69 protein-coding genes, 1 tRNA gene, 7 pseudogenes and 1 riboswitch (1 of these 78 running past the window's edge) are annotated in these 51,845 nt (G+C 65.2%); of the genes and pseudogenes, 46 read left to right on the top strand and 31 right to left on the bottom strand.

The features are described from left to right. A protein-coding gene (locus ADT71_RS10095; protein ID WP_054436495.1) for a hypothetical protein crosses the window boundary here: on the top strand, positions 1–101 show its 3' end. The gene continues 199 nt to the left of window position 1, outside the view; only the last 101 of its 300 coding nucleotides appear in the window; its start codon lies beyond the left edge, outside the window; the stop codon is at positions 99–101. Between the two features lie 18 nt (positions 102–119). Here the strand turns inward: ADT71_RS10095 and ADT71_RS33445 are convergent, their stop codons facing one another. Together ADT71_RS33445 and ADT71_RS10090 are read right to left on the bottom strand one after the other, a co-directional pair. Continuing rightward, positions 120–239, bottom strand: a complete 120-nt coding sequence (locus ADT71_RS33445; RefSeq protein WP_231635783.1) for an SOS response-associated peptidase — start codon at positions 237–239, stop codon at positions 120–122. Next, complete coding sequence (locus ADT71_RS10090) at positions 230–745, bottom strand: SOS response-associated peptidase family protein (RefSeq protein WP_231635782.1); 516 nt, start codon at positions 743–745, stop codon at positions 230–232. Before ADT71_RS10090 ends, ADT71_RS33445 begins: the two co-directional genes overlap by 10 nt. Positions 746–789: 44 nt before the next feature. After that, positions 790–934, top strand: a riboswitch (TPP riboswitch). A 49-nt stretch (positions 935–983) separates the two neighbouring features. Between ADT71_RS10090 and thiC the strand changes: the two are divergent. From thiC to ADT71_RS10035, 11 genes and pseudogenes are all read left to right on the top strand, one after another. Next, a pseudogene (thiC, locus tag ADT71_RS10085) lies at positions 984–2,864 on the top strand (phosphomethylpyrimidine synthase ThiC). 115 nt (positions 2,865–2,979) lie between these two features. Continuing rightward, positions 2,980–3,276 (top strand): hypothetical protein, encoded by a 297-nt coding sequence (locus tag ADT71_RS10080; RefSeq protein WP_054436494.1) that lies wholly within the window; start codon positions 2,980–2,982, stop codon positions 3,274–3,276. Continuing rightward, a pseudogene (locus ADT71_RS10075) lies at positions 3,273–4,039 on the top strand (DUF72 domain-containing protein). The gene ADT71_RS10080 and the pseudogene ADT71_RS10075 overlap by 4 nt, the downstream one beginning before the upstream one ends. Positions 4,040–4,110: 71 nt before the next feature. Then, positions 4,111–4,467: a hypothetical protein gene (locus ADT71_RS10070; protein WP_054436493.1), complete on the top strand. Its 357-nt coding sequence runs from the start codon at positions 4,111–4,113 to the stop codon at positions 4,465–4,467. 167 nt (positions 4,468–4,634) lie between these two features. Then, the gene (locus ADT71_RS10065) at positions 4,635–4,874 is read left to right on the top strand and encodes a hypothetical protein (protein WP_054436492.1); all 240 of its coding nucleotides are present in this window, start codon (positions 4,635–4,637) and stop codon (positions 4,872–4,874) included. A gap of 2 nt (positions 4,875–4,876) precedes the next feature. Beyond that, positions 4,877–5,296 carry a hypothetical protein gene (locus tag ADT71_RS10060; protein ID WP_156336545.1) on the top strand — a complete coding sequence of 140 codons (420 nt, stop codon included), beginning with the start codon at positions 4,877–4,879 and terminating at the stop codon, positions 5,294–5,296. 132 nt (positions 5,297–5,428) lie between these two features. Continuing rightward, on the top strand, positions 5,429–6,028 hold the full coding sequence (locus ADT71_RS10055; RefSeq protein WP_054436490.1) for a hypothetical protein: 600 nt from the start codon (positions 5,429–5,431) through the stop codon (positions 6,026–6,028). 216 nt (positions 6,029–6,244) lie between these two features. Then, a complete protein-coding gene (locus ADT71_RS10050; RefSeq protein WP_054436530.1) occupies positions 6,245–6,559 on the top strand; it encodes a YciI-like protein in 315 nt (104 codons plus the stop codon). Next, complete coding sequence (locus ADT71_RS10045; protein WP_054436489.1) at positions 6,556–6,942, top strand: DUF4440 domain-containing protein; 387 nt, start codon at positions 6,556–6,558, stop codon at positions 6,940–6,942. The genes ADT71_RS10050 and ADT71_RS10045 overlap by 4 nt, the downstream gene beginning before the upstream one ends. 358 nt (positions 6,943–7,300) lie before the next feature. Next, complete coding sequence (locus tag ADT71_RS10040; protein WP_054436488.1) at positions 7,301–7,636, top strand: hypothetical protein; 336 nt, start codon at positions 7,301–7,303, stop codon at positions 7,634–7,636. Between the two features lie 4 nt (positions 7,637–7,640). Then, entirely contained in the window at positions 7,641–8,039 is a 399-nt protein-coding gene (locus tag ADT71_RS10035; RefSeq protein ID WP_054436487.1) for a hypothetical protein, read from the top strand. Positions 8,040–8,134: 95 nt separating this feature from the next. Here ADT71_RS10035 and ADT71_RS10030 read toward each other — a convergent pair whose 3' ends face one another. Beyond that, positions 8,135–8,422: a hypothetical protein gene (locus ADT71_RS10030; RefSeq protein ID WP_054436486.1), complete on the bottom strand. Its 288-nt coding sequence runs from the start codon at positions 8,420–8,422 to the stop codon at positions 8,135–8,137. A 324-nt stretch (positions 8,423–8,746) separates the two neighbouring features. Between ADT71_RS10030 and ADT71_RS10025 the strand changes: the two genes are divergently transcribed. Further along, the gene (locus ADT71_RS10025) at positions 8,747–9,223 is read left to right on the top strand and encodes a COG3650 family protein (protein WP_054436485.1); all 477 of its coding nucleotides are present in this window, start codon (positions 8,747–8,749) and stop codon (positions 9,221–9,223) included. 250 nt (positions 9,224–9,473) lie between these two features. Here ADT71_RS10025 and ADT71_RS10020 read toward each other — a convergent pair whose 3' ends face one another. From ADT71_RS10020 to ADT71_RS10010, 3 genes are all read right to left on the bottom strand, one after another. Beyond that, the gene (locus ADT71_RS10020; protein ID WP_054436484.1) at positions 9,474–9,782 is read right to left on the bottom strand and encodes an alkylphosphonate utilization protein; all 309 of its coding nucleotides are present in this window, start codon (positions 9,780–9,782) and stop codon (positions 9,474–9,476) included. A 51-nt stretch (positions 9,783–9,833) separates the two neighbouring features. Beyond that, positions 9,834–10,262, bottom strand: coding sequence for an OsmC family protein (locus ADT71_RS10015; RefSeq protein WP_054436529.1), 429 nt, complete (start codon positions 10,260–10,262; stop codon positions 9,834–9,836). 110 nt (positions 10,263–10,372) lie between these two features. Beyond that, a complete protein-coding gene (locus ADT71_RS10010; protein ID WP_054436483.1) occupies positions 10,373–10,603 on the bottom strand; it encodes a DUF2061 domain-containing protein in 231 nt (76 codons plus the stop codon). 51 nt (positions 10,604–10,654) lie between these two features. On the opposite strand from ADT71_RS10010, the gene ADT71_RS10005 reads away from it, so the two are divergent. The 3 genes from ADT71_RS10005 to ADT71_RS09995 all read left to right on the top strand — a co-directional run bounded on the left by ADT71_RS10005 (position 10,655) and on the right by ADT71_RS09995 (position 12,229). Then, complete coding sequence (locus ADT71_RS10005; protein ID WP_231635781.1) at positions 10,655–11,125, top strand: hypothetical protein; 471 nt, start codon at positions 10,655–10,657, stop codon at positions 11,123–11,125. A gap of 177 nt (positions 11,126–11,302) precedes the next feature. After that, positions 11,303–11,614 (top strand): hypothetical protein, encoded by a 312-nt coding sequence (locus ADT71_RS10000; protein ID WP_054436481.1) that lies wholly within the window; start codon positions 11,303–11,305, stop codon positions 11,612–11,614. A gap of 78 nt (positions 11,615–11,692) precedes the next feature. After that, positions 11,693–12,229, top strand: coding sequence for a hypothetical protein (locus ADT71_RS09995; protein WP_054436480.1), 537 nt, complete (start codon positions 11,693–11,695; stop codon positions 12,227–12,229). A gap of 36 nt (positions 12,230–12,265) precedes the next feature. On the opposite strand, the gene ADT71_RS09990 is transcribed toward ADT71_RS09995, so the two are convergent. Continuing rightward, entirely contained in the window at positions 12,266–12,748 is a 483-nt protein-coding gene (locus ADT71_RS09990; protein WP_054436479.1) for a cupin domain-containing protein, read from the bottom strand. Between the two features lie 94 nt (positions 12,749–12,842). Here ADT71_RS09990 and ADT71_RS09985 point away from each other — a divergent pair, with 94 nt between their 5' ends. Beyond that, positions 12,843–13,673 (top strand): sugar phosphate isomerase/epimerase, encoded by an 831-nt coding sequence (locus ADT71_RS09985; RefSeq protein WP_054436478.1) that lies wholly within the window; start codon positions 12,843–12,845, stop codon positions 13,671–13,673. Between the two features lie 47 nt (positions 13,674–13,720). Here the strand turns inward: ADT71_RS09985 and ADT71_RS09980 are convergent, their stop codons facing one another. Next, entirely contained in the window at positions 13,721–15,310 is a 1,590-nt protein-coding gene (locus tag ADT71_RS09980; protein ID WP_054436477.1) for a GMC family oxidoreductase, read from the bottom strand. Between the two features lie 459 nt (positions 15,311–15,769). Between ADT71_RS09980 and ADT71_RS09975 the strand changes: the two genes are divergently transcribed. Then, the gene (locus tag ADT71_RS09975) at positions 15,770–17,029 is read left to right on the top strand and encodes a dipeptidase (protein WP_054436528.1); all 1,260 of its coding nucleotides are present in this window, start codon (positions 15,770–15,772) and stop codon (positions 17,027–17,029) included. A gap of 3 nt (positions 17,030–17,032) precedes the next feature. Here the strand turns inward: ADT71_RS09975 and ADT71_RS09970 are convergent, their stop codons facing one another. The 8 genes from ADT71_RS09970 to ADT71_RS09935 all read right to left on the bottom strand — a co-directional run bounded on the left by ADT71_RS09970 (position 17,033) and on the right by ADT71_RS09935 (position 21,479). After that, positions 17,033–17,275 (bottom strand): hypothetical protein, encoded by a 243-nt coding sequence (locus ADT71_RS09970; protein ID WP_054436476.1) that lies wholly within the window; start codon positions 17,273–17,275, stop codon positions 17,033–17,035. 185 nt (positions 17,276–17,460) lie between these two features. Beyond that, positions 17,461–17,667 (bottom strand): hypothetical protein, encoded by a 207-nt coding sequence (locus tag ADT71_RS09965; protein ID WP_054436527.1) that lies wholly within the window; start codon positions 17,665–17,667, stop codon positions 17,461–17,463. A 225-nt stretch (positions 17,668–17,892) separates the two neighbouring features. After that, on the bottom strand, positions 17,893–18,216 hold the full coding sequence (locus tag ADT71_RS09960; protein ID WP_082370263.1) for a DUF1810 domain-containing protein: 324 nt from the start codon (positions 18,214–18,216) through the stop codon (positions 17,893–17,895). Positions 18,217–18,219: 3 nt separating this feature from the next. Continuing rightward, on the bottom strand, positions 18,220–18,447 hold the full coding sequence (locus ADT71_RS09955; protein ID WP_369818221.1) for a hypothetical protein: 228 nt from the start codon (positions 18,445–18,447) through the stop codon (positions 18,220–18,222). 194 nt (positions 18,448–18,641) lie between these two features. Further along, positions 18,642–19,478, bottom strand: a complete 837-nt coding sequence (dapD, locus tag ADT71_RS09950; RefSeq protein WP_054436475.1) for a 2,3,4,5-tetrahydropyridine-2,6-dicarboxylate N-succinyltransferase — start codon at positions 19,476–19,478, stop codon at positions 18,642–18,644. Between the two features lie 216 nt (positions 19,479–19,694). Then, complete coding sequence (gene gmk / locus ADT71_RS09945; protein ID WP_054436474.1) at positions 19,695–20,348, bottom strand: guanylate kinase; 654 nt, start codon at positions 20,346–20,348, stop codon at positions 19,695–19,697. Positions 20,349–20,455: 107 nt separating this feature from the next. After that, positions 20,456–20,935: a hypothetical protein gene (locus ADT71_RS09940; protein WP_054436473.1), complete on the bottom strand. Its 480-nt coding sequence runs from the start codon at positions 20,933–20,935 to the stop codon at positions 20,456–20,458. 34 nt (positions 20,936–20,969) lie between these two features. Beyond that, complete coding sequence (locus tag ADT71_RS09935) at positions 20,970–21,479, bottom strand: SspB family protein (RefSeq protein ID WP_054436472.1); 510 nt, start codon at positions 21,477–21,479, stop codon at positions 20,970–20,972. Between the two features lie 188 nt (positions 21,480–21,667). On the opposite strand from ADT71_RS09935, the gene hisB reads away from it, so the two are divergent. The 17 genes and pseudogenes from hisB (at position 21,668) to ADT71_RS09855 (ending at position 33,038) form a co-directional block, all read left to right on the top strand. Next, positions 21,668–22,270, top strand: coding sequence for an imidazoleglycerol-phosphate dehydratase HisB (gene hisB, locus ADT71_RS09930; protein WP_054436471.1), 603 nt, complete (start codon positions 21,668–21,670; stop codon positions 22,268–22,270). Then, positions 22,270–22,563, top strand: coding sequence for a YciI family protein (locus tag ADT71_RS09925; protein ID WP_054436470.1), 294 nt, complete (start codon positions 22,270–22,272; stop codon positions 22,561–22,563). The genes hisB and ADT71_RS09925 overlap by 1 nt, the downstream gene beginning before the upstream one ends. Then, the gene (gene hisH / locus ADT71_RS09920) at positions 22,560–23,198 is read left to right on the top strand and encodes an imidazole glycerol phosphate synthase subunit HisH (RefSeq protein ID WP_054436469.1); all 639 of its coding nucleotides are present in this window, start codon (positions 22,560–22,562) and stop codon (positions 23,196–23,198) included. The genes ADT71_RS09925 and hisH overlap by 4 nt, the downstream gene beginning before the upstream one ends. 4 nt (positions 23,199–23,202) lie before the next feature. Beyond that, positions 23,203–23,931: a 1-(5-phosphoribosyl)-5-[(5-phosphoribosylamino)methylideneamino]imidazole-4-carboxamide isomerase gene (gene hisA / locus ADT71_RS09915; protein WP_054436468.1), complete on the top strand. Its 729-nt coding sequence runs from the start codon at positions 23,203–23,205 to the stop codon at positions 23,929–23,931. After that, positions 23,928–24,173: a hypothetical protein gene (locus ADT71_RS09910; protein WP_054436467.1), complete on the top strand. Its 246-nt coding sequence runs from the start codon at positions 23,928–23,930 to the stop codon at positions 24,171–24,173. Before hisA ends, ADT71_RS09910 begins: the two co-directional genes overlap by 4 nt. Before the next feature lie 4 nt (positions 24,174–24,177). After that, positions 24,178–24,936: pseudogene (gene hisF / locus ADT71_RS09905) on the top strand (imidazole glycerol phosphate synthase subunit HisF); the annotation flags it as partial. A 397-nt stretch (positions 24,937–25,333) separates the two neighbouring features. After that, positions 25,334–25,660 (top strand): phosphoribosyl-ATP diphosphatase, encoded by a 327-nt coding sequence (locus ADT71_RS09900; RefSeq protein WP_054436466.1) that lies wholly within the window; start codon positions 25,334–25,336, stop codon positions 25,658–25,660. Positions 25,661–25,701: 41 nt separating this feature from the next. Next, positions 25,702–26,079 carry a histidine triad nucleotide-binding protein gene (locus ADT71_RS09895; protein ID WP_054436465.1) on the top strand — a complete coding sequence of 126 codons (378 nt, stop codon included), beginning with the start codon at positions 25,702–25,704 and terminating at the stop codon, positions 26,077–26,079. Positions 26,080–26,223: 144 nt separating this feature from the next. Next, a pseudogene (locus ADT71_RS09890) lies at positions 26,224–26,686 on the top strand (YbgC/FadM family acyl-CoA thioesterase). Then, positions 26,683–27,392: pseudogene (gene tolQ / locus ADT71_RS09885) on the top strand (protein TolQ). Before ADT71_RS09890 ends, tolQ begins: the two co-directional pseudogenes overlap by 4 nt. After that, positions 27,392–27,850: a biopolymer transporter ExbD gene (locus tag ADT71_RS09880; protein WP_054436464.1), complete on the top strand. Its 459-nt coding sequence runs from the start codon at positions 27,392–27,394 to the stop codon at positions 27,848–27,850. The pseudogene tolQ and the gene ADT71_RS09880 overlap by 1 nt, the downstream one beginning before the upstream one ends. 14 nt (positions 27,851–27,864) lie before the next feature. Then, positions 27,865–28,533: a hypothetical protein gene (locus ADT71_RS09875; RefSeq protein WP_369818220.1), complete on the top strand. Its 669-nt coding sequence runs from the start codon at positions 27,865–27,867 to the stop codon at positions 28,531–28,533. Then, positions 28,530–28,841, top strand: a complete 312-nt coding sequence (locus tag ADT71_RS35595; RefSeq protein WP_369818219.1) for a TonB C-terminal domain-containing protein — start codon at positions 28,530–28,532, stop codon at positions 28,839–28,841. Before ADT71_RS09875 ends, ADT71_RS35595 begins: the two co-directional genes overlap by 4 nt. Then, positions 28,838–30,256, top strand: coding sequence for a Tol-Pal system beta propeller repeat protein TolB (tolB, locus tag ADT71_RS09870; protein ID WP_054436463.1), 1,419 nt, complete (start codon positions 28,838–28,840; stop codon positions 30,254–30,256). The genes ADT71_RS35595 and tolB overlap by 4 nt, the downstream gene beginning before the upstream one ends. A 136-nt stretch (positions 30,257–30,392) precedes the next feature. Continuing rightward, a complete protein-coding gene (gene pal, locus ADT71_RS09865) occupies positions 30,393–30,926 on the top strand; it encodes a peptidoglycan-associated lipoprotein Pal (protein WP_231635780.1) in 534 nt (177 codons plus the stop codon). A gap of 121 nt (positions 30,927–31,047) precedes the next feature. Further along, positions 31,048–31,580: pseudogene (locus ADT71_RS09860) on the top strand (J domain-containing protein). A gap of 159 nt (positions 31,581–31,739) precedes the next feature. Beyond that, positions 31,740–33,038, top strand: coding sequence for a chloride channel protein (locus ADT71_RS09855; RefSeq protein WP_054436462.1), 1,299 nt, complete (start codon positions 31,740–31,742; stop codon positions 33,036–33,038). A 138-nt stretch (positions 33,039–33,176) separates the two neighbouring features. Here the strand turns inward: ADT71_RS09855 and infC are convergent, their stop codons facing one another. Further along, a complete protein-coding gene (gene infC / locus ADT71_RS09850) occupies positions 33,177–33,698 on the bottom strand; it encodes a translation initiation factor IF-3 (protein WP_054436461.1) in 522 nt (173 codons plus the stop codon). A gap of 162 nt (positions 33,699–33,860) precedes the next feature. Continuing rightward, positions 33,861–34,565, bottom strand: coding sequence for a ligase-associated DNA damage response endonuclease PdeM (gene pdeM / locus ADT71_RS09845; RefSeq protein ID WP_054436460.1), 705 nt, complete (start codon positions 34,563–34,565; stop codon positions 33,861–33,863). 60 nt (positions 34,566–34,625) lie between these two features. Between pdeM and hemF the strand changes: the two genes are divergently transcribed. From hemF to ADT71_RS09815, 6 genes and pseudogenes are all read left to right on the top strand, one after another. Beyond that, positions 34,626–35,492, top strand: a complete 867-nt coding sequence (gene hemF, locus ADT71_RS09840; protein ID WP_054436459.1) for an oxygen-dependent coproporphyrinogen oxidase — start codon at positions 34,626–34,628, stop codon at positions 35,490–35,492. 137 nt (positions 35,493–35,629) lie between these two features. Continuing rightward, complete coding sequence (gene add, locus ADT71_RS09835) at positions 35,630–36,751, top strand: adenosine deaminase (protein WP_231635779.1); 1,122 nt, start codon at positions 35,630–35,632, stop codon at positions 36,749–36,751. Between the two features lie 70 nt (positions 36,752–36,821). Then, on the top strand, positions 36,822–37,160 hold the full coding sequence (locus tag ADT71_RS09830) for a hypothetical protein (RefSeq protein ID WP_054436458.1): 339 nt from the start codon (positions 36,822–36,824) through the stop codon (positions 37,158–37,160). Between the two features lie 62 nt (positions 37,161–37,222). Continuing rightward, positions 37,223–37,618 carry a hypothetical protein gene (locus tag ADT71_RS09825; RefSeq protein ID WP_054436457.1) on the top strand — a complete coding sequence of 132 codons (396 nt, stop codon included), beginning with the start codon at positions 37,223–37,225 and terminating at the stop codon, positions 37,616–37,618. Positions 37,619–37,726: 108 nt separating this feature from the next. After that, positions 37,727–38,511 (top strand): annotated as a pseudogene (locus tag ADT71_RS09820) (SDR family NAD(P)-dependent oxidoreductase). A gap of 209 nt (positions 38,512–38,720) precedes the next feature. After that, positions 38,721–39,080 (top strand): hypothetical protein, encoded by a 360-nt coding sequence (locus tag ADT71_RS09815; protein WP_054436456.1) that lies wholly within the window; start codon positions 38,721–38,723, stop codon positions 39,078–39,080. A 75-nt stretch (positions 39,081–39,155) separates the two neighbouring features. On the opposite strand, the gene rutA is transcribed toward ADT71_RS09815, so the two are convergent. From rutA to ADT71_RS09790, 6 genes are all read right to left on the bottom strand, one after another. Continuing rightward, a complete protein-coding gene (rutA, locus tag ADT71_RS09810; RefSeq protein WP_054436455.1) occupies positions 39,156–40,214 on the bottom strand; it encodes a pyrimidine utilization protein A in 1,059 nt (352 codons plus the stop codon). A gap of 2 nt (positions 40,215–40,216) precedes the next feature. After that, positions 40,217–40,387: an alpha/beta fold hydrolase gene (locus tag ADT71_RS33440; protein ID WP_231635778.1), complete on the bottom strand. Its 171-nt coding sequence runs from the start codon at positions 40,385–40,387 to the stop codon at positions 40,217–40,219. Then, positions 40,371–41,003, bottom strand: coding sequence for an alpha/beta fold hydrolase (locus ADT71_RS09805; RefSeq protein ID WP_231635777.1), 633 nt, complete (start codon positions 41,001–41,003; stop codon positions 40,371–40,373). Before ADT71_RS09805 ends, ADT71_RS33440 begins: the two co-directional genes overlap by 17 nt. After that, complete coding sequence (gene rutC / locus ADT71_RS09800) at positions 40,996–41,379, bottom strand: pyrimidine utilization protein C (protein WP_054436454.1); 384 nt, start codon at positions 41,377–41,379, stop codon at positions 40,996–40,998. Before rutC ends, ADT71_RS09805 begins: the two co-directional genes overlap by 8 nt. Next, positions 41,379–42,128, bottom strand: a complete 750-nt coding sequence (gene rutB, locus ADT71_RS09795) for a pyrimidine utilization protein B (RefSeq protein ID WP_054436453.1) — start codon at positions 42,126–42,128, stop codon at positions 41,379–41,381. The genes rutC and rutB overlap by 1 nt, the downstream gene beginning before the upstream one ends. Positions 42,129–42,207: 79 nt before the next feature. After that, a complete protein-coding gene (locus ADT71_RS09790) occupies positions 42,208–42,678 on the bottom strand; it encodes a PilZ domain-containing protein (protein ID WP_132469906.1) in 471 nt (156 codons plus the stop codon). 278 nt (positions 42,679–42,956) lie between these two features. Here ADT71_RS09790 and ADT71_RS09785 point away from each other — a divergent pair, with 278 nt between their 5' ends. Beyond that, on the top strand, positions 42,957–45,050 hold the full coding sequence (locus ADT71_RS09785; protein WP_054436451.1) for a bifunctional (p)ppGpp synthetase/guanosine-3',5'-bis(diphosphate) 3'-pyrophosphohydrolase: 2,094 nt from the start codon (positions 42,957–42,959) through the stop codon (positions 45,048–45,050). Between the two features lie 16 nt (positions 45,051–45,066). Here ADT71_RS09785 and ADT71_RS09780 read toward each other — a convergent pair whose 3' ends face one another. Further along, complete coding sequence (locus ADT71_RS09780; protein WP_369818218.1) at positions 45,067–45,390, bottom strand: DUF1905 domain-containing protein; 324 nt, start codon at positions 45,388–45,390, stop codon at positions 45,067–45,069. Beyond that, entirely contained in the window at positions 45,387–46,322 is a 936-nt protein-coding gene (locus ADT71_RS09775) for a peptidylprolyl isomerase (protein ID WP_054436450.1), read from the bottom strand. Before ADT71_RS09775 ends, ADT71_RS09780 begins: the two co-directional genes overlap by 4 nt. A 78-nt stretch (positions 46,323–46,400) precedes the next feature. On the opposite strand from ADT71_RS09775, the gene ADT71_RS09770 reads away from it, so the two are divergent. The 4 genes from ADT71_RS09770 (at position 46,401) to ADT71_RS09755 (ending at position 49,892) form a co-directional block, all read left to right on the top strand. Then, a tRNA-Ser gene (locus tag ADT71_RS09770) sits at positions 46,401–46,491 on the top strand. 114 nt (positions 46,492–46,605) lie between these two features. Next, the gene (locus tag ADT71_RS09765; RefSeq protein ID WP_243692762.1) at positions 46,606–48,099 is read left to right on the top strand and encodes an integrase arm-type DNA-binding domain-containing protein; all 1,494 of its coding nucleotides are present in this window, start codon (positions 46,606–46,608) and stop codon (positions 48,097–48,099) included. Beyond that, entirely contained in the window at positions 48,068–48,712 is a 645-nt protein-coding gene (locus tag ADT71_RS35590) for a HipA family kinase (RefSeq protein WP_369818217.1), read from the top strand. The genes ADT71_RS09765 and ADT71_RS35590 overlap by 32 nt, the downstream gene beginning before the upstream one ends. Positions 48,713–48,977: 265 nt before the next feature. After that, complete coding sequence (locus tag ADT71_RS09755) at positions 48,978–49,892, top strand: hypothetical protein (protein ID WP_132469904.1); 915 nt, start codon at positions 48,978–48,980, stop codon at positions 49,890–49,892. Between the two features lie 22 nt (positions 49,893–49,914). On the opposite strand, the gene ADT71_RS09750 is transcribed toward ADT71_RS09755, so the two are convergent. The 5 genes from ADT71_RS09750 to ADT71_RS09730 all read right to left on the bottom strand — a co-directional run bounded on the left by ADT71_RS09750 (position 49,915) and on the right by ADT71_RS09730 (position 51,717). After that, positions 49,915–50,109, bottom strand: coding sequence for an AlpA family transcriptional regulator (locus ADT71_RS09750; protein WP_054436447.1), 195 nt, complete (start codon positions 50,107–50,109; stop codon positions 49,915–49,917). Beyond that, a complete protein-coding gene (locus ADT71_RS09745; RefSeq protein WP_054436446.1) occupies positions 50,106–50,372 on the bottom strand; it encodes a hypothetical protein in 267 nt (88 codons plus the stop codon). The genes ADT71_RS09750 and ADT71_RS09745 overlap by 4 nt, the downstream gene beginning before the upstream one ends. Positions 50,373–50,428: 56 nt before the next feature. Then, positions 50,429–50,923 carry a hypothetical protein gene (locus tag ADT71_RS09740; RefSeq protein ID WP_054436445.1) on the bottom strand — a complete coding sequence of 165 codons (495 nt, stop codon included), beginning with the start codon at positions 50,921–50,923 and terminating at the stop codon, positions 50,429–50,431. Positions 50,924–51,160: 237 nt separating this feature from the next. Then, on the bottom strand, positions 51,161–51,451 hold the full coding sequence (locus ADT71_RS09735) for a hypothetical protein (protein WP_054436444.1): 291 nt from the start codon (positions 51,449–51,451) through the stop codon (positions 51,161–51,163). Further along, positions 51,448–51,717: a hypothetical protein gene (locus tag ADT71_RS09730; RefSeq protein ID WP_132469903.1), complete on the bottom strand. Its 270-nt coding sequence runs from the start codon at positions 51,715–51,717 to the stop codon at positions 51,448–51,450. The genes ADT71_RS09735 and ADT71_RS09730 overlap by 4 nt, the downstream gene beginning before the upstream one ends. Between the last annotated feature and the right edge of the window lie 128 nt (positions 51,718–51,845).

The raw sequence follows: 51,845 nt of genomic DNA, 5'->3' as shown, positions 1-51,845 counted from the left end.
GGCTTGGCGCAACCGAACTGCTGGACGAAAGCTTCGACCCGTTGCCCTCGTTCGAACCGGCGGCCCCGCGTTCCGACGATACCCTTATCCTGGCGATCTGAGCCGGTTTCTCCCGTCGCTCAGGACGCTGTTCGCAGGGTCATGAGGGAGGAGGAATAGGGCAGGACCAGTTGCGCGGCGCGCTTCCAGTCGCCGCGCAGCCAGAGATCGTGCGCTTCGGGCGGCAGGATCACCGGCATCGTATCGCGCCCTTCCGCCCGCAAGGCGCGTTCGCCTCGCAAGTGAGCAGGGCGAAACTCGGCACTTCGCTGTCCTTCCATACCGCCGCCATCGCGAAGATCGGCTGATCGGCAGCGCCGAACCAGTTCTGGCGGCGCTTGCCGTCTGTCGGGCTAGCCTTGCCCCATTCCATGAAAGCGGTGGCAGGCACCAGGCAGCGAAACTCGCTGTTGCGCAAGTTGCCGATCCAGAACGGGCTTTCGAGATTGCGCACGGTGAGGATGCCGTGGCGGCGCTGGTCGAAGGCGGCGGGCGGTGGCGGCACGCCCCAGAGGCGCGGCACCATGCGGCGCGGCAGGCGCTTTTCGGGGCGCGGCCCGGCCACGAACTCGCGGCCCATCGTCACCACCGGCGCGAATCCGCCGCCTGAAACCGAACCGCCGGGCCAGGGATCGTCACCGGCTTCGGCGCCCATGGCACGGGCGACTTCGCGGGCGGGCGCGTCGAGGCGATAGATGATCGGCATGTCTGTGAGGCCCTAGACGGCTGGAAAAGCCGCGTCTATCGTCCCCGCCATCCCCGGGGAGCTTGTGCCCAGGCTTTCGAATCCCGAAAGCCGGACGGAAACAAATGGCTGAGAGGGGCAGGTCACGCTGCCCGACCCGTTGAACCTGAACCCGTTAACACGGGCGGAGGGAAGGGCGGGCCACAGGACACTTCTGTCGCGACCTTTCTTTCGTCCATAAGCCGAAGGAAAATCGCTTATGGCCGACATCAACTCCAAGCTGGAGATCGGCGTTACCACCGGACCCATTCGTGGGTCGAAGAAGATTCACGTCGGACCGCTAGGCGTTGCCATGCGGGAAATCCACCTTGAGCCGGGATCGGGCGAGGCGCGGTGCGTGTCTACGACACTTCCGGTCCCTACACCGATCCGAACGTCACCATCGACATTGCAGCGGGCCTTGCCGCCAAGCGCCGCGAATGGATCGTGGCACGCGGCGATGTCGAGGAATACGACGCCCGCGCGGTGAAGCCCGAGGATAACGGCCAGCTCGGCCCGGATCGTTCGGGCGGCGTCCCGGCCTTCCCCAACGTGGTGAAACGCCCGCTTCGCGCGAAGGCAGGCATGAACGTCAGCCAGATGCACTATGCTCGCCGCGGCATCATCACGCCGGAGATGGAATACGTCGCCGAGCGGGAGAACCTCGGCCGGGCGATGCTCAAGGAATATGCGCGCGACGGGCAAGACTGGGGCGCGGCCATCCCCGATTACGTAACCCCCGAATTCGTGCGCGAGGAAGTGGCGCGCGGCCGGGCGATCATCCCCTCCAACATCAACCACCCCGAAAGCGAGCCGATGGCGATCGGCCGCAATTTCCTGGTTAAGATCAACGCCAATATCGGCAATTCCGCCGTCGCCTCGGACGTGGCGAGCGAGGTGGACAAGATGGTCTGGTCGATCCGCTGGGGTGCGGACACGGTGATGGACCTCTCCACCGGGCGCAACATCCACGACACCCGCGAATGGATCATCCGCAACAGCCCCGTGCCGATCGGCACCGTGCCGATCTATCAGGCGCTGGAAAAGGTCGGCGGCATTGCCGAGGACCTGACCTGGGAGGTGTTCCGCGATACCCTGATCGAACAGGCCGAGCAGGGCGTGGACTACTTCACCATCCACGCCGGCGTGCGCCTGCCGTTCGTGCCGCTTGCGGCCAAGCGTGTGACCGGGATCGTCAGCCGCGGCGGCTCGATCATGGCCAAGTGGTGCCTAGCCCATCACCAGGAATCGTTCCTCTACGAACGCTTCGACGAGATTACCGAGATCATGAAGGCCTACGACGTCGCCTACTCGCTCGGTGACGGGTTGCGCCCCGGCTCGATCGCGGACGCCAATGACGAGGCGCAGTTCGCCGAACTCTACACCCTGGGCGAACTCACCAAACGCGCCTGGGCGCAGGACGTTCAGGTGATGATCGAGGGGCCGGGCCATGTGCCGATGCACAAGGTGAAGGAGAACATGGACAAGCAGCTTGAGGCCTGCGGCGAGGCGCCGTTCTACACCCTCGGGCCGCTGGTGACCGACATTGCGCCGGGCTACGACCATATCACCAGCGCATCGCGCGGCCATGATCGGCTGGTACGGCACGGCGATGCTCTGCTACGTCACGCCCAAGGAACACCTTGGCCTGCCGGACCGCGACGATGTGAAAGTGGGCGTCGTCACTTACAAGCTGGCCGCCCATGCCGCCGATCTGGCCAAGGGGCACCCGGCCGCCAAGGTTCGCGACGATGCACTGTCCCGCGCCCGTTTCGAATTCCGCTGGCGCGACCAGTTCAACCTCAGCCTCGATCCCGACACGGCCGAACAGTACCACGACCAGACGCTTCCGGCCGAAGGCGCCAAGTCCGCGCATTTCTGCTCGATGTGCGGGCCGAAGTTCTGCTCGATGAAGATCAGCCAGGAAGTGCGGGACTTCGCGGCGAAGCAGAACCAGCCTTCGACCGGCTTCATCGCCGCCGAAGAAGGGGGCATGCTCGCCATTTCCGAAGCGGAGGCGGGGATGGCCGAAATGAGCAAGGTGTTCAGGGAAACCGGCAGCGAGCTTTACATGGGCGCCGGAGACCGCGAGCACGATTGACCTGGAAACCGCCGTTCCGGATCGAATCCGGGACGGCGGTTCCGCTCCCACCAATTCCCCTTCGCGGGAATCGATTGCGCTGCTAGGGTCGCTCTCCATTACGAAGGGTTCCTGCATGTCCCGCAATGCCAATGGCGACTGGATGAAACTCGCCCACGACAGCTACTGGCTCTGGGCCGAATCCATGATGGTCATGGGTATGCGCACAACCGACATGATGACCGGCCGAGGCAGCAATCGCGAAAACGTGCTGATGGTCACCGAAAAGCTGCAGGCCAACGCCGAACTGGCGGTATCGCTGGCGATGGGCGGGCTGACTTCTCCCGAGAAGACCGCGCACAAGGCCGTTCGCCACTATCGCAAGCGCGTGACCGCCAACCGCCGCCGCCTCTCGCGGAAGAAAACCCCATGACCGCGAAGGCGCCGGGAGAGATCCACGTCGGCATCGGCGGCTGGAGCTACGATCCCTGGCGCGAGACTTTCTATCCCAAGGGCGTCTCCAGGGCGCGAGAGCTGGAATATCTGGGCCAGCACCTCACCGGCACCGAAATCAACGCCACGTTCTACGGCCGCCAGAAACCGGCGAGCTTCGCCAAGTGGCGCGACACGGTGCCCGACGGGTTCAGGTTCGCGCTGAAGGGCTCACGCTACTGCACGAACCGCAAGAACCTGGGCGAAGCGGGTGAGAGCGTCACCAATTTCGTGGAGCAGGGCCTTGTCGAACTGGGCGACAAGCTCGGCCCGATCAACTGGCAACTCGCCGCCACCAAGCAATTCGATCCCGACGAGATCGCCGCGTTCCTGGCCCTGCTGCCGGACAAGCACGAGGGCCTGCCCCTGCGCCACGCCATCGAGCCCCGCCACGAGAGCTTCCGCGACCCGGCCTTCCTCGACCTCGCCCGCAAGGCCGGTGTTGCGGTCATCCTTGCCGACAGCCCCAAGTACCCGGTTTTCGAAGAGGCGGCCGAGGCAGGCCCGTTCCTTTACGTCCGCCTCCAGAATGCCCGCTCCGAAATCGAGCAAGGCTATCCCGACGCCGAACTGAGCCCTTGGGCGCGCGCGCGCAGGACTGGTCGAAAGCCGGACGCGACGTGTTCATGTTCTTCATAAACGGCGCAAAGGAGCGGGCTCCCGCAGCGGCGATGGCGTTGATCGGGAAACTGCAAGGCGCCTAACCACTTCGCAAGATCATTAGCCTTCGATAATGATGCCAAAGGGCAAATGATTTAATCGCGAAGGGGGCGTTATGGAGAAAGAAGCAGCAAGGGGCGAATATGTAGGGCCGGCTGAGCAGGTCGTGCAGTATTCCGACATCGGCACGTTCATGCCTGTTGGATATTATCGTCCCATTCCGATCGTCTGGTTTGCCGGGGCCTGGTTCGCGCAAGTCGGATTGCTGCTGTTCCTGTTCGTCCTGCTGCTGGGCAAGCCCATGGCCTATACGCTTTTGACCTCGGCGCTCGTGAGCTTCGGGATCTGGCGCTGGACTTTCGGAAGAGGAATGTCCGAGGCTTCCACCGGCTGGAAGATCTTCACGACAGGCGCACTGCTATTCAACTGGCTACTGGTCGCATTTGTGGAATGGGCGGTCATTCAGGGCTGACAATCGCGCGGCCGGTCATAACCCGAGGGGCGGATAGTCTTCAGGCCGGTGTGAACGATTACAGGAATTTCACCGGCCATTGTCGCGGCACTGCTTTTCCAGCCGCCAACATTGTTCTAGCTGCTTGAGAATCGGCCTGTCGTAGCCGATTTGAAACGGGGGAAATCATGAAATTCACGAGCCTCGCCGCCATTGCGGCGGCGATGACGGCTGCCAGTCCGGTTCTGGCGGCGGAGCAGGCTGTCAGTTCGGCGGTCGTTGCCGCCCAACCCGCCTTGTCGGTGGCCCCGGCAGGCTCTCTCACGCTGCCGGCCAATTCGGAACTGACCGTGACGCCCAATAGCGAGGTGTCCTCGAAGTCCATGCGTGAGGGCGACGTCTTCACCATCACCACGTCTACGACGTGATGATGAACGGCTATGTGGTCATCCCCAAGGGCACGCGGGGACAGGGCAAGATCACGTGGCGGACCGGCAAGGGGGCGTTCGGCAAGTCTGCGAAGATGGATGTCACCATGGAGTGGCTGGAGATCGGCGGCCGCCGCGTCGTGATCGAGGGCAAGCATCGCCAGGAAGGGCAGGGCAATACCGCCGCGACCCTCGGTACCGTGCTTGCGGTAGGCGTGTTCGCGGGCTTCGTGACCGGCAAGTCCGCAGTCATTCCCAACGGCATGCAGTTGAAGGCCTATACGGCTGAGCCGATCCAGTTCCAGGCGGCCGGTCTCGCCCCGGCGCCGGTGCAGGCCGCTGTCGTTCCGGGTAGCGCTGTCGTCTCGCAGGGCACCTCGCCGGCGGTTGCGACGGTTTCGTCGGGTGATCACGCCCAATAAGGCGCACCCGGCAGGCGCGCCCGGCAGGATGGTATCCTTGCGGGCGGTGCCAGCGCAGCAAGAGGCGCCCCCGGCAATCCGGGGCGCCTTTTTTTGCGGAACAACGGGGCTATCCTTTTCGTTGTTCCGCGCATGAAAAACCTCCTCACCGCCTCCGTGCTCGCCGTCGCTCTTGCAGCCTGTTCGTCCGAGCCTGCGAAGGCGCCCGAGCAGGCTAGCGAAGCGGCGACATCTTCCGCCCTGCCGGACGAAACCGTTTCCGAAGCGCCGCTCGCCGCGCCCACCGATGGTGCTGCCGGCGCGAGGGTGCTGGCGCTGGAAGGGCTTGGCGATCTCCGGATCGGCGAGGCGGTGCCCGCCGGCTCGTCCTGGGCGGAGCGCGGTGCTCAGGCGTCCGATGCCTGCCGCACGGTGACGTCGCCGGACTTTCCGGGTGTTTATGCCATCGTGGAAAAAGGCAAGGTCCGGCGCATCACGCTTGGCCAGCGATCCGAGGTCAGGTTGGTCGAGGGGATCGGCGTCGGCTCCAGCGAGGCGGACGTGAAGAAGTGGTTCGCGGGCTTCCGCGAGGAGCCGCACAAGTATGAACCCGCCCCGGCGAAGTACCTCACCGCGCCCAATGCCAGAAGCGGCGATCCGGCCTTGCGGTTCGAGATCGGGCAGGATGGCAAGGTCAAGCTCATCCACGTCGGCACGATGCCGGTGCTGGGCTATGTCGAGGGCTGTTCCTGAGCGCCTTGGGCGGCTCTCCATTTTCCTACAGCCCCGCCGCTCCGGTAAGCGTGGGCGATGACCCGGGATTCCGCGCTTCTGCGGCTGATGGCGCGGCTCGACCGCGCTTGCGGCCGGTTTGGCGCGGGGGTGTGGGCATGACAAGGTGGCGCGACACATTCGGTGCGTTTCGTGTAAACCCGGCGGCCTCACTTCGAAGCACGAGAGATGCCCGCGATGAATCACTATCTGCTGACCTACCATCTCGCGCCGGACTATCTGGAGCGCCGGCCGCAGTTCCGGGAGCCGCATCTGGCGCTGGCCTGGGCCGCGGCTGAGCGCGGCGAACTGGTGCTGGGCGGCGCGGTGGAGGACCCGGTGGACATGGCGCTGCTGCTCTTTGCGGGCGCGGGGCCCGAGGCGGCGGAGGCCTTTGCCAGGGCCGATCCCTATGTGACGGAGGGAATCGTCGAACGCTGGACAGTCAGGCGCTGGGCAACGGTGGTGGGCGAGCATGCCGCCCATCCGGTGCGCGCGGAGCGACAGGCGTGAGCGGGGCCGAGCTTGCCATCCGCTCCCGCCGGGCAAAGTTCAACCGCGCCATTGCCGAGGGGGATGCATCCGCCATCGGTCCGATCCTCGCGCGTGATTGCGTGATGGTCACGGGCACCGACAGCGCGCTGATCTCGGGCCGGATGGGGCAGATGAAGGTCTGGCGGCGCGAATTCGCGGGGACGGCGCGGCTGGTCTACACCCGCACGCCGAAGGAGGTCACGGTCTCGCCGGTGGAGCCGATCGCGATGGAGCATGGCCACTGGGAAGGGATCGACAGCACCTCCGACGTGCTGACCGCCTCGGGCACTTACACCGCCAAGTGGCGCGAACTGGGCGGTGAATGGGTGATCGAGGCGGAGATATTCCTGACCCTGGCTTGAGACGGGCCGCCTGTGTCAGGCCGCTTGAATCAGGCGCCTTCGCGCTCGGCGGCAAGGACATCGGCGGCGCTCCGGCGGCGCGGGCGGCGGCATCTGCGGCGGAATCGCGGACAGGCGGCGCAGCGGGACGGGCAGGGGCGCCCATCTGCGGGGCGGAAGGCTGCGGCGCGTAGCCGCGCGGGCCGGGCTGCGCGAAGGAGCGCTGCGGCGCGATGAAGGGGCGGCCCTGCTCGGCGTAAATGCGCTCGTCATCCTCGTCACCGCGCCAGTGGCGGCGGGACGGGGCGGCGCTGTCGTCCTCTACCCAGCCCGAACCGTCGAGGATGACCATTCGGCCGCGCGGCGGGCCGAACCCGGAATGGTCGGAAGCGGCGTAGTCGCCTTCCTCCTCGCCGGGATAGTCGCGAGGGCCGGGCATCTGCTCGTCGGACAAGGCGTAATCCTCGCGGTCGGCCCTGCTACCTGCGGCATAGTCGCCATCATCGTGCCTGGCGCCGCGCGAGCCGGAGAGCGCATAGTCCTCGGGGAACTTCTGCATTTTCCCGGTGGTCATCCCTGCGGCGACGATGCCCGCACCGACGCCGCCGGCAACCAAAACCAGAACCCACTTTCCGAAACCCATTTCAACTCCAACGGCATGGCCTGCCTCACCTTCCACTATAGGACTAAACGAGCCGCCATGTCGGTGAGGTGAATGCATGTTTAAGAACCGAACCGACGCCTACTCGCTGACCCCCTGCTGGTTCACGCGCGTGCACGAGCCCGACGGGCGGCGCGAGCGGGACGACGACGGCACGCTGGTCTGCACCTGCCGCTACTGCCGCAAGCGCATTCGATCACGCGGCGGGGACAGGTGGAACCTGGCCGACGGGCTCGATCTCGATGCGCTGGCGGCATCGTGCATCTCCAGCCATTTCAGCGTCGTGGACGTGGACGATGGAATGATCCTGGCGCGCTACCAGCTTCCTGCGGGCGCGGACGAGGCGGCGATTGCGGAAATGCGCCAGAACATCGCCGCCAAGCATGGCGTGGAACAGGGAGACGGGATCGAGATCCGCCTCGTCCGGCACGAGGACGTCCTCCAGAAGCGCCATTGACCCGGTAGCGGGTTAGAGTTTCAGGCTTGAGAGCGCGCACGAAAAAGGGCGCCTTCCCTGAAGGAAGGCGTCCTAATTCTTCGGTGGCCCGAGACTTACTGGCCCGAGAGTGCCGCTTCAGCCAGAGCGCCCTTGGCGTCGGCGAGGCGGAAGTTCACGTTGCGCGAGTTGTAAGTGCCGGTAACGCGGTTGCCGCTCACGTAGAGACGGAAGGGAACCTGACCCGAGGCCATGCCTTCGATCACGGTAACCTTGCCCTTCTGCTCGGTCGTGTAGTTGTAATGCACGCCGTCGTGCGAGAAGCTGCGGGGATCTTCAGCGTGAGCGGCGGTGGTGGCAAGGGCGGCGAAAGCGGCGCCGGCGGCGAAAACGGTCTTCAGCATGGCAATGTCCTTTGTAGGGGATAGGAGATTGCCTCGGGCACCTCTTATCTTGTTGCGGTGCAACATCGCTATCTCGCACCATCGTCGCAATGGAATTACTTGCCACCGGTGTTGCGTTTACTGCATCTGCTGAAAATTCCCCGCCAAGTGATGATGTTAGCGCTATCGTAAAATGAGCCCGGCGTTCTCGGAGCCGAAAAATTCAACGATTCCGCATGGGACCGGCGTTCTCTTTCGGCCGAATCATCTCAGAGGGCGAATGTGAGGGCGGTTTGCGAAGGCCGGCGATTGCGTCTTTTGCGGTGTGGCCGTAGATATCGCGGCATGGAAGTGACCCGTGCTGCCTTGCAGCGTATCGCGCTTGGCCTGATGTCGAGCATCGTCCTTGCCGGGTGCCATGGCGGCAACCATGCGAAGGACATGCCCGGCGACGCTGACGATCACGCACCGTTTCATGCCATTTCGGCGGAAGATCACGTTCGCTTCACCGGGACCGAGCCGTTTTGGGGCGGGGATGTCTCGGGAACCCGGATGACCTATTCCACGCCGGAAAACCCCGGCGGCGATGTGATCGAGGTCAGCCGCTTCGCGGGCCGGGGCGGTCTATCGTTCAATGGTGAGGCGAAGGGCGTGCAGATGACGCTGGCGATTACGGCGGGCTCTTGCAGCGATGGAATGTCGGATCGCCGATATCCCTTTGTGGCCATGCTGAAGATCGGGGAAGAAACGCGCAGCGGCTGCGCCTGGACCGATCGTCAGCCGCCGATCGGCGGTGAAGGCTCGGCTGCGGGCAGGCCTTGACGCTGCGCCCGGCCCGGGCGCCGGAACCATCGGTGCCGGCAACTTGCGAATCCGGGCTGGTTGAATCTCCGCTACCCGTATCCGTACCGGCAGGCAGGCACGCACCAGCCAGGGCGCCGAGGGTAACGGCGGCGGCGATCGCACCCAGAACATTCGTCGACATCGGCAATGGCGTTCTCCGCTTTCCCTCTCGCTATGGTTGAACGCGGGGAAACGCGGGCTGTTCCGTGGTGCGATCGCCTGAGGGGCCTTATCGCTTGCGCACGAACTCGGCGCGCAGCACGAGGCCCTTGATGCCGGGATACTTGCAGTCGATCTCCTGGGCATCGCCGGTCAGGCGGATGGACTTGATGAGGGTGCCCTGCCGAAGCGTCTGGCCGGCGCCCTTGACCTCGAGATCCTTGATGAGCGTGACCTGGTCACCATCGGCCAGAAGGTTGCCGACGGCATCGCGCACCTCGACCGCGTTCTCGGCGGCGCGCTTCGCCGCAAGTTCCGATGCGGGCAGCCATTCGCCGCTTTCCTCGTCGTAGACGTAATCCTCGTCGTCGCCTGCCATGGTGGTCCTTCCGGTTGGGAAGCCCGCCATGGCAGGGACGGGATCGGAGTTCTAGCCTTCGAGCGACTTTTCGAGGGTGATCTCGCAGTTGAAAAGTTTCGAGATCGGGCAGCCGGCCTTGGCTTCGTCAGCCAGCTTCTCGAACTCTTCCGCGCTGATCCCGGGAATGCTGGCCTTGAGCGTGAGCGCCGATTTGGTGACGGCGAAGCCGCCGTCGGCACTGTCGAGCGTCACGGTGCACTGGGTGTCGAGCGTGCCGTCCGCATAGCCGGCCTTGGCCAGGGCAAAGCTCGTGGCCATGGTGAAGCAGGCGGCATGCGCGGCGGCGATCAGTTCTTCCGGGTTGGTGCCGGGCTGCCCTTCGAAGCGGGTGCCGAAGCCGTAGGGCTGTTCGCTGAGGACGCCGGAACGCGTGGTGATCGCGCCTTTGCCCTCCTTGCCGAGGCCGAGGTAACGGGCGGAAGCGGAATTCGTGGTCATCCGGGTGTCCTTTTCCAGTGTTCGCAGAAGGGGGGTATGCTTCGGATCGGCCAACGCGGCCGGCCCGGACCTGTTCCCGATTCGCGAAGCGGCGAGGACCGATCCGGTGCTCAGGCGGGGTGAAGCGCCCTTGCGGCCACGTTTTCCACGTTAGCGGATGCAGCATCGACCCGCTTCCAGGCACGCTCGTGGAACCAGAAGGCTACTGCGTTGATGCAGGGTTCGACAAGCGCGATACCACCCGCAAGCGCCAGCGATCCCGTCATTGCATAGGCAACCGTGAAGCCCACCGTCAGATGAAGGCACAGGTAGGTCAGGGTCTTGGCAAGATCACGAGGCATGACGAATTCCTTTCGCAGTGCAAAATATCGGAATTGCGCGGGTTACGGCCAATGATCGCTTCCGATTTCTTTGATCGGCTGCTATGCATGACCAACAATAAGGACGGACCACAACGATGGTATCGTCCATGGGAAGAGGATGCTGTCATGGAGAAGTTCCTGGCAACATTGCAGGCTGGACTTGTCCTGTTTGCCGTGGCCTGGTCGGGCGTAGGCTCGGCCAGCGATACAGGTCGCCAAGCTGGCGATCTGAACGGCGCGGATACTGCCGCAATGTCGTCCGATGAGATGACGGGTGCTTACTTCATGCGGGATACCCTGGTTCCCCGAGCGGACGATCTCGCTCTTATCCAGCGCAAACCGGCGCTGTACGTTGCCAGCTTCAACGATGGCATGGCGACAGTGGCCTATTCGCTGGCGGAAGGGCGGATCGTCTATCGGGTGGTTTCAGGGACAGTGGACGATACTGCGCGTGACGCCATCGATCACGCACTCGTCAGGTTGCAGCGCAAGCTGGCCTGACAACAGGGAGTAATGCCGGGCGGAAACGCCAAGGCCGAGGGAAAGGGAGAAGGTCAAGGCGCGTCGGGCCACAGTCCGTCGCGCCTTGATGCCGTTCGGCCTGATATTTCCCGAAATGAACGTGACTTATGCCGCCCGCCTGCTGGACCGGATTGATGCGCCGCAGCATAAGGAAGCATGGAATTCGTTCACCAGTATGAGCGCGCGATCACCTGGATCGTTGCCCAGTGTCCCGCGCCGGACAAGTTCGCCCACACTTATGCGGGGCTGACGATCTGGTTGCTCACTGCGATACTCCTCAAGAAGAAGCTCAGCTCGAACTGGCCGCTCGCCGTGGTGGTGCTGGCGGAACTGGGGAACGAATATATCGACCGGCTCGCCCATGGCTCCTGGTCCTGGCACGACACGATCGGCGACGTGATCGCCACACTGTTCTGGCCCTTCGTCATTTCCTTCGCGATGCGCCTGCGGCCTGCCATTCGCGGCTAGGTTATTGCCGCCGCCCCGGGAAAGAGGGATGCTCCGCCGGGAATCGAAGCCGATCACAGCGGCGAAGGAGAGAGCCCGATGCGGAATCGAAACTGGCGTGTGGCGGTGGCAGGCGCCGTGCTTGTCCTGATGGCGGGCTGCAAGGGCGGCGCTGAGCCCGGCCCGGGCGCTTCGCCGACCATTTCGCCGACCATGTCGGAAGATGCTTCGCCCGCCGCCGTCGAGGCGACCGAGGCGGTAGACTCCGGCGCGCCCGACAGTCTCTCGGTCTATGTCGGCAAGTATCCGCTCGACAAGGTGGGTGCGTACGGCTTCTTCGATCACCCCAAGGTGCAGGAGGGCGTGACCCGTGCCGTCACCGATCCTCGCGTGGCCGGGGCTATCGCGGCGATGGAGGGGCCGGTCGGCCCGGTCCTGCGCAAGGATAACGACATTGCCGCCTCGCGGTGCGAACTGCACAACTGCGGGGCGCACAACTACGCCATCCACGTCGATGCGACGACGAACGAGGTCACTTCGGTCTGCTACTATGACGAGAAGGCCGGGCCGATCGCCACCTGGTACAAGCCCGATGGCGCAAAGGTCAGCGAAGGAGGGGGCTGCTCCGTCGGGTGAACCGGCGCTGGATCATCGGCCCGCCTCGCTTCACCCTCATGCCGTCTGGCCGGGCTCCCATTCGGGCGCGGCCAGTTCGAAGCCGCCGAAGTGGAAGCCCGGCGACACCACGCAGCTTACCAGTGCCCAGCCGCCCAGCGGCTCCGCAGCCTGCCAGTGCCCGGTGGGAACGAGCAGTTGCGGCGCTTCGCCACGGAGCAGATGCCCGCCCAGCACATGGCGCTGCACCGGGCCGGTGTCCGCCGGGGCGATGGAGAGGGCGATGGGCGCTCCGGCGTGCCAGAACCACAGTTCCTCCCCGTCTACCCGGTGCCAGTGCGAGCGCTGGTGGGCTTCCAGCAGGAAATGGATGGCGGTGGCCAGCGGTCGCCCGCCTTCCATGGTCGGGGGCAGCGCCGCCGCGGTCACGGGCGCCGTCCAGGTCCGGCCGTACCAACCGCCTTCGGGGTGAGGCTTGAGCCCGAGCCGGGCGATCAGTTCGGCGGCTTCTCCGTTCGGTTCGGCGACAGGGGATGTCATCGTGGCCTTTCGTCTGATGAAGGGTTCGCGGCTACCCCAATGAAGGCTATTCAGGACGCCTTCACAACCCCTCAACAGGTTCAAGGATTCGATCATGCCCCATCCTCTCGGCATCGACATGCGCACGGTTGCGGGCATGGGCCCGGTCGAACACGTGCGGCTGGCCGCCGAACTGGGATGCAAGGCGGTTTCCATGAGCCTTGAGCAGGCGCCCGGGCCGCAGGGTTATCCCGCCTGGTCCCTGCGCAAGGATGCCGGGCTGCGGCGCGAGGTGAAGGCGGCGCTGGCCGATGCCGCGATCCGCATCGGGCTGGGCGAAGGGATCGGTGCCGATATCGGTGTCAGTATCGGTGAGGGCGACAATCTGCGAGCGCCGGAGGACCATGCTGCCGACATGGATATATTCGCCGAACTGGGCACGCGCCGGATCGGCGTGCGCGACGGTGGGCTGGAGCGGGATCGCGCTTTCGACACCATGGCGCGCTTCGCGGAAATGGCGCGGGAGCGCAACATGGACTTCGGTTTCGAGTTTTCGCCGGGCATGACCGTGCGAAACCTCAAGGGCGCGCTGGATCTGGTGCGGCATATCGGCGGGGACCGGGTGAGCGTGACCGTGGATGCCCTGCATTTCTTCCGTTCCGGCGGTGCTGCGCGCGAATTGGCCGAACTGGATGCAGCGCTGATCGGGCATGTCCGGCTCTGCGATGCTGCGCTCAACGGAACTGGAGCCCCCTCTTCGGAAGCGCGGGACAGCCGCCTCATTCCGGGCGAGGGCGAATTGCCGCTGCGCGAATTCGTTGACGCCCTGCCGCGCGGCAAGACGCTTGGCCTGGACCTTTCGCTGCCGCAGGCCGCGCTCGGCGTGGAGGCGGCGCGGGACTATCTGGTCGAGGTCGTGGCGCGGACCCGCGCGCTGCTGGCCTGAAACGCTGCTGGCCTGAAATGCTGTTGGTTTGAAACAGGGCCGGGCCGTCAGGCGCGGCGGTCCGCGAGGATCATTTCGGCGCCTTTTTCCGCGATCATCATCGTTGGCGCATTGGTATTGCCCGAGGTGATCGTGGGCATGACCGAGGCGTCGATCACCCGCAGCGCGCCAACCCCCATGACCCGCAGCGCGGGATCGACCACGCGGCCCATGGCCGCAGTGCCGACGGGGTGGAAGATCGTCGTCCCGATCGCACCCGCAGCCTCGCGCAGTTGTTCCTCGCTGGCGAATTCCGCACCCGGTCGCAGTTCTTGCGGCAGGTAGCGGGCGAGGGCAGGGCGGTTCACGATCTCGCGCGTCAGCCGGATCGACTGGGCGGCAACCGCGCGGTCTTCCTCGGCGGCGAGATAATTGGGCCGGATGCTGGGCGCCGTTGCCGCCTCTCCAGCCACGACATGGGTGGAGCCGCGGCTTTCGGGGCGCAAGTTGCAGACGCTGGCGGTGAAGGCGGGAAAGGGATCGAGCGCGCCGCCGAAGGCCTCGAGGCTGAGCGGCTGGACATGATATTCGAGATTCGGCGTCGCGTAGCGGGCATGGCTGCGGGTGAAGACGCCGAGCTGGCTCGGGGCCATGGCCATCGGCCCGCTACGGCGCAGGGCATATTCCATGCCGATCAGCGCCTTGCCGAAAAGATTGGCCGCCCGCTGGTTGAGCGTGGCGACACCGGAGACCCGCCACGCGCAGCGCAGTTGCAGGTGGTCCTGAAGGTTCTCGCCCACGTCGGGCAGGTTCTGCACGGGCGCGATGCCGAGCGCCGACAACCGCTGCGCATCGCCCACGCCGCTGCGTTCGAGGATCGCCGGGGAGCCGATCGCTCCGGCCGCAAGGATGACCTCGCCGCCCGCACGCGCCACTCGAGCCTCGCCGCCGCCGAGGCTGTAGGCCACGCCCACGGCGCGCCCCTGCTCCAGGATCACCCGGTCCACCAGTGCCCCGGTATCGACCTTGAGATTGGCGCGGCTGCGCACCGGCTTGAGGAAGGCGTCCGAGGCGCTCCACCGCCAGCCCCGGCGCTGGGTGACCTGGAAGAACCCCGCGCCCTCGTTGTCGCCCCGGTTGAAGTCGGCCACGGCGGGGATGCCCTGCTCAGTGCAGGCCTCGCGGAAGGCTTCTAGGATGTCCCAGCGCAGCCGCTGTTTCTCCACGCGAATCTCGCCGCCGGCGCCGTGGAATTCGCTTGCCCCTTCGTAATGGTCTTCGGCGCGCGGAAATAGGGGAGCACGTCGTCCCCAGCCCCAACCGGCATTGCCGGCCTGCCGCCAGTGGTCGTAATCGGCAGCCTGTCCGCGCATGTAGATCATGCCGTTGATCGAAGAGGAGCCGCCCAGCACCCGGCCGCGCGGATAACGGAGCGCGCGCCCGTTGAGCCCGGCTTCCGCTTCGGTGGAGAGGCACCAGTCGGTGCGCGGGTTGCCGATGCAGTAGAGGTAGCCCACCGGCACGCGGATCCAGATATAGTCATCCTTGCCGCCGGCCTCCAGCAGCAGGACGCGGTTTCGCGGATCGGCGCTCAGCCGGTTGGCGAGTACGCAACCCGCACTGCCGCCACCCACGACGATGTAGTCGAACTCTCCCATTTCCAAGGGCTAGGCTGCCGTTCCACGTGGATCAAGCGTTCGCGGGAACTGGCGTGAAACCCGCTCCGGCGATGCCTTGGGGCGGCCTCTGTCCGGGGTTCCCGCCCCGGATTGTTAAATTTCTGAAACGCTCTGTCATTGCGGCCCGCATTGACGAATACACCAGCCCACGAACGTAGCATCGCGAGTTAGAGAATGGCGTCTCGGCGCCATTTTTGACAGGAGCCGCCGGTGCTTGGGACAGATCGTCGTCGGGGGGCGAACGATCGGTCCGGGGCGTGAGCACGATACTCGGTGTCGGGCTCGGGACACGCTTCCGCCGGCGGCTCATTGCATTTCTCGGCGCATTCCTCAGCGCATCGCACTTTCGGGAAATGTCGTAAAAGCCCGGTCAGCCTCTTGCGCGCGGATGCGTGATCGATTCTCCTGCCGCGCAGATCGTTCACAGGGGTAATGACGATGCGGCAGGGATATTGGCTGGCAGGTGCGGCGCTGGCCTCCATCTGGGCGACGGGCGCTATCGCGGCGCCTTCTCCCGAACAGGTGGCCGAAGCCGCACTGCGCGCCGCGCCGGTGTGGGACGGGCACAACGACGTTCCCGAGCAATTGCGCGATCGCCGCAAGGACATGCTGGCGGGCTTCGACTTCCGCGACACCGCGAACACGGCCGGCGACGGACGCGCCGCCATGCAGACCGATCTCTTGCGCCTGCGCAAGGGCCGGGTCGGCGCGCAGTTTTGGTCGGTCTACGTCTCTGCCGAGCTTGACGAACCGCACGCGGTACAGGCGGTGCTGGAGCAGATCGACGTGGCGAAGCGGCTGATCGCGGCCAATCCCGGCGCGATGCAGTTTGCGCAAAGCAGCGCGGATGTCGAAAAGGCGATGAAGGCGGGCCGGATCGCCTCGCTGCTGGGCATGGAGGGCGGCCATTCGATCGGCGAGTCGCTCGGGGTGCTGCGGCAGATGTATGCGCTGGGCGCCCGCTATCTGACGCTCACCCATTTCCGGAATACGGCCTGGGCCGACAGCGCCACCGATGCGCCCGCTCATGACGGTCTTACCGATTTCGGGCGGGACGTGGTGCGCGAGATGCAGCGGATCGGCATGTTGGTCGATCTCAGCCACACCAGCGCGGCGACGATGAACGATGCGCTGGATGTAGCCGGGGCGCCAGTGATCTTCAGCCATTCCAATGCCCGTGCGGTGAACGGCCATGCCCGCAACGTGCCGGACGATGTGCTCAGGCGGCTGGCGGCGAACGGCGGGATCGTCATGGTCAATTTCTATCCGCCCTACGTGGTGGAGGCCACGCGGCAATGGCAGGCGGAAAGGGCCGGCGAGAAGGCGCGGCTGGCTTCGCTCCACGTGGGCGATCGGGCGGCGGCCGATCCGGCGCTGGCGGCGTGGGAGCACGCGCACCCCATGCCGCGCGGCTCGCTGCGCGACGTGGCGGACCATATCGAACATGTCATCAAGGTGGCGGGCGTGGATCACGTCGGCCTCGGCGGCGACCTTGACGGCGTGGAGACCACGGTAGCGGGGCTGGATGATGCTTCCACTTATCCCGCGCTATTCGCCGAGCTCGCTCGGCGGGGCCATTCGCAGACGGACCTGGAGAAGATCGCCAGCCGCAACATGATGCGCGTGATGAAGGCCGCCGAGGCATATGCGGCCGGCCACCGCGGCGATCCGCCGATCGAATCGCCTACGGTGTTCTAGGGGCTAATGCCCCATCCGGCTCTCTTCGATCGGTGCCTGCTGGCCAGCCGAGATCGGCTGTTCCACGCCGGGGCGCTGCCAGAGACTGGTCGAGAACCAGAGGATAGAGATCGCCATAATGAAAATGGCGAAGATCGCGATCAGCATGTGAGACAGCTTGGGCGACGTGCCCGCGTGACTGTTGCCCGGTGCATTGCCCTGCACCGTGGCTACGCGCGATTCAGCAAATTCGGTATCCGGTCCCATCCAGATTTCCTCTCTCCACCCGGAATCGGGCGTTTCGGCCCCCACGTTCCCGCAAACCCTGATCGGCATGCATGCGCGGAGTGTCCGGAGAGGAGATCACCGCAAGCTGCCGCGGCTGTCAACCTTTCGTGACTTTCAGGAAATGTGCAGCCGCGCAATGTGCGGCGCGAACGGCCCGCTGGGCATCAGCTACCCAGGGCGTGCTCTTCCGCCGTGACCGGATGTCCCTGCGGCGGGGCCTGATCCCACCATGCCCGCGAAATCCATATTGCCGACATGGCCAGTATGGCGAGAAGCAGGCTCGCGATCAGGACGTACCGCACGATATGGGGCGTACTGCCCGAGCGTGCTTCGTCCTCGTCCAGATGAACTTCATCGCCAATGCGTTGCATGGTGGCTCTCCCGTCGGCCCGGCGGCGTCTGGGCCACATTGCATTACGGGCCGGAAAGGATAACGCGTCAGCACGCCCGGAGTTCCCGCAAGGAAGCGGGTGTCGGGCCTAGGGTAAATCCCTCGATGAGGAGCCGAGGCCGAGCAGGCGCAGGGTGCGCTCGTCGCGGCGGCCCTGGCAGAAGGCATCAAGGGCGTGGGCATGGCGTTCGCCGCCGCCGGCCGCCTAGAACAGCGTCATGGAACTGCCGAACTTCAACGCGTCCAGTTCGCCCAGTATGGCAGAGGCGCTGCGCTCTCCTGCCCAGCCGAGCATTGCATCGGTGCATTCGCCAAGCCGGGCGCCAAGCAGCGGATGGGCAAGATAGGCTCGTGCTTCCGTGAGCCCGGAGAGCGCGTAATACCGCGAGGTCTCGCTTGATCCGAGGCCGGCAAGCTGCGGAAAGACGTACCAGATCCAGTGGCTTTGCTTCACCCCGCGCGCGAGTTCCGAAGTGACGGCGGCGTAGTCCCGCCGCTGGGCCTCGACGAAGCGGTCAAGCCCGCTCATGGATCAGCGGGAGGGTGGGGATTGCGGCGCATCCGGGGCCTGGGCGCCGGGCTGGTCCTGCGGGCTGGCCTCTCCGTCCCGCACGGCTGCCGCGGTATCCGCGTCGCCGCCGGTGCTTTCCGGGGCCTGCACCGATCCGGTGATCCAGATCGCGGAAAGCGCCACGATCGCCAGCGCCAGGCTGACGAGCAGGACATAGCGCATCACTTCGCGCCGAACCGGCACGCGCATCCGTCTTGTCGATATGAATTTCCTCGCCCGGTCGCTCCATGCCTGCATCTCCCGTCATGCCGGCGCGGGCCGGCTTCCTCAGGTCAACGCCTCATGGCCGGGGCCGTTCCGTGCAGCAGGGCACAGATGCGCGAAGGGGCCGGATGCGCTGGCATCCGGCCCCTTCGGCTGTTCCTGCGTTGCGGAGGGTTGGATCAGTCGCGCAGAAGCTCGTTGATGCCGGTCTTCGAGCGGGTCTGCGCGTCCACGGTCTTGACGATCACGGCGCAGTAGAGCGACGGGCCGGGGGTGCCGTCGGGCAGGGGCTTGCCGGGCAGCGAGCCGGGAACGACTACCGAGTAGGGCGGAACCTTGCCGATGTGGACTTCGCCGGTTGCACGGTCGACGATCTTGGTCGATGCGCCGAGGAACACGCCCATCGAGATCACCGCGCCTTCGCCGACGACCACGCCTTCGGCCACTTCCGAACGGGCGCCGATGAAGCAGTTGTCCTCGATGATGACCGGGCCGGCCTGCAGCGGTTCAAGCACGCCGCCGATGCCGACGCCGCCCGAGATGTGCACGTTCTTGCCGATCTGCGCGCAGGAACCGACGGTGGCCCAGGTGTCTACCATGGTGCCTTCGCCAACGTAGGCGCCGATGTTCACGAAGCTCGGCATCAGCACGACGCCCTTCGAAATGAAAGTGCCGCGGCGGGCGACGGCGCCCGGAACCACGCGGAAGCCGGCCTTGCGGAAGTCGTCCTCGGCCCAGCCGTCGAACTTCACGGGCACCTTGTCGAACGCGGGCGCGCCGCCGGCGCCGTGAGCGACGGGGGCGTTGTCATTGAGGCGGAACGACAGGAGCACTGCCTTCTTCAGCCACTGGTTGACCTTCCAGCCACCGTTGCCGTCGGGCTCGGCGACGCGGGCAGCGCCCGATTCGATCAGGCCCAGCGCTTCGTCGACGAGCTTGCGCACGTCCGCGCTGGCGGGGGTGACGGTGTCGCGCGCTTCCCAGGCGGCTTCGATCGCGGTTTCGAGTTCGGACATGTTCGCGTCTCCAGAAAGTCGGCCAAAAGGCATGTTCGCAGGCGCGCCTAGAGGGTGGGAACCGGCGCGACAAGCAGGAAGGATGCGGCGGCTATAAGCACCGCACAGGAAAGTATCGGAAGTTCATGGCGCTGAACGGAAAGTGCGCGCTGACGCATTTTCCGTTCGGACACTTGTTCGAAAATCCACCCCGGCGGATGCCAGGGGTGTGCTCGATCAGGGCGCCATCAATTCGCGGACGAAGCCGATCAGGCCGGTCTGGCGGGCGCGGCGCATGCGCTCGGCGTCGAGAATCGTCTTCACCTTCTCGAAGCAGTGGTCGATGTCATCGTTGACGACGACATAGTCGTACCCGTCCCAGTGGCTGATTTCCGAGCGGGCGCGTTCCATGCGGGCGGCGATCACGTCCATGCTGTCGGTGCCGCGGCCGGTCAGCCGGCGGCGCAGTTCATCGATGCTGGGCGGCAGGAGGAACACGCGCACGACGTCGCGTTCCAGCTTCTGGTAAAGCTGCTGGGTGCCCTGCCAGTCGATGTCGAACAGATAATCCTGCCCGTCCTTGAGGCCCGCCTTCACTTGCGCTTTCGGCGTGCCGTAGGAATTGCCGAAGACGGTTGCCCATTCGAGGAATTCCTCGTTTTCGACCATCTGGTCGAACTGGGCCTGGCTGACGAAGTGATAGTCCTTGCCGTCCACTTCGCCGGGACGGGGCGTGCGCGTGGTGCAGGAAACCGAATTGCAGATATGCGCATCGTGTTCGAGCAGCATACGCGAGATCGTCGTCTTCCCCGCGCCCGAGGGGGAGGACATGATGAGCATGAGGCCGCGCCGGGCAAGGGGGCCGGCGGGATTGTCCGGAGAGTTGACCATGTGCCCCGATGCCGATGACCGGCGCGCAAATCAAGGGGTGACGTGAGCGGCCGGGGGTGCTGCGGCGCTACCGGGGATAAAGGTTCGGCAATTCCCGGCGCGCCGGGTCAGGCGCCGAGGTCGGGCACCAGGTCCGATTCGCCTTCGCCCTCTTCGGCCATGTCCTGGATCTCCGCTTCCCCGCGCGCGCGCTGCTTGCGGGCCTTGCTGCGTTCGTAGAGCGTCTTTGCGGCCAGGCCGCCGATCACCAGGGCGGCGCCGGGGGCGGAGCCCATGGCGACACGGGCGATCGCGGTATGGAGCATCGACTGGGCGAACGAGCGCCCGCGCAGGATGTCCTTGGCCTTCGCCGGGGTATAGCGCTTGCCGAGCAGCGCATGTTCGACCGCGCGGCGCGCGATGGCGGTGCCGCCGCGCAGGGCGATGTCGGCAATGGCAAGGTTGGTGGCGGTGTTCGGGCTGGGGCCGCGCAGGGTAACGGCCTTGTCGCGGGCCCTGGCGGCGGTGTTCTTCACCGCCGTTCCGGCCTTGCTCACACCGCTGCCGATGCCTTTTCCGACCTTCCGGGGAACAGTGGTGACGCCCATGGACCTTGCTTTCCCGGGCCTTGTCCCGCCCGCTTTACTTCTTCTTGCCGAAATCGACCGAAACGACGTTCGATCCGTCGTCGCTGGGAATAATGCGCGAGGCGACGTCGCGTTCCGTGGCCGAATCGTTCTCGGGGTGGCCGGCGAGATCGTCTTCGTCCTCGTCGTCCGTCACGGCCTGGAACTGGAGGCCGAAGTCCACCGCGGGGTCCACGAAGGCGGTGATCGCCGAGAAGGGGATCACCAGCTTGGACGGCATCTGGTTGAAGCTGAGGCTGACCGTGAAGCCATCTTCGCGCACTGCGAGATCCCAGAACTTGTTCTGGAGAACGATGGTCATTTCGTCGGGGAAGCGGGCTCTCAGCTCTCCGGGAACCGACACGCCGGGCGCACCCGTCTTGAAGGTTATGTAGAAGTGGTGAGTACCCGGAAGGACGCCGCCGGCGTCTTCGACCTGGCCAAGCACGCGGCCGACAACGGCGCGCAGGGCCTCCTGGACGATTTCGTCATAGGGGATCAGGCTGTCTGGTGTCGTATCGTTCATCGCGCCCTAGGTGCTCATGGTTCCTTGGTCGGTCAAGCGTGTTAAAGCGTAAAATAGCACGCCCCGACCGGTTTTCCCTAGGTCGTTTCGGAAAAGGACGACCGAAGATTACCTCAGGAACGCTTTTCGCGCACACTTGGTGCCGGGTGGAATTGATTCCCCGGCGTACCGGGCTATAGGCCCATGCCATGCGCACCGCCTCGATCAACCGCAAGACTCACGAGACCGACATCGCCGTGGAGGTCAACCTCGACGGCACCGGAGCCTATCAGGTCTCCACCGGGATCGGTTTCCTCGATCACATGATCGAGCAGTTCAGCCGCCATTCGCTGATCGACATTGCCTGCCGGATCAAGGGCGACCTCCACGTCGACCAGCATCATACGACCGAGGACAGCGCCATCGCCATCGGCCAGGCCATCAGCCAGGCGCTGGGCGACCGCGCCGGGATCGGCCGCTACGGCGACGTCCATTCGCCGATGGACGAGGCGCTGAGCCGCGTTTCGCTGGATATCTCGGGCCGCCCGTGGCTGGTCTGGAAGGCCGGTTTCACGCAGGAGAAGCTGGGCGAGTTCGACACCGAGATGGTTGAGCACTGGTTCCATTCGATTTCGCAGGCCGTGGGCATCACCCTGCATATCGAACTTCTCTACGGCACCAACAATCACCATATCTGCGAGGGTATCTTCAAGGGCTTCGCGCGCGCCATGCGCAGCGCGGTGGAGCTCGATCCGCGCAAGGGCGGGGCAATCCCCTCGACCAAGGGCATTCTCGGACAGGACACGCTCTGATGGCCAGCTTCATCATCTCGCTTCGCTACACCGCTCCGATCGAGGACGTGGACGGCCTGCTGGCCGATCATGTCGCCTGGCTGCGGGCCAACCACGCCGAAGGCCGCTTCCTGGGCTGGGGCCGCAAGGTTCCGCGCGAAGGCGGCATCATCCTCGCCCGGGGCGATAGCATCAACGAAGTCGAGATCCTGGCCGCCAGCGATCCCTTCGTGGCGGGCGGGGTCGCCGAAGTCGAAGTGATCGAATGGGCGCACGGCTTCCTCGACGACAGCATCGCCGGTCTGGCCGGATGACCGGAGGCCGCCCGACCCTGGCGCTGATCGACTACGGCGCGGGCAACCTCTATTCGGTGGCCAACGCGCTGCGGGCGGCCGGGGCCGAGGACGTGGCGATCACCGCCGATCCCGCCGTGGTGCGCGCGGCGGACCGCATCGTCCTTCCCGGCGTGGGCTCGTTCCGCGCCTGCGCCGAAGGGCTCTGGGGCATTCCCGGCATGGTCGAGGCGATGGCCGAGCGGGTCCATGTCGGCGGGGCGCCGTTCCTCGGCATCTGCGTGGGCATGCAGCTGCTCGCCACCCAGGGCCTCGAACACGGGGTGACGCGGGGGCTGGACTGGATCGGCGGGCAGGTCCGGATGATCGAGCGTACCGACCCCCACATCAAGATCCCGCACATGGGCTGGAACGATGTCCTGCTCGGCCGCAAGGACCCGGCGCAGGGGCTGATCGAGCCCGGCGAGGCCTATTTCCTGCACTCCTACCACTTCCAGCCCGATGACGGCGCGCATGTGGCGGCGATGACCGACCACGGCGGCGGCCTGGTGGCGGCGGTGGCGAAGGACAATGTCGTGGGCGTGCAGTTCCACCCCGAGAAGAGCCAGGCCTACGGCCTCGCGCTGCTGACCCGTTTCCTCGAATGGAAGCCCTAGAATCATGATCGTTTTTCCCGCCATCGACCTCAAGCAGGGTCAGGTCGTGCGTCTCGCCGAAGGCGATATGGACCGCGCCACCGTCTATGGCGACAATCCCGCCGCGCAGGCCATGCTCTTTGCCGAAGCGGGCTCGCAGCACCTGCATGTCGTCGATCTCGACGGTTCCTTCGCGGGTCGGGCCGAGAACCGCGAAGCGGTGGAAGCCATCCTCGAGGTGTTCCCCGGCCACGTCCAGCTCGGCGGCGGCATCCGCACGCCCGAGGCGGTGGCGGGCTGGTTCGACCTTGGCGTCAGCCGCGTGGTCATGGGCACGGCGGCGCTGAAGGACCCGCAGTTCGTCAAGGACATGGCGAAAGCCTATCCCGGCGGCATCGTCGTTGCCGTGGACGCGCGCGACGGCATGGTCGCCACCGAAGGCTGGGCCGAAGTCTCCGACGTCTCGATCGTCGACATGGCCCGCCGGTTCGAGGATGCGGGCGTGGCCTCGCTGCTGTTCACCGATATCGGCCGCGACGGGCTGCTCAAGGGCGTGAACATCGATGCCACCGTCGATCTTGCCCGCCGCACCGACCTGCCGGTCATCGCCAGCGGCGGGGTGAAGGGGCTGGACGACATCCGCCTGCTCTCGCTCCACGCGAACGACGGCATCGAGGGCGTCATCACCGGGCGCGCGCTTTACGACGGCCGGCTGGACCTTGCGGCGGCAATCGCCATGGCTGAAAAGGCGTGAACGAGAACCGCCTCGTCGCGGGTCTGGCGCTGGCCATCCTCGTGCCGGGCGCGGTCATGGCCCTTGGTGATTTTCGCAAGGGCAAGGCGCGCCTGATGCTGTTCAGCCGGGCACGCTCGAAAGTGGAAACCTCGCTGGCGGAAAATTCGCGCAAGTTCTGGGCCTACTCCGCCTTCAACCTCGCGGTATGCCTGATGGTCGGGGTGTTCTGCGTGCTGCTGTTCCTGAAGCCCGAGGAGTGAGCTCATGACCGTTCGTATCCGCGTCATCCCCTGCCTCGACGTTCGTGACGGGCGCGTGGTGAAAGGCGTGAACTTCGTCGATCTGGTCGACGCCGGCGATCCGGTGGAGCAGGCCCGCGCCTATGACGCGGCCGGGGCGGACGAACTGTGCTTCCTCGACATTTCCGCCAGCCACGAAGGGCGCGGCACCCTGTTGGATGTCGTGCAACGCACCGCCGAGGTCTGCTTCATGCCGCTGACCGTCGGCGGCGGTGTGCGCACGGCCGAGGATGCCCGCGCGCTGCTGCTGGCCGGGGCGGACAAGGTGGCGGTCAATTCCGCCGCCGTCTCGCGTCCCGAAGTCGTGGCCGACATTGCCGAGAAGTTCGGTTCGCAGTGCATCGTTGCCTCGGTCGATGCGCGCAAGGTCGCGCCCGGCAAGTGGGAGATCTTCACGCACGGCGGCCGCAAGGCCACCGGGATCGACGCGCTGGAACACGCGGTGAAACTGGCCGACTACGGAGCGGGCGAACTGCTCGTCACCTCGATGGACGGAGACGGCACGCAGAACGGCTACGACCTCGAACTGACCCGCCTCATCGCCGAGAGCGTCTCGGTGCCGGTGATCGCCAGCGGCGGCGTCGGCAATCTCGACCACCTCGTGGCGGGCGTGACCGAAGGCAGGGCCAGCGCGGTGCTGGCGGCTTCGATCTTCCACTTCGGCAAGCACTCGATCGCGGAAGCCCACGCGGCGCTGCGCTCGGCAGGCCTGCCGCGCGGGGGTAGGCGTCTGCAGGGGGCGGGCGCAGGCGGCCGGAATGTAGTTTCCCGCCGCCGCCATTCCTCGAAACTTCCACCCGTTTCATTGCCCCGGATCGGGACACGCCCCGATCATCCCTTGCAGCCCCGCGCCAAGGGTCCAAGGGTTCAGTCAAGTCATCCGCAGGAGCCTGTCGTGCATCACTACCGCTACCTGCCCGCCATGCTGGCGCTATTCCTCGCACCCGTTCCCGCGTTCGCGGCCGATGCCACGAGCCTGCCCGAGCCGAGCGGGCTGTTCCTGCTGGCGATGGGCGTCATCGGCGTGGCGGTGGGCCGCAGGCTGTCGTCGAAGCGCTCCGACTGAGGCGGCGGGGCCACGAAGTCTTGACCCCATCGCCCTTGCGCCGCATGGGCATGGCATGAGCAGCTCCGACACCCTCGCGCGCCTGGAGGCGACGATCGCCGCGCGCCGCGCCGCCGATCCCGAAAGCAGCTATGTCGCCCGGCTCAATGCCAAAGGGCTGGGCAAGATCGCGCAGAAGCTCGGCGAGGAAGCCACCGAAACGGTGATCGCCGCGCTTACCGAGGATGACAAGGCGCTGGTCGGCGAGGCTTCGGACCTGATCTTCCACCTCATGGTCCTGCTGGGTGCCCGCGATGTACCGCTGAGCGCCGTCCTGGCCGAACTGGATCGCCGCGAAGGCGTCTCGGGCATCGCCGAGAAGGCTGCTCGCCCCAGGGACTGAGGCCCAGTCCGGCCGCATTCGAAATCTTTCGGGAGAAACCGATGCCGATCGACCCCAAGCTGCCTTACGACGACAACAACATCTTCGCGAAGATCCTGCGCGGCGAACTGCCGTGCAGCAAGGTCTACGAGGACGAATTCGCGTTGGCCTTCAACGACATCCGCCCGCAGGCGCCGATTCACGTGCTGGTGATCCCCAAGGCGCCCTACGTTTCGTGGGACGATTTCACCGCCAAGGCCGGCGATGCGGAAATCGCGGGCTTCATGCGCGCGGTGGGCAACGTGACGCGCCAGCTCGAAATGGACGGGCCGGGATATCGGCTGATGGTGAACATGGGCACCAACGGCCATCAGGAAGTGCCGCATCTCCATGTCCACATCTTCGGCGGACGCCAGTTCTTCCAGATGATCGCGGAGTAACGGCCGGGGGCGGCGGCAGCGCTGCGGAAATTCCGACAAGTCCGACGATTACGACGCAATTAACCGTCGGCTTGCCCGCACGCGCGGGATAACTGCGACGAGTGGATTGCACTGCCGGCCTCGCCCGCTACACAACCTGACGGCATGAGCAGCGATCCTCTTCCTCCCAGCGGCGTCCTCGACGGTCCGGTCCACCGCTATGCGCTTCGCGTGTTCTACGAGGACACCGACGCGGGCGGCGTGGTCTATCACGCCAACTACATCCGCTGGTTCGAACGGCCGTTCCGACCTTCTCGACCTTCTCGGCATCGACCAGCGCGCCGCGCTGGAATCCGGGGAAGGGCTCTACACCGTGGCGGAAGTGAACATCCGCTACCTTTCGCCCGCGCGCCTGGGCGACGGGGTGGTGATCGATACCCATGCACTGCAGGTCGGCCGGGTGAGCTGCACCCTTCGCCAGGTGGCCCGGCGCGGAGAAATCCGCCTTGCCGAGGCCACGGTAAAGGTCGGGTTCATCAGCCCTGAAGGACGACCGCGCAGACAGCCCGCCGACTGGCAACATGCTTTCGCCTCGCTCCTGAGTGAGCATCCGAAAGGACAAGAATGACGTTTGAAATGCTCGCCGCCGCCGTAACCATCGGCAGCGATTCCGATCACCTCAACCCGGTAAAGCTGTTCCTGCACGCCGATATCGTCGTGCAGGCGATCATGGCCGGGCTGATCCTGGCGAGCGTCTGGGTCTGGGCCATCATCATCAGCTTCATGCTGCGCATCGCAGCCTCAACCGCAAGTGCGCGGATTATGAGGAAGGCTTCTGGGAAGCCCAGAACTTCGAGGCCTACCAGAAGGAACGCCGCCGCGGCGACGTGCCGATGGGCAAGGTCGCGGGGGCCGGTCTGGCCGAATGGCGCCGCAATGCCGCGATGCCCAAGTTCGATCCCGAAGGCGCGCGCGAGCGTATTGCCCTCGCCATGACCTCTTCGGTCGGCGAGGAAAGCGACATCATCTCGAACCGTTTGAACTTCCTGGCCACGGTGGGCTCGGTCGCGCCGTTCGTGGGCCTGTTCGGCACCGTCTGGGGCATCATGAACAGCTTCTTCCAGATCGGCCAGCAGCAGAATTCCTCGCTCGCGGTGGTTGCTCCCGGCATTTCGGAAGCCCTGTTCGCCACGGCCATCGGCCTGTTCGCGGCCATCCCGGCGGTCATCGCCTACAACCGCTTCTCGCACCGCGTGAACCTGTTCGAATCACGCCTCCAGCGCTTTGCCGACCGTCTGCACTCCGCGCTCACCCGTGAGCTGGAGCAGCGCTGATGGGCATGGGCGTTTCCGGCGGCGGCAGGCGAGGTAGCCGGCGCAGCGGCGGGGGACGTACCCCCATGGCCGAAATCAACGTGACGCCGCTGGTCGACGTCATGCTGGTGCTGCTGATCATCTTCATGGTCACCGCGCCGCTGCTCAAGGCCGCGGTGCCGATCGAGCTGCCTGACAGCCGGGCCAAGGCGATGAGCGAGGAGCAGGACCAGATCACGATCACGGTCCAGCGCGACGGCACCGTCTACTACGAGGAAGCGGCGCTGGCGCCGGGCGAACTGGCAGAGCGTCTTGCATCGGTCCCCGCAGGCGCCGACGGCCGCAAGCCGCAAGTGACGCTGCGCGCCGACAAGGCGCTGGACTACGGCCGCGTCATGGACGTCATGGGCGAACTCAATCACGCCGGGTTCACGTCGATCTCGCTGGTGACGGGTGTCAGCAGCGGTTCAGGCGGCTGAGTTAGGCTGGCACGATGGCAATGCTGGGATTGCGCAAGGACGAGGGGCTGGGCCTCACCGTGGCGGTCGCGCTGCACCTCGGGGTGCTGGCGGTGATCATGCTGCGTCCGGCGCAGAACGAGGTGGTGAAGCCGCCCGAGCGTATCGAAGTGACGATCAGCGACGAAGTGGGGCTCACCTCGACCTCGCCCGATCCGAACAGCCAGGCCGCGCCCGACATCGCGCCCGAACTGGGCGAGGCCGCCCCGCCGCCGGCACCCGAGCCGGCGCCTGCCCCGGAACCCGCCCCGATCCAGCCCGCGCCGCTGCCGCCCCGGCCCCAACCGCCGAAGCCGCAGCCTGCTCCGGTACCGCAACCCGCTCCGAGGCCCGCTCCGAGGCCCGCGCCGCCAAGGCCGGCCGAGAGGCCGAAGCCCGCGCCAAAGCCGGCTCCCAAGCCTGCGCCCGCTCCCGCGAAGCCCAAACCCGCCCCGGCAAAGCCCACGCCTGCAAAGTCGGCGCCGTCCAAGGGCAGCGCGATCGACCGGATCGTCAGCAAGCCGGGCGCGGCGGACAGCAAGGCCACCACCCCGCCCAAGAAGGCGGGCGGCAGCCGCGTGGGGGCGGACTTCCTCGCCGGCGTTTCCGGCGCCACGGCCACGCAGGGCAAGGGCACTCCGGCCGCGCGCTCGGCCCCGAGGTGAAGTCTGCGCTGTCCGGTGCGATCACCCGCCAGCTCAAGCCGCACTGGCAGGCGCCGCAGGGACCGGACGCCGAGGAACTGGTGACTTACCTTGCCTTCACGCTGAACAAGGATGGCAGCCTTGCCGGCAAGCCGACCGTTGTGCGCCAGACCGGCATAACCGACACCAACCGCAACCAGGCCGCCCGCCATGCGGAGCAGGCGATCCGCGCAGTGCAGCTTGCGGCGCCGTTCAACCTTCCCGATGAATACTTCGATGCGTGGAAGCGCGTATCGTCGTTCAAGTTCGACAAGAGGCTATCACAATGACCCACCGGACCTTTTCGACACGACTGCTTCCGCTGGCTCTCGTCTTCGCGCTGGCGGGCGCACCGCTTGCCGCGCAGAATGCGACGCCGGTCGCCATTCCCGGACCGCCCGCAGGGGCCGACGTGGGTGTGCAGCCCGATGACGGCGGCCTGACCGGCTCGGTTTCCGACGAGAACGAGTGGCAGGATCTCGGCATCGCCATCACCACGTTCGCCACGGACGCCGACGTGCCGACCCGCACCAATGCCGGGTCCACCGCCGCGCTCGGCCGCGCGCTGTCGCAAGTGGTCGCCGCCGATCTCAAGAACAACGGCCTGTTCAAGCCCTCCGGCCCGGACGGTCTGCCGCAGCCCGCTTTCGGCCAGATCCAGTCGCCCGACTTCCCCACCTGGTCTGCCCGCAGCGCGGACATGCTGGTGCAGGGCTTCGTGCGCGCCAATCCCGACGGCGACCTGACCGTCGGCTGCTATCTCTACGATGTCGCCCTGAAGCAGCAGCTCACCAAGGGCGGCTGGAAGGTGGGCGCCGGGGACTGGCGCCGCGCCGCGCACAAGTGCGCCGACATGGTCTATTCGCGCCTCTCGGGCGAAAGCCCGTTCTTCGATTCCAAGATCGCCTATATCGCCGAGACCGGTCCGAAGGACCACCGCATGAAGCGGCTGGCGATCATGGATTCGGACGGCGCCAACCACCGCTACCTGACCAGCGGCCAGTCGACCGCGCTCACCCCGCGCTATTCGCCGGACTATTCGAAGATCCTCTACCTGTCCTATCTCAACGGACAGCCGAGCATCTATGTCTACGATCTGGCCAGCAACACCCAGAAGCTGATCGCGCGCACCGGCAACCCGACGATGGCGCCGCGCTGGTCGCCGGACGGCAAGTGGGTGCTCTACTCGATGGCCTCAGGCGGCAATACCGACATCTACCGCATCTCCTCGGCCGGCGGCGGCACCCCGCAGCGCCTGACCAACACGCCGGGCATCTCGATCGGCGGGTCCTACTCGCCGGACGGCAACCAGATCGTGTTCGAAAGCGACCGCTCGGGCAACCAGCAGATCTACGTGATGAACGCGGACGGTTCGAACCAGCGCCGCATCAGCTTCTTCGGCGGCCGCTCCGCAACGCCCGAATGGAGCCCGCGCGGAGACCAGATCGCCTTCACGCACGTTGCCGGAAACTTGCGCATCGCGGTGATGAACCCGAACGGCGGCGGCATGCGCCACCTCACGGATTCGTGGCAGGACGAAGCGCCCACCTGGTCTCCGAACGGCCGCATCATCCAGTTCTTCCGCACCGCCAAGACGGTCGGAACCGCGTCGATCTGGCAGGTCGATCTCACCGGCCGCAACGAGCGCAGGCTGCCGACCCCGGTGGGCGCCTCGGACCCGGCCTGGGGCCCCGTTCGCCCCTGAGGCCAGCGATTATTGCAGCCTGAAGGAACGTCCCTGAAAAGGGGCGTTCGTTCAGGTTGACAGCATTTGAAATTATACGGAACTTCAACAATCGCAGGCCATTCATAATTGGCTGCGCACTTTAGGAGATTGCCTCATGCCTGCCCTCATGTCCCCCCGCCATGTGAAGACCGGATCGACAATGCTCCTCCTCGCCGGCGCGCTCGCCATGTCGGCGTGCGCATCGAAGGCGCCGAAGGAACTGCCGCCCGAGCCGGGCCCGGCAACCACCACCACTGGCCCCACCCAGCCGAGCGGCCCGCAGGCCGGCAGCCAGGCCGACTTCCTCGCCCGCATGATGGGTTCGGACACCATCTATTTCCAGCTGAACGAGGACACCATCGATTCGGCGGACCAGGCCGCGCTTTCGAAGCAGGCCCAGTGGCTGCTTCAGTACCCCAACAAGCGCGCCACCATCGAAGGCCATGCCGACGAACGCGGCACCCGCGAATACAACCTCGCGCTGGGTGAGCGCCGCGCCAATGCGGCCAAGAACTACCTCATCAGCCTGGGCGTCGATGCCTCGCGCCTGAACACCGTGAGCTACGGCAAGGAGCGCCCGATCGCGCTCGGTTCGGACGAAGCGTCGTGGGCGCAGAACCGCCGCGCGGTTACCGTCACGATCGACTGATCGGGCGCGCTCCGGCGCAGCAAATCGGCCCCGGTTCGCGTCAGCGAGCCGGGCTTTTTTGCATGCGGGGCAAGCCATACGCACTTGCATTGGCTTCGAGTCGGCAGGTATCGGCGTTCGAATGAGTCGCGCAGGTCGATCACAGGACTGGGGTTTCCCGCGCTGGCGCGGCTATGGCAGCTCGCACGAGGCTGCCCAGGTGCGCCTGTGCGATCGCCACGGCTGCACCGATCCGGGCAACTGCCCCGCGCCCAAGAGCCCCAACAGCCCCGACCGCTGGTACTTCTGCCAGAAGCATGCCGCCGAATACAACGCCGGGTGGGACTATTTCGCCGGTCTCGACGCCGAAGAAGCCGCCCGGCGCGAGCAGGACGAGCAGGCGCAGACATCGGGCTACAAGGAATCCTCGCACTACGGCTGGCCGGTTCGGGCGACGGTTCGCGCAGCGGCGACGAACTGCGCGCGCTCGAAGCGCTGGGTCTCGACCCGGATGCCGAGTTCGATGCCGTGCGCAGGGCCTGGCGCGCCAAGGCCAAGGAAGTCCACCCCGACGTGCGCCCCAACGATCCCGAGGCGGCCAAGGCGTTCCAGACCTATCAGCTTGCCTACGAAGTCCTGCGCGCGGCGGAAGAACGCCGCGAATGGAAGGGATGACAGGCCCCGCCCGCCCGGATTGACCGGGGCGCGGCGGCTGTTTCGCGGATCGATGCGATATTGCGGCCATGGCAGCCGCGCGGGTGGACATGCCCGGAGAACGGCTCCAAGAAGCGGGCACCCCCCGACCGCGCCCCAGGTCGTCCACCGAGAGTCGTGATGATATCCAGCCGCCTGTTGCCTCGCCGTGTCCGCGTCGTCCTGCGCCGCCACGGTCCCGAAGCGCTGGTCTGGCGGAGAAGGGTGGCGATCGTCGGCGGCGCCGTGCTGGTCGGGCTGGTGGCCCTGGTGTTCGCCGAAATGGCCGACCGGGCGAATGCGCTGTTCCATATCCTCGCGCGGGACTGGTGGTGGGCGCCGCTGCTGGCCACGCCCGCCGGATTTGCCGCCATCGCCTGGCTGACCCAGCGCTTCGCACCGCTGGCCAGGGGTTCGGGAATTCCGCAGGTCATGGCGGCCACGAAGAATCCCGAAGCGGCGATGTCGACGCTGGTTTCCGCGCGGGCCGCCATCGCCAAGTTCTTTCTGACCGTGGGCGGGCTGCTGATCGGCGCTTCGGTCGGCCGCGAAGGGCCCACCGTCCAGATCGCCGCCGCCATCATGGGCCGCATGCACCGCATCTTGCGGGTGCCGCTGCGTTCGTCGGTCTATATCGCGGGCGGAGCGGCCGGCGTGGCGGCGGCCTTCAACACGCCGCTGGCGGGCGTCGCCTTCGCGATCGAGGAACTGGCCGCCGCTTACGAGCAGCGCATGACGCTGCTGGTCATGGCCGCGGTACTCATCGCCGGCATGGTCAGCCTGGGCATCGCAGGCGATTACATCTACTTCGGCGCCATGCGGCAGACCCTCGGGTTCCAGCAGGCGCTTGTCGTTACGCCGGTTGCCGGAATCCTCGGCGGGATGGCGGGCGGCGGGTTCTCGCGGTTGATGCTGGCCTCGGGCACGAGCGCGATGCGCCCGATGGTCTGGCTGCGCGCGCGTCCGGTGCTGTTCGCTGCGGGCTGCGGTATCGTCGTCGCGGTCCTTGGCGTCTCGACCGGGCTGACCTGGGGGACCGGGTACGATACCGCCCATGGAATCATCGCCGGTCAGGACGTGCCCCTCTGGTTCGGCGCGGCGAAGTTCGCGACCACTCTGGCGACGGCGGTTTCCGGCATTCCCGGCGGCATTTTCGCCCCGTCGCTGTCCATCGGCGCCGGGATCGGCGACCTGCTGCGCGGCATCTTTCCCGACTATCCCCCCGGCGCGATCGTGCTTCTGGGCATGGTGGCCTATTTCACCGGCGTGGTCCGCGCGCCGTTGACGGCGGTCATCATCATCTCGGAGACGACGGCCAGTCGCGGGCTGATGATGCCCTTGCTGGCCGCCGCGCTGATCGGAGACTTTGCCGCACAGCTCGTGAGCAAGGAGAAGCTCTACCACGGGCTGTCGCAGCGCTTCCTGCAAAAGGGCGCCTGATCGCGGACCGCCCCGCGCGGCCGCCCATCTCGCGGGCGGCGTCCACACCGCATGACGGCCGCACAAACACAAAGGGCGCGCCTTGCGGCGCGCCCTTTGCGGTTTGCACCGGCCGAAGCCGATGCCTGAAGCCGATGCTTACTTGGGCGAAAGCACCATGAGCATCTGGCGGCCTTCCATGCGCGGATAAGCCTCGATCTTCGCGACGTCCGCGACATCTTCCTGCACGCGGCGCAGCAGGTTCATGCCGAGCTGCTGGTGCGAAAGTTCACGGCCACGGAAACGCAGGGTCACCTTCACCTTGTCGCCATCGCCGATGAAGCGCTGGATGTTGCGCATCTTCACGTCATAGTCGTGATCGTCGATGTTCGGACGCATCTTGATCTCCTTGATCTCCTGCGTCTTCTGGGTCTTGCGCGCGGCATTGGCCTTTTTCTGGGCCTCATACCGGAACTTGCCGACATCCAGGAACTTGCACACCGGCGGGTCCGCGTTGGGCGAGACTTCGACCAGGTCAAGGCCGACTTCGGCCGCCTGCTCGATCGCCTGGCGCGTGTACATCACGCCGATGTTCTCGCCGTTTTCGTCGATCACGCGGACCTTGTCCGACTGGATCATGTTATTGTAGCGCGGTCCGCTCTTGACCGGTGGCGTCATCATGCGCCGGGGTGGGGGTGCTATAAGCGTTCTCCTGAATCGTTTCTGTCGCTAGGCGAGTGCGGGGTCATTAATGCGAATCGCGTCCGCACGCAAAGCACGATTTCACGCAAATTCTACAGGACGCCCGGGCCGTGTGAAACGGCCGACCTGCAATATAGGGTGTCAGGCTGCGGATCGCCATAGGGGGTAGCGCAGAAGCTGGTCCTTCGCGGCCACCAGTGCGTCTATTTCCCGTGCCGGCTGCAGCGCTTTCAGGATAGCCGGATCGGCCGCGTCCATGCCGCCGGTGAGCGCGCCGAAAGCGGGCAGGATCAGGCGGTTGCCGCTATGCACCACGCAGGGGCGGGCGATGCGGCGGCCCCTTGCGTGAACCACCAGACGGGGGTGGAAATGGCCGGAAAGCTCGGGTTCGGTGGTTCCCGGCAGGGCTTCATGGCGCAGCATGATCCCTTCCACGGTGATCTCCTCCACCCGCGTGCCGCCGGCTTCGCTGCCGAGGTGCGGATCGTGGTTGCCGGTGATCCACACCCAGTCCAGCGCGCGGGTCAGCGCCGACAGCATCCCGGCGGCGTGCGGTTCGAGCCGCTCCGTTCCCTTGCTGTCATGAAAGTTGTCCCCAAGCGCAAATACTCGCCGGGCTCCTGTCTGCCGCACGGCAAGGGCAAGGCGCTCCAGCGTTTCGCGGCTGTCATACGGGGGGAGCATCTGCCCGCCCCTGGCATAATAGCTGGCCTTTTCGAGGTGCAGGTCGGCAACGAGCAGGGCCTGTTCGCGCGGCCAGTAGAGCGCCGCGCCGCGTCCGGCCGCGAATCCCGCCGGCGTGGGGACCAGCCGCAATTCCTGCGTGCAGAACGAAAAGGGAACCATGGCTTTCCCTTGCCGCAGGCCGCGCGATTTGGCAAGCGCCCCGGCTGAAGAGGAGATGCGATGACCGACTGGACCGCCCAAACCGAACGTGCCCGTGACTGGTTCGAAACCCTGCGCGACCGGATCTGCGCCGAGTTCGAGGCGATCGAGCGCGAGGCGGGCTCGCCGGCGTCCTTCGGCTATACCCCGTGGCAGCGCGCGGCGGTGGAAGGCGGCGAAGCCGGGGAGACGGGCGGCGGCACGCGCGGCCTGATGAAGGGCAGGGTCTTCGAGAAGGTGGGCGTCAACGTCTCCACCGTCGTCGGCTCGCTGGCGAAGGATTTCGCGGGGACCATCAACGGCGCGTCTGCCGAACAGAACGCCTTTTCCGCCACCGGCATCAGCCTGGTTGCGCACATGGCCAATCCGCATGTTCCCGCGGTGCACATGAACACCCGCTTCCTGACGACCACCAGGGCGTGGTTCGGCGGCGGCGCCGACCTCAATCCGCCGCTGCCCTACGACGAGGACACGGCCGAGTTCCACGCCGAGCTCAAGGCCGCCTGCGACGCGCACGGAGCGGACTATTACGACCGCTACAAGGCGTGGGCGGACGAATATTTCTACATCCCGCACCGCAAGGTCCATCGCGGCGTCGGCGGCATCTTCTACGATCACCTTGAATGCGCGGACGAAGCGGCATGGGAGGCGAACTTCGCCTATACCCGCGCGGTGGGCGAGGCGTTCCTCGCGGTGTTCCCGCGCCTTGTGCGGCGGCGCATGGGCATGGCGTTCACGCCAGCCGACAAGGTGCGCCAGCTCGAATGGCGCGGCCGCTATGCCGAATTCAACCTCGTCTACGACCGGGGCACCCTGTTCGGGCTCAAGACCGGCGGCAATATCGACGCGATCCTGATGAGCCTGCCGCCCGAGGCGAGCTGGAGCTGAAGCGGGCCGGAAGATCGAGCGCGCTTTTCTGGAACGGGGCGTGAGGTTTTCGTCGATGGACAGGGGGCAATTCGCTCGCGGATAGAAGGGCTTCCTTCTCCGGCCGATCCGGCCGGGACAGCTCCCGCGAGTATGGCATGAACCTGAGCAGACGTACCCTCGTGCAGGCGGCCCTCTGCGCGCCCGCGTTTTACGGATCGGGCGCGGCGCGCGCGCTGGCCGCGCCGCCTGCGCAGGACATGGCCGCCTTCATCGCCGCAATGCCCAAGGCGGAATACCACGTCCATCTCGAAGGCACGCTGGAAGCGGAGATGAAGTTCGCGCTGGCGCAGCGCAACGGCTTGAAGCTGCCCTATGCCGATGTCGCGGCGATGAAGCGCAGCTATGTCTATCACGACCTGCCGAGCTTCCTGGCGATCTACTATGACGGCATGAACGTCCTGCTGAAGGAGCAGGATTTCTACGACCTCGCTTACGCCTATCTGGCCAAGGCCCATTCGCAGAACGTGCTCTATGCCGAGATGTTCTTCGATCCCCAGCAGCATATCGACCGGGGCATCCCCGTAGAGGCCGTGATCGGCGGGATCACCCGGGCGCGGGCCGATGCGCAGGCAAAGCTCGGCATCGAATCCCAGCTCATCCTCTGTTTCATGCGCGACCTGACGGCGGACAATGCGATGAAGGCGCTCGATGCGGCGCTGCCTTACCGGGACAGTCTGGTCGGCGTCGGCCTCGATTCCGACGAGAAGGATAATCCGCCGGGCAAGTTCGCCGCCCATTTCGCCAAGGCACGCGCGGCGGGGCTCCATGTCACGGCCCATTGCGACGTCAACCAGAAGGACACGCTGGACCACATCCGCGAGGCGCTGGTCGATCTCGCGGTCGACCGGATCGATCATGGCGGCAACATCCTGCAATCGCCCGAACTCATGGCCATCGCCAGGAAGCGGGACGTGACCTTCACGGTCTGCCCGACCTTCTCGGGCCAGATCATGGTGGCGGGCAAGCCGGTGGACGTGGTGCGCGGAATGCTGGACCAGGGTCTGAAAGTCACGATCAACTCTGACGATCCGGCCTACATGGGCAGCGAATACGTGAACGAAGTGCTGGTGAAGGCACAGGCGCGCGGCAACCTGACCAAAGCGGAACTCGTCCGGATAGAACGCAATGCCTTCGACACCGCGTGGATCGCGCCGGAGCGCCGCGCGCGGTTCCAGGCCCGGCTCGGCGATTTCGCGCGGGAATGGGGCGCTGCCTGACGCGGTTGTGGCAATGCCGGGCACATCGCTGTAGGTGGCGCGCGAAAGCTCAGACAGTTCAGGTAGAGGCATGGCCCGCAAATATTCGAAACACGGCCCTTACGACGACGTGCAGGACGAGGAAGAGGAAGCGCCGCCGCCGGTACCATGCTGGCTCTGCGGCCGCCCCACCGGCAAGACCATCGTCTGGCACCACCCGGTTCCCAAGAGCCGTGGCGGGCGCGATGTCGTGCCGATGCACTCGATCTGCCAGCAGACGCTGATCGCCAACTTCACCAATTCCGAGCTTCAGCGCCACGGGATGGACGTGCAGGGGCTGCTGGACAATCCCAGCGTGCGCAAGTTCGTGGACTGGGTGGCGAACAAGGACCCGGACTTCACCGCGACCATCACCAAGAAGCGCCGCTGACCCGGTAGCCGATCCTGCAAACATGGCTTGATCTCGCCGCCGTCAGGGTGCCAGATGAAGCCATGCAGGAACACACTCGCGCGATGATCGCCGCCGCCGCCTTTGCCTTCCTTACCGGAAAGAAGGTGGGGGGCCTTTACGATCACTCGGCCGGACGCGATCGGCGGATCGCCGCCGAATCCCGCGGCAACCAGTTGCAGGGGTTCGACGGCGATCGCGGCGCGAAGTTCGGCGGCACCCTTCCTGAAATCCGCGATGCCGCCGATGGCGCTTTCATCTCGTTCGAGGTCGAAGGCGCGAAAGTGCGCGGGTTCGACCGGGGATCCTCGCAGTTCTACGAGGCGCAAGTGGCCGACGGGCTGGTGCAGGTCTACGACCATGGATCGGCCGCCTGGTTCGCCTATGACGTGCAGGACGCGGATGCCGCGCAAAGCTATCACCGCGGCGCGGAGGCCTGACGCCACCTGTGCGCCGGGCGCAAAGCTGAAACGCCCCGCAGCCTCCTAATCGCCCGTAGCCGCCGCGCCTATCTTTCCGCCGAACGCAATTATCAGGAAGGATTTCCCATGGACCTCAAGATCGCCGGCAAGACCGCTCTCGTCACCGGATCGACCGCCGGCATCGGCCTTGCCATTGCCGCCCGGCTGGCGGACGAAGGGGCCGAAGTCGTGGTTACCGGCCGCAACCAGGCCAAGCTTGATGCGGCTGCCGAGGTTGTCGGCGCCTTGGCAAAGGTGCGCCCGGTGCTCGCCGATCCCGCCACTGCCGAAGGTGCGCAGCGCTGATCGCGGCGGTTCCCGAGGTGGACATCCTGGTCAACAACCTCGGCATCTACGAGGCGCGGCCCTTCGTCGAGATCACCGACGCGGAATGGCTGAACTTCTTCGAGGTCAATGTCCTCAGCGGCATCCGTCTTTCGCGCCACTATTTCCCGGGAATGCTGGAGCGTGACTGGGGGCGCGTGATCTTCATCTCCAGCGAAAGCGGGCTGATGACGCCGGGCGAGATGGTTCACTATGGCATGACCAAGACCGCGCAGCTTGCCGTCGCGCGCGGCATGGCCGACGCCACGCGCGGTACGAAGGTCACCGTCAACAGCGTGCTGCCGGGGCCGACGCGCTCGGAAGGCATCGTTGAGTTCATCCGCTCGGTGGTGGAGAACAAGGACGCCTCTGAAGCCGAGCGCGAGGAGGAGTTCTTCTCCAGGCTGCGTCCGCTCTCGCTGATCCGCCGCCTGATCGAGGCGGACGAAGTGGCGGCGATGACCGCATTCCTCGCCAGCCCGCTCGCCGCCGTGACCAACGGCGCGGCGATCCGGGCAGAGGGCGGGATCCTGCCGACTATCGCCTGATCCATGAAGACCGGTGCAGGGCGCGGTTCAAGCCGCGTCCTGCCCTTGCAGACTATGGGCGCCGGCCATGGGGGGCCAACCTCAGGGGCCCACCACGGGAATCTTCCAGCCGCGTCTCGGTATTTGTCCCGATGGGGCTCCCGGACTGCACGGTGCATGATCCAGCCTTACGAGTGTTGTCGCTTCGGCAGCATGACGGGAGCTGTATCATGCAGGATCAATCGTGGAAAATCTTCACCGGCGCCACTTTCCTGCTGCTGGTCTTTGCGGTGATCCCCAAGGCGTGGAGCCAGGACCCGGCGCCGCCTGCGGTGTCGTCCGGGGCCGATGCCCGCGACAAGGTCGTGGAGGTCTGCATGGCCGAAGCCAAGGCGCGCGGGGAAAAGCAGGGCGCGGTGGACGTCGCCATCCGCAAGGTCGAGGACACCGACAAGAAGAGCGACGGCCGCGCCTCGCTCCGGGCCGAGGTCGATGTGACGACGCGCGAGAAGGACGGCAAGATCAAGACCACGCAGAAGACCATCAAGTGCGATACCCGCGACGGCGTCATTACGGGGTTCAAGTATTAGCCGTCCTTGCGGACGTCTTCCGGGATAGAGGCAGACCGATCTCGGCAAGCCTTGGCATGATGGGCTTTCCCACTGTCAGCGGCGGCTTTCCATCAGCGGCTGGATGCGGGTGCCGAAGGCTTCCACGCCTTCGATGAAGTCGTCGAAAGTGAGGAGGACGCCGCCGGTGTTGGGCACTTGCGCCATTTCGTCCAGCATCCGCGCCACGCTTTCGTAGCTGCCGACCAGCGTGCCCATGTTGATGTTCACCGCGCCTTCGGGTGCCGCGAGCTGGCGGACGTTGGTGTCGGTGTTCACGGTGTCCTTCGCGCCCTGATCCGCCAGCCAGGCGATGGCTTCAAGGTCGACGCCGTCGTTGTAGCTCTTCCACTTGGCCATGGCCTCTTCGTCGGTTTCGGCGGCGATCACCATGACGAGGACGAAGATCGAGACCGCGCGTCCGCTCTCTGCCGTGAATTTCGCGAGGCGTTCGTTGTTGAAGGCGAAGGCGGTAGGCGTGTTCACTCCCTTGCCGAGGCAGAAGGCATAGTCCGCCCACTTCGCCGAGAAGGCCAGCCCCGCATCGGACGAGCCCGCGCAGATGATCTTCATCTCCGCCTCGGGCTGGGGGCGGACGAGGCAATCTTCCATCTGGTAGTACTTGCCCTTGAAGTCGGAGCGGCCGGTTTCCCAGAGTTCGCGCAGGACCTGCGCATATTCGCCCAGCACTTCGTAGCGGTTGCGGAAGTGCTCCTCGCCCGGCCAGAGCCCCATCTGGGTATATTCCGGCGGCTGCCACCCGGTGATGAGGTTGAGCCCGAAGCGGCCGTGGCTGATGCTGTCGATCGTGTTGCACATGCGCGCGGCGAAGGCCGGCGGGATGATGAGCGTGGGGCAGGTGGCGAAGATCCTGATCTTCTCGGTCACGGCGGCTAGCCCGGCCATCAGGGTGAAGCTTTCCAGGCCATATTCCCAGAACTCGGTCTTGCCGCCGAAGCCGCGCAGCTTGATCATCGAGAGCAGGAAATCCAGCCCGTGCTTCTCGGCGCTTTGCGCAATCTGCTTGTTGAGATCGAAGCTGGGTTTGTATTGCGGCGCGTTCTCGCTGATCAGCCAGCCGTTGTTGTTGATGGGAACGAAAACGCCGACCTGCATGATTAGCTGCTCCTGAGAAAATCGAGGACGAGGCGATTGAAGTTTACGGGATCGGTGACGTTGCAGGCGTGGCCGCCCCATTCGAACAGGGCGACTTCGGCGCTCTCCACCGGCGCGGCGAGATCCAGCGCGGTGGCATGGGGCACCAGGAAATCGTCACGGGTGGCGATCACCAGCAGGTTCTCCAGCGCGGCAAGACCGGCGGGATCGGGGGCATGAGGCCTGCACGGCGGCGATGCGCTTGGCCGTGGTCGCCACGCCGGGAAATGCGGCAAGGTGATGCGCGAGTTCCGCCTTCAGCGCATCGTCATGCGCGGCGATCCAGTCCGGCGGGAAGAGGAACAGCGGCTGGGCTTCGAGAAAGGCCTGCGGCCCGGCGCCGTGCAGCAGGGCGAGGCGGGCGGCGAAGCAGCGGCGGGTATGGGGAGAAAGCGCGCGCCAGCCGTTGATGACGGTCAGCCGGTCGATCCTGCCGGTGCGGATGGCGGTTTCCACGCCGATCGCACCGCCAAGCGCATGGCCGATGAAATGCGCGCGCTCGACCCCGAGAGCGTCCATCAGCAGGATCACGTCGCTCGCCATGTCCGCTACCGAAGTGGTTTCCGGCAGGGTGCGGTCGCTGCGGCCGGTGCCGCGATGGTCGTAGGCGATGACGCGGAAGTGTTCGGCAAGGGCAGGGCGGTTTGGCGCCCAGTAGCCCGCCGAGCCGCCGAGGCCGCTGGACAGGATCAGCGCGGGCGCATCGGCGCTGCCGTGGATTTCGTAATGGAGCCCGGCAACCTCAGCCAAGATGGGCGACCGAGGCGATCTCGACCAGGCAGTCCGGCTTCACCAGTTCGCACTTGATGCAGTAGCGGGCCGGTTTGTCTCCGGGAAAGTACTCGGCATAGACGGCGTTGAAGGCGGCATAGTCTGCCAGGTCCTTGAGGAAGATGTGGTTCATGGCAATGTCGGCCATGGTGCCGCCGGCCGCTTCCACGGTGATCCTGATGACGTCCAGGACATGGCGGGTCTGCGCGGCGGCATCGCCCACGTGCAGCACCGTGCCGCCTTCGCCAAGCGCGAGCACGCCCGAGACGTAGACCGTGTTTCCCGCTTTCGCGCCCGCCGAATAAGGCGCGATGGGCGCGGGGAACTGCGGCGGGTTGATCGGTTCGAATGGCATTACGGCTCCCCCAATGATGTCTCGCGCGCCGGAAGCTGGCCGACGGCGGTGCGGAAATCGGCGACGCTGCTTACCCAGCCGAAGAATTTCTCGACATTGTAGAGGCTTGCCTCCCGGATGAAGTCCGGCCCAAGGTGATGGACCGCGTCTTCCAGCAGCACCCCGAAATATTCGAGATGGAAACCGTCGCGCAGGGTCGATTCGACGCAGACGTTGGTGGCGATGCCGGTGAACACCAGCGTGCGGATGCCGCGCGCGCGCAGCACAGAATCGAGCTGCGAGTTGAAGAACGCCGAGTAGCGCGGCTTGTGGACGCGCAGGTCCCCCGGTTGCGGGGTCAGCGCCTCGACCAGCTCATAGTCCCAACCGCCGCGGGCCAGGAAACGGCCCGCCAGTTCGGGCCGCTTGCGCATGGTCTTGAGCGCGTTGGACTTGTGCCAGTTGGGGGACTGCGGGGTGCCGGCCTCGGCATAGTCCGCATCCCAGCCGTTCTGGAGGAAGATCACCGGCATCCCGGCATGGCGGGCAATGTCGAGCACTTCGGCAACCCGGCCGATCGTTGCCGCGGCGGGGCCGACATCGAAACCCGCCTCGTCCACATAGCCGCCCTTGCTGGCATAGGCGTTCTGCATGTCGACGACGATGATCGCCGTGCTTTCGGGGTGCAACCTGATCGGTTCGGGACGTGCCGGCAGGGTCACCGAGGGACCGGTGCCGGCGGGGACGGGATCGACGATCGCTTCGTTCACCCTTCGCACTATTGTGCAGTTGCAACAGGAGATCAAGCGGTTGCGGCCGCGCGGCGCGCCGGTTCCGGTCGGGGGTGTTTCAGTATGCGTTCTGTACCGTTTGTGTCGGTTTGTACTGCTGCTCAAGCACTTCGAGGAAATGGGCGTTCCGGCGCTGGTTTTCCGATCCCAGCGCCTCGATATCGAGGGTATGGAACAGTTCCACGCCGAAAGCGCGGTCTTCCACCCAGCGCACCTGGCCGACGTGCTCCACGTTTTCCGGCATGCGGATGCAGACGATCTCGTCATGACGAAGCGCGGATTCCTGCGGTTTCATGCCCCGCAGGGCAAGGCACATGCCCCGCTCCGAGACGTTGCGCACGATCACCGGCTGCTCGGCGGCAGTCTGCTGTGCGGGGGACTGGCGCAGAAGGCTGGCGCCGATCAGCGTCCGCATCCGCGGCGCGCGGGGCCTCAGCCGCCGAACGGGAAGGAATGCCGCATCGAGCAGTTCCGCCTCCGTCATCCCCAGGATGGCGGCGTAAACCGCCGTTTCCATAGAACTCGCCATGAACACCTCCTGCTGGGAAAGATTGGGACAAGATCGGGGGTTGGGACCGTCACCAGATACGTCGGGGCTCTGCATCGCCATGGTCCCGGTCCCGCCGCCATGGTGCTGTCCGGGACCTTCCGCCGGCGTTAAGCTGCCGCATCGGAATTCTCCGCAGCAATCGATTGGAGCCAAGCAATCCCGCTCGTGGTGCGGAAGTCACAGTTTCATTGCATAATTTGCACTTCGCATATCGCCCCCTTGCCGCGCTGCGAAAAATCCTGACATGAAGCCTTGGAATGCTGCGTCAGTACGAACTTGTCGAACGCGTGAAGGAATACGCGCCCCAGGCCGATGAGGCCCTGCTCAACCGTGCCTATGTCTATACGGTGCAGAAACACGGGACGCAGAAACGCGCCAGCGGCGACCCCTATTTCAGCCACCCGGTCGAAGTCGCGGGCCTGATGACCGAGTTGAAGCTCGACCAGCAGACGATCATCACCGCGCTGCTCCACGATACGGTGGAGGATACCCTCGCAACGATCGAGGAGATCGAGAAGCTGTTCGGCCCCGACGTCGCCCGGCTGGTGGACGGCGTTACCAAGCTCTCCAAGATCGACGTGATGACCGAGAATGAGCGCGCGGCCGAAAACCTGCGCAAGTTCCTGCTCGCGATGAGCGAGGATCTGCGCGTCCTGCTGGTCAAGCTGGCTGACCGCCTGCACAACATGCGCACCCTTCATTACATCAAGAAGGAGGACAAGCGCCGCCGCATCGCCCGCGAAACCATGGATATCTACGCCCCGCTCGCCGAGCGCGTGGGCATGTACGAATACATGCGCGAAATGCAGATGCTGGCGTTCGAGCAACTCGAACCGGAAGGCTATGCCACGATCACCGGCCGGCTTGAGCAGATTCGCAGCGAGGAGGGCGGCCAGGTTGATTCCATCGCCCTTTCCATCAAGCAGGCGCTGGCCGAAGCGGGAATGAACGTCGAGGTTTCGGGGCGCGAGAAACACCCCTACTCGATCTGGCGCAAGATGGCGGAACGTCACGTCACCTTCGAGCAGATCACCGACATCATGGCGTTCCGCGTCCTCACCGATACGCCGGAGGAATGCTACAAGGCGCTCGGCATTCTCCACCAGACCTGGCAGATGATCCCGGGCCGCTTCAAGGACTACATTTCCACTCCCAAGTCCAACGGCTACCAGTCGCTCCACACGGCGCTGATCTTCGAGCGCTCGATGCGCATGGAAGTGCAGATCCGCACGCGCGAGATGCATCGGACGAACGAGTTCGGCCTCGCTGCGCACTGGGCCTACAAGCAGGGCGGGGCGCGTCCCGACGGGCAGGTCGGCTGGCTGCGCGACCTGATCGAGATCGTGGACGCCAGCCACGACGCCGAGGAACTGCTCGAGAACACCAAGATGGCGATCTATCAGGATCGCATCTTTGCTTTCACACCCAAGGGCGCGCTGTTCCAGCTTCCCAAGGGTTCTACGGCGGTGGATTTCGCCTATGCCGTCCATACCAACCTCGGCAATGCGGCGGTCGGCGTGAAGATCAACGGCCGCCACATGCCGCTGCGTACGCAGCTTGCCAACGGCGATGTGGTGGAGATCATCAAGAGCCCGAATTCCGAGCCGCAGCTTTCGTGGCTGGGCTTCGTCGTCACCGGCAAGGCGCGCGCCTCCATTCGCCGGGCCGTTCGCGCGAAGGAACGGCAGGAAGTGGCGGAGATCGGCGCCAAGCTGCTCGACGAGATCATGGGCCGCCTGCCGGGCCGCATCGGCAAGAAGGCGATCGACGGCGCCATCCAGCGTCTCGACATGCGCGACGATGAGGACCTGATGTTTGCCGTTGGCTCGGCGCGTCTTACCGACCGTCAGGTGATGGAAGCGCTGGTGCCGGGCAGCACCGCCGAATTACCCGATGACAGCGATTGGGCGTATACCGAACGCGCAATCTCCATACGCGGCCTGACGCCGGGGATGGGTTTCGAACTGGCCGATTGCTGCCACCCGGTCCCCGGGGACCGCATCGTCGGCCTGCGGCGGCCGGATCACAAGGTGGAGGTCCATGCGATCGACTGTATGACGCTCGCCAGCGGTACCGATTTCGACTGGCTCGACTTGTCCTGGGGCGAGCGCACGACCGGCGCGGTAGGGCGCCTTAGTCTGGTGCTCTACAATCGGCCGGGCACGCTTGCCGAGGTCACGCAGATTCTCGCGACCAACCGCGCCAATGTGACCAACCTCCAGATGGTCCATCGCGACGAGCCTTTCGGTACGTACGAAGTCGATCTGGAGGTGAGCGACCTTGCGCATCTCACGCGGATCGTCGGAGCTCTGCGGGCGAGCGAGGCCGTTGCCGAGGCCGAGCGCATCTGACGGCGCGGTTCAGGGGTCAGTATTCCAGGCTGACCCCGACCTCGTCGCCTTCCGCCAGTCCTTCGGCGCGCCGCACGCTGGCCTTTACCGGCAGCAGCCAGCCACCGTCGGACTTGTTGGGAAACACCGAGGTGGCAAAACGGGTGCCGCCGATTCGTGCCTGGACCTTGAGCGAGCCGAAGCCGCGCGCCGTTCCTTCCAGCTTGCGCATCACGGCCGTGCCGGAGAGCGCCTCTCCTGCCTCGCCGTCGATAGTGACGAAGTGCCAGGTCCCATTGCCGGATCCTCCGGTCCAGCGCCAAAGTCGCCCGGTGTGGGCGAGCTGCTCGAGCAGCGTCACGGCCTGACCTCGCGGATCGGCACGGGAACGTTGCACACGTCCACGCCGCCGGCGGGCTGAATGTAGAAGTCGTCCTTCCGGTTTGCGCGCTTGTCGAGATAGGCTGCGAAACTGTGGCTGTCGGTGGAGAGGTATTCGTAGGCGGGCAATCCGGGAACCTCGCTGCCCATGCGGACGGAGCGAATCGCCACGCGCTCGGCAGCTGTCTTGTAGAAGCCGATCTCGCCGGTGCCGCGCGGCAGGGCGGAAAGGTTTTCCATTCCCGAGATCACCCGTCCTACGACGGCGATATTCCGGTCCAGTTGGCGCGGAGCCTGCCCGATCACGGCGTAGAGTTCGGCCCCGGTGCCGGTATCGGGCGAATTGTTCCGGCCCACGCCGACCGCGCCATAGCAATGGAGAGGCCAGGCCGCCGTGCCGCTCGCTCCAGGCCCCCCACCCACGCCCACGGGCCAGCCATCGACGAACATCGTGCTGGCAGCGTAGGAATCCTTGCTCGAAATGCCCGCGCCTGCCTTGCCGATCGATGCTACGTATTCGTCCTCAGGCACGGCCGTGAGCCCTTTCGGTAGCGGCTTGGCCTTTTCCGGGTTCTCGCCTTCCGGGTCGCCCCACTGCACCACATAATTGTCCTGAACGCGAACCACCGCGATCCCGTCGTACCACCGCGCGGACACGAGCTTGCGGATGTTGCCGGTCCAGCCTTGCGAGAACGGGGCCGGCATCAGCTGGATCAACACGCGCCGGCCTTTCCTCGAACCGTCGGGCGCGAGGTCCATGACCAGGAGATTCGATGGTGCGATCCGCACCCAGTCCTTTGCCGGTGCCGCTGCGACGACATCGTTCGGGGTGCGCGCAGAAGGCCCTTCGTCCGCGAGCAAAGGGGCGGCAAGAAAGGTGCAAATCGCGAGCGCGGAAAAGAATTTGTGCATCAAGTGCGTGTGGCACGACCAGACGGCTTGCGAAACCCTTCGTCGCAGGCTAGGGCGCCCGCCTTACCAGTGCAATGCGGAGCGGTGGCCGAGTGGTCGAAGGCGCTCGCCTGGAAAGTGAGTATACGCCAAAAGCGTATCGAGGGTTCGAATCCCTCCCGCTCCGCCAACTGACCGTCTGAGACGGTCCCTACTGGTCTACCAACCCTTGATTTTCCGCCAGTTTTAGCCCCATCTGGGGCGGCCATGGTCTCGCGTTGTCTACAGGCGTCAACTCGATACCATGGTACTCGACGTGGTATTGGACCCGTCGATCCATGGTATCGGGATCATGCTGAACGACGCGAAGGTGAAAGCGGCCAAGCCGCGGGACAAAGCTTACAAGCTTGCAGATTCGGGATCGCTCTATCTCAACGTGAGTACGACAGGCGTTCGCTCTTGGCGAATGAATTACACCTTCGGTCGCAACGCCGCTGGGAAACCCCACCAAAAGACGCTGACCTTCGGGACCTATCCGGCGATGACGCTTGTCCAGGCAAGAGCCCGCCGGGCCGAGGCGAAGGCCCAACTGAGGGAGGGGCGCGATCCGGCCGTCGAAAAGGTCGTCGCTGCAAAGGCCCGAGCGCTGGAGCACGAGAATACATTCCGGGCCGTGGGCGATCGCTGGTTCGAACTGAATAGTGGCTGGTCGCTGGAAAAGCTCAATGCCTATCGCGGGGAACACGGCGGAAAGTGGTCGCACCGCACTTCCCGGCATTGGGTTACGAGCCGGTCGCCCTGGTCGGCGGTACACAGCGCCGATGTCCTGATGAGCCTGGAGCGTGACATCTACCCGGCGATTGGTGATTTGCCCATCACGACGGTGAAAGCACCCAAGCTGCTCGAGGTTCTGCAGAAGGTGGAGAAGCGCGGGGCAATCGAGACGGCCCACCGTCTCCGTCAGCGCTGCGCGGGTATCTTCGCTTACGCCATCGGCGCTGGCATGTGCGAGATGAACCCGGCGGCTGGCCTCAGCGCAAACCTCAAGGACAAACCCAAGGCGCGGAAGCAGCCATCTATCGTGGACGGTAAGCGCGGTCCGGAGGAGCAACTGGCCGCGCTCCGGCAGATGATGGTCGATTGCGAAGCTGAACGCTGCCGTGCCTCGACGAAGTTCGCCCTGCGGTTCATCGCCCTGACCGCCGTCCGTCCGAACGAGATCCACGGCGCGCGCTGGGACGAACTTCACGGCCTAGAGGGCGATGATCCCCGATGGGTTATTCCGGCCGCGAGGATGAAGGGCGACGAGGATCGGAAATCGGAGGAAGATGGCGATCACGTCGTTCCCCTATCGCGCCAGGCGCTCGAAGTGCTCGAGGCAGCCCGGCAACTCACAGGCCAGTTCCCGCTGATCTTCCCCAGCGAGCGAAACCCCTTCAAGCCGATGTCCGAGAACACGTTGCGGGCACTGTTGATTCGGGGCGGGTACGGCGGCCGGCATGTCCCGCACGGCTTCCGCGCCGCATTCTCGACGATCATGAATGAGAGGGCGGACCGGGAATGGCGCGCCACCGGGCATACCGGCGCGTCGCCCGACCGAGCGATCATCGATCTGATGCTGGCCCATGTGCCGGAGAACAAGGTGGAGGGCGCCTATAACCGGGCGTCATATCTGGATCGCCGACGCGAATTGGCGCAGGAATGGGCAGACTTGCTGACAGCAGACTTCTGGGAGCCGGAAATACACCTCGGTCAGCCGATACGCTATGCTGCGACCGGTTCGGGGAGGAACCGGTAGCCTATCTTTTGCGAATCTTCTTTTAACTTTCCTACCGCTAGTGCACTCAGCCGGTGATTCGAACGGGTGGGTGATGGACGAAGCAAAGATTGGTGTGGGTGTTGCGACACTGCTAGCCGGCGCAACGCCGTTCAATGCTGGTAACGTCAATGAAACCTACCGCGGGCAAATCCAGCTCGCAGGGGGTGAGATCGCTCTCGCGATCGTGAAGGATTTGAGCATACGGCAACTCACCAATGAGTTGCTCGCATCGACCCTTGCTCACGCTGTAGGCCTACCCACACCTCGCGCCTATCTCACGGTCGCTCGTCCGTCCGTCATATCTTTGAACCAAGCACCTCAAATGCCAGATGGTAACCGCTTGGTGTTCGCTAGCGTCGACGCCAAAACCCCCAGTCTAGCATTTCGTTACGAACAAAACCCGAGTCTCGCTCCAAGCCTTCTGGCAGCCCTTACGGCATGGGAGGATTTAGGGCGATGTTACGGTTTTGACTCTTGGACCGCCAATACGGATCGGCACCCCGGAAACTTGCTTTTCGGAGGCCCAAAAGATGTATGGCTCATTGATCATGCCACGCATTCACGGGGCCGATGTGGCAGGTGGGAGATTTAAGGCCGACCGGCGGATATGATCACCGTATGGGGCAGTGGTTGACCCCACATATGGGGGTCGACGACCGGAAGGCAAAAGCTGGCGAGGCGGCAGGTTTCGAAGCGCTGATTTCTGGCGTCGACGTGGAAGAACTGATCCAAGCAAGCATGGTGGATAAGCTACTCCCGTCGGCTGAGATTGACGAACTGCGGAACTTTCTGCGTGATAGACGGCCTTATGTGTCGTACTACTCCAATCAGGCCCTAGACTTTCGGAGCCTCGTATGATGAGCATCGCACTGACCCTGGACGCGTTTCCTGCCGTAGAGGGGCTTGTGCGGGCCCAGTGGGCACCTGTGCTCCTAAATCCCGTGGCCGGCTCTGCGGAGCGTTTCGTTATCGGCGTTGCTGCGGTTAATGGCGCGGGGTTTGTCCTTGAACAGGCCAATGCTCTGGAACGGCTCCGTTGCCTCTATGGTGCCAGTGCTGAGGCCGCTATCTTTGCTGCAGTTGTCGCCCTCGAGCAGCTTGAAAATGAGTTTGCTTCTCGGGGTGCCGACGCGTTGTCCCAAGCCCGTGCTTTCGTATCTGGAGTTGAGATTGGTCCGATCCGAGAGGGTGAGGGACCAAGCCTGAAGGCGATTGCCGCAAGCTGGATGATCGCTATGTCGTCCCTCTACAAGGTCGACAATACTGACGAGGCCGATGAAACGTCCGACATATCATCGTCAGCCGGCGAGGGCATCGATAGGCTTCCCCGTCTGGTTATGGACTATGTTGGCCAACACGATCCGAGATTTTCCCGCTTCTTTAGGCAAGATTTGATTGGTGGGCAAAGGCGTCGGAAAAGTCACGAGATCACGATCGACTTCAATGGGGCGAGGCTCGTCGCAAATTTCGGTGTCCTTCAGCCGGGCGGCATTGCGAAATCGGTAGATCACATCAAACGTCGACTTTGGGACCTCAAGGTGCGGCGCGATGCCGAAACAGATAGTTTCATTCATCGGCATCATGAGATGATTATCCAAATGCCGAGCGAGGACGATCCGATCCTCACGCCCCGGCAGCATGCCAACCTTAAGGAAGCTCATCGCTCACTGGAGCAACAGGCAGACCAAGAAGAGCTAAGGCTCCGTCCCCTGCCAACGGTCCCTGCCATCGGGCAACGGGTGATAGCGGGCGAATCCGGGCTCGCAGCATAAATTCTGCAGGAGCGGTTGAGGTTTACGCCGCCGCCCCCCGCTGCTGGTTCACCCATGAACGGACCTCCGCCTCGCTCCAGCGGCTGGCATACCCGCCAGGCTTGTACTGCGTCGGGAAACGCTGCTGGCTGATCAGCCTGTAGATCATCGCCTTGCTCAGCCCCGTCATGGCGGTAACTTCCGACATTCGGAGCAGGCGGTCTGGAACATCGCTCATTCCGGCTGGCCTCCCTCATCTTGGGCGGGGCGGATCAGCCGAACGTTTCCAGTCAGCTGAACAGCATCGGCACCGAGGTTTTCGCAAGGGATGTCGAGCCCGTCAGTCTCCGGCATGTACTCCTGGCAGGAGCGGCTGGCATGGACCCGCGGCAGCATTCCGACCATCGCAAGGCGTCCGACAGGAACGATCTGCGGCACCGGCGCCGAGAATTCACAGACACCGTCTTCACCACCTGATTCTATCGGCGCCTCCTCGCTCATGTCGGAAAACGCACCTGCTCGGAAATACATGCAGGTGCGGCATGTGTGCTCGCGCCTCATTGACGGGTAACTCCGGGCAGAAGGGGAACGACCTTGCCGACCAAGGGCCGTGTGACGATCGGCAAGCCGATCTTCGCTTGGAGTTTCTCCGCCCGGATTACCGCCTCGTCATGGGTGATGGCGAAATTGGTCTCGCGATACTCGTCGTAAGAACCATCAGGCTTTTCGACGAAGATTGACCACCGCCATTTCACGGTCATCGGCTCGCCATTACAGGTCCAGCCTTCGCCAGTGATTTCCGCGATTACGATCGTGCCGACGGGCGCGGTCCACCCGGTCGGCCGGGGCTGCGGATCGGGGAGGGGAACCCAGGCGATCGGTTCTTCGCCATATCCCTCATCGTTGTACCAGCCGCTGTCGCCCCAAGTAACCGGCACCCAGGGTTGCCAATGAGTGTCGGTGGGGCCGTCCGGGAGGACCAAGCCCAGAACCCAGCCACCATTCTTGGTGGCGGTTTCGATGGGCTGCGGGGTAAGCGGGGTGACGGTCATCTTAGCTTTCCTCGTTCATACAGGGGGTCAGGCCGCGCATATCGGATGCGCAGACAGGGCAACGGCAGGAGAGTGCGAGGGCGCGGCCCCGCTTAATTCCAGCGAGAGCAGCGCGGACCTTTTGTCCTTCGTCCCATTCGCCTGCGTTTATCTTCTCCCGGCAGTTGCAGCGGCGGTGACTGTCTTGGGCGAGCGTCGCCTTCACAATTTCGCGGGCTTCAAAAAGGTCTGCGGCGATCATACGCTGAGCGCCTCCCCGAGCGCGTCGAGGCGTTCGATCATGATCCTAGAATCCCATTCGTCGTCGTAGTCGGGGTCGTTGAACTTTCCCATGCGGTGATAGTCCCAGGCCCGCTCTGCGGCCCGTTCGATGTCCCGTAGGCGCATCATCTCGGCGTCCCGCTCGGCGTCAGCGGCCCGCAACTCATCGACGAGCGCCAGTAGGGCCTCGGCGATGCTGGGCACACTGCCGGCTGCTTGTGCTCTCGCGAGCTCGATCGCTACGGCGTGTTCGGTTGCTGCGCTCATACCGGCTCACCCTCCGCCTGGGTCCGAAGCGCTTTGCACGTTGCCGGCAGCGTGCCGGGATCGATGCCCACCCGAACCGCTTCCAGGCACATCTCAATGTCGGCCGTGTCGGCCAGCCGATCGAGGCAGTCGCGGATCCCAACAACCACATAGCCAACCACCAAGACGATAAGCAGCGTGCCGAAACTCAGCGAGATCTCTCGATGTTGATTGCCACTGAGATGTGAACCGGGGGGCGTATAAATTACCATTGAGAATTGACCCATGTTTCCCTCGCCTCCGGCTGCCAGTCGGAGGTCGTGGAGTGATCAACATGGACTTACTCAGTGTGATCCGCCGGTGGCATTTCCGGCAGAAGATCTCCATTCGGGAGATCAAGAGGCGGACCGGCCTG

Origin of the sequence: Novosphingobium sp. ST904 (assembly GCF_001298105.1) — a bacterium.
Classification (GTDB): domain Bacteria; phylum Pseudomonadota; class Alphaproteobacteria; order Sphingomonadales; family Sphingomonadaceae; genus Novosphingobium.
Note: the sequence above shows the minus strand (reverse complement) of the source record. Positions and strands in the feature narration are given on the sequence as shown.

Coding starts and splice junctions, on each gene's coding strand:
- ADT71_RS33445 (WP_231635783.1), bottom strand. CDS start 239: ATGCCGGTGATCCTGCCGCCCGAAGCGCACGATCTCTGGCTGCGCGGC.
- ADT71_RS10090 (WP_231635782.1), bottom strand. CDS start 745: ATGCCGATCATCTATCGCCTCGACGCGCCCGCCCGCGAAGTCGCCCGT.
- ADT71_RS10080 (WP_054436494.1), top strand. CDS start 2,980: ATGTCCCGCAATGCCAATGGCGACTGGATGAAACTCGCCCACGACAGC.
- ADT71_RS10070 (WP_054436493.1), top strand. CDS start 4,111: ATGGAGAAAGAAGCAGCAAGGGGCGAATATGTAGGGCCGGCTGAGCAG.
- ADT71_RS10065 (WP_054436492.1), top strand. CDS start 4,635: ATGAAATTCACGAGCCTCGCCGCCATTGCGGCGGCGATGACGGCTGCC.
- ADT71_RS10060 (WP_156336545.1), top strand. CDS start 4,877: ATGAACGGCTATGTGGTCATCCCCAAGGGCACGCGGGGACAGGGCAAG.
- ADT71_RS10055 (WP_054436490.1), top strand. CDS start 5,429: ATGAAAAACCTCCTCACCGCCTCCGTGCTCGCCGTCGCTCTTGCAGCC.
- ADT71_RS10050 (WP_054436530.1), top strand. CDS start 6,245: ATGAATCACTATCTGCTGACCTACCATCTCGCGCCGGACTATCTGGAG.
- ADT71_RS10040 (WP_054436488.1), top strand. CDS start 7,301: ATGGTCGGAAGCGGCGTAGTCGCCTTCCTCCTCGCCGGGATAGTCGCG.
- ADT71_RS10035 (WP_054436487.1), top strand. CDS start 7,641: ATGTTTAAGAACCGAACCGACGCCTACTCGCTGACCCCCTGCTGGTTC.
- ADT71_RS10030 (WP_054436486.1), bottom strand. CDS start 8,422: ATGCTGAAGACCGTTTTCGCCGCCGGCGCCGCTTTCGCCGCCCTTGCC.
- ADT71_RS10025 (WP_054436485.1), top strand. CDS start 8,747: ATGGAAGTGACCCGTGCTGCCTTGCAGCGTATCGCGCTTGGCCTGATG.
- ADT71_RS10020 (WP_054436484.1), bottom strand. CDS start 9,782: ATGGCAGGCGACGACGAGGATTACGTCTACGACGAGGAAAGCGGCGAA.
- ADT71_RS10015 (WP_054436529.1), bottom strand. CDS start 10,262: ATGACCACGAATTCCGCTTCCGCCCGTTACCTCGGCCTCGGCAAGGAG.
- ADT71_RS10010 (WP_054436483.1), bottom strand. CDS start 10,603: ATGCCTCGTGATCTTGCCAAGACCCTGACCTACCTGTGCCTTCATCTG.
- ADT71_RS10005 (WP_231635781.1), top strand. CDS start 10,655: ATGATCGCTTCCGATTTCTTTGATCGGCTGCTATGCATGACCAACAAT.
- ADT71_RS10000 (WP_054436481.1), top strand. CDS start 11,303: ATGGAATTCGTTCACCAGTATGAGCGCGCGATCACCTGGATCGTTGCC.
- ADT71_RS09995 (WP_054436480.1), top strand. CDS start 11,693: ATGCGGAATCGAAACTGGCGTGTGGCGGTGGCAGGCGCCGTGCTTGTC.
- ADT71_RS09990 (WP_054436479.1), bottom strand. CDS start 12,748: ATGACATCCCCTGTCGCCGAACCGAACGGAGAAGCCGCCGAACTGATC.
- ADT71_RS09985 (WP_054436478.1), top strand. CDS start 12,843: ATGCCCCATCCTCTCGGCATCGACATGCGCACGGTTGCGGGCATGGGC.
- ADT71_RS09980 (WP_054436477.1), bottom strand. CDS start 15,310: ATGGGAGAGTTCGACTACATCGTCGTGGGTGGCGGCAGTGCGGGTTGC.
- ADT71_RS09975 (WP_054436528.1), top strand. CDS start 15,770: ATGCGGCAGGGATATTGGCTGGCAGGTGCGGCGCTGGCCTCCATCTGG.
- ADT71_RS09970 (WP_054436476.1), bottom strand. CDS start 17,275: ATGGGACCGGATACCGAATTTGCTGAATCGCGCGTAGCCACGGTGCAG.
- ADT71_RS09965 (WP_054436527.1), bottom strand. CDS start 17,667: ATGCAACGCATTGGCGATGAAGTTCATCTGGACGAGGACGAAGCACGC.
- ADT71_RS09960 (WP_082370263.1), bottom strand. CDS start 18,216: ATGAGCGGGCTTGACCGCTTCGTCGAGGCCCAGCGGCGGGACTACGCC.
- ADT71_RS09955 (WP_369818221.1), bottom strand. CDS start 18,447: ATGCGCGTGCCGGTTCGGCGCGAAGTGATGCGCTATGTCCTGCTCGTC.
- dapD (WP_054436475.1), bottom strand. CDS start 19,478: ATGTCCGAACTCGAAACCGCGATCGAAGCCGCCTGGGAAGCGCGCGAC.
- gmk (WP_054436474.1), bottom strand. CDS start 20,348: ATGGTCAACTCTCCGGACAATCCCGCCGGCCCCCTTGCCCGGCGCGGC.
- ADT71_RS09940 (WP_054436473.1), bottom strand. CDS start 20,935: ATGGGCGTCACCACTGTTCCCCGGAAGGTCGGAAAAGGCATCGGCAGC.
- ADT71_RS09935 (WP_054436472.1), bottom strand. CDS start 21,479: ATGAACGATACGACACCAGACAGCCTGATCCCCTATGACGAAATCGTC.
- hisB (WP_054436471.1), top strand. CDS start 21,668: ATGCGCACCGCCTCGATCAACCGCAAGACTCACGAGACCGACATCGCC.
- ADT71_RS09925 (WP_054436470.1), top strand. CDS start 22,270: ATGGCCAGCTTCATCATCTCGCTTCGCTACACCGCTCCGATCGAGGAC.
- hisH (WP_054436469.1), top strand. CDS start 22,560: ATGACCGGAGGCCGCCCGACCCTGGCGCTGATCGACTACGGCGCGGGC.
- hisA (WP_054436468.1), top strand. CDS start 23,203: ATGATCGTTTTTCCCGCCATCGACCTCAAGCAGGGTCAGGTCGTGCGT.
- ADT71_RS09900 (WP_054436466.1), top strand. CDS start 25,334: ATGAGCAGCTCCGACACCCTCGCGCGCCTGGAGGCGACGATCGCCGCG.
- ADT71_RS09895 (WP_054436465.1), top strand. CDS start 25,702: ATGCCGATCGACCCCAAGCTGCCTTACGACGACAACAACATCTTCGCG.
- ADT71_RS09880 (WP_054436464.1), top strand. CDS start 27,392: ATGGGCATGGGCGTTTCCGGCGGCGGCAGGCGAGGTAGCCGGCGCAGC.
- ADT71_RS09875 (WP_369818220.1), top strand. CDS start 27,865: ATGGCAATGCTGGGATTGCGCAAGGACGAGGGGCTGGGCCTCACCGTG.
- tolB (WP_054436463.1), top strand. CDS start 28,838: ATGACCCACCGGACCTTTTCGACACGACTGCTTCCGCTGGCTCTCGTC.
- pal (WP_231635780.1), top strand. CDS start 30,393: ATGCCTGCCCTCATGTCCCCCCGCCATGTGAAGACCGGATCGACAATG.
- ADT71_RS09855 (WP_054436462.1), top strand. CDS start 31,740: ATGATATCCAGCCGCCTGTTGCCTCGCCGTGTCCGCGTCGTCCTGCGC.
- infC (WP_054436461.1), bottom strand. CDS start 33,698: ATGATGACGCCACCGGTCAAGAGCGGACCGCGCTACAATAACATGATC.
- pdeM (WP_054436460.1), bottom strand. CDS start 34,565: ATGGTTCCCTTTTCGTTCTGCACGCAGGAATTGCGGCTGGTCCCCACG.
- hemF (WP_054436459.1), top strand. CDS start 34,626: ATGACCGACTGGACCGCCCAAACCGAACGTGCCCGTGACTGGTTCGAA.
- add (WP_231635779.1), top strand. CDS start 35,630: ATGAACCTGAGCAGACGTACCCTCGTGCAGGCGGCCCTCTGCGCGCCC.
- ADT71_RS09830 (WP_054436458.1), top strand. CDS start 36,822: ATGGCCCGCAAATATTCGAAACACGGCCCTTACGACGACGTGCAGGAC.
- ADT71_RS09825 (WP_054436457.1), top strand. CDS start 37,223: ATGCAGGAACACACTCGCGCGATGATCGCCGCCGCCGCCTTTGCCTTC.
- ADT71_RS09815 (WP_054436456.1), top strand. CDS start 38,721: ATGCAGGATCAATCGTGGAAAATCTTCACCGGCGCCACTTTCCTGCTG.
- rutA (WP_054436455.1), bottom strand. CDS start 40,214: ATGCAGGTCGGCGTTTTCGTTCCCATCAACAACAACGGCTGGCTGATC.
- rutC (WP_054436454.1), bottom strand. CDS start 41,379: ATGCCATTCGAACCGATCAACCCGCCGCAGTTCCCCGCGCCCATCGCG.
- ADT71_RS09790 (WP_132469906.1), bottom strand. CDS start 42,678: ATGGCGAGTTCTATGGAAACGGCGGTTTACGCCGCCATCCTGGGGATG.
- ADT71_RS09785 (WP_054436451.1), top strand. CDS start 42,957: ATGCTGCGTCAGTACGAACTTGTCGAACGCGTGAAGGAATACGCGCCC.
- ADT71_RS09775 (WP_054436450.1), bottom strand. CDS start 46,322: ATGCACAAATTCTTTTCCGCGCTCGCGATTTGCACCTTTCTTGCCGCC.
- ADT71_RS09765 (WP_243692762.1), top strand. CDS start 46,606: ATGGTACTCGACGTGGTATTGGACCCGTCGATCCATGGTATCGGGATC.
- ADT71_RS35590 (WP_369818217.1), top strand. CDS start 48,068: ATGCTGCGACCGGTTCGGGGAGGAACCGGTAGCCTATCTTTTGCGAAT.
- ADT71_RS09755 (WP_132469904.1), top strand. CDS start 48,978: ATGAGCATCGCACTGACCCTGGACGCGTTTCCTGCCGTAGAGGGGCTT.
- ADT71_RS09750 (WP_054436447.1), bottom strand. CDS start 50,109: ATGAGCGATGTTCCAGACCGCCTGCTCCGAATGTCGGAAGTTACCGCC.
- ADT71_RS09745 (WP_054436446.1), bottom strand. CDS start 50,372: ATGAGCGAGGAGGCGCCGATAGAATCAGGTGGTGAAGACGGTGTCTGT.
- ADT71_RS09740 (WP_054436445.1), bottom strand. CDS start 50,923: ATGACCGTCACCCCGCTTACCCCGCAGCCCATCGAAACCGCCACCAAG.
- ADT71_RS09735 (WP_054436444.1), bottom strand. CDS start 51,451: ATGAGCGCAGCAACCGAACACGCCGTAGCGATCGAGCTCGCGAGAGCA.
- ADT71_RS09730 (WP_132469903.1), bottom strand. CDS start 51,717: ATGGGTCAATTCTCAATGGTAATTTATACGCCCCCCGGTTCACATCTC.